This is a genomic window from Rhodobacteraceae bacterium M382 (genome assembly GCA_025141015.1).
In the GTDB taxonomy this organism is placed as follows: Bacteria; Pseudomonadota; Alphaproteobacteria; order Rhodobacterales; family Rhodobacteraceae; genus Aliisedimentitalea; species Aliisedimentitalea scapharcae.
The window spans coordinates 3,688,056-3,745,726 of record CP081098.1; the positions used below are offsets into that span (position 1 = coordinate 3,688,056).

Consider the following 57,671-nt stretch of genomic DNA (forward strand, 5'->3'; position numbering starts at 1 on the left):
AAATTGTCCGTATAAGAGAACCGGACCGACATCACAGCCCCGACGTCGTTCTGTGTCAGCGTGTAGGCGGTGTCCATGGCACCCGTGACCGGGGCCCCGTCGCGCAGCCATTGATAGACGATGGTCTCGGAATCGATCCCGTCCAGGTCTGCCACACCGGACGCGTTTGCGGTCAAAGTCTCGCCCTGCCGCGCCGTGCCCGAAACCGTAACGACCCCCGTCGGAGCATCATTGACGTTTTCGACCGCATCGGTGGCCGTGCTGGTGACGGCCTCGTTGGTCTCGAAATTGTCCGCAAAAGAGAACCGGACCGACATCACAGCCCCGACGTCGTTCTGTGTCAGCGAATAGGTCGTGTCTGTTGCACCCGTGATCGGGGCTCCGTCGCGCAGCCATTGATATGCGATGGTCTCGGAAACGATCCCGTCCAGGTCTGCCACACCGGACGCGTTTGCGGTCAAGGTCTCGCCCTGCCGTGCCGTACCCGAAACCGTCACTGCCCCCGTCGGAGCATCATTGATGTTTTCGACCGCCTCGGTGGCGGTGCTTGTGACCGTCTCGTTGGTCTCGAAATTGTCCGCAAAAGAGAACCGGACCGACATCTCAGCCCCGACGTCGTTCTGTGTCAGCGAATAGGTCGTGTCTGTTGCACCCGTGATCGGGGCTCCGTCGCGCAGCCATTGATAGACGATGGTCTCGGAATTGATCCCGTCCAGGTCTGCCACACCGGACGCGTCTGCGGTCAAGGTCTCGCCCTGCCGTGCCGTACCCGAAACCGTCACTGCCCCCGTCGGAGCATCATTGACGTTTTCGACCGCCTCGGTGGCCGTGCTGGTGACGGACTCGAGTTTGCCCTGACCGTCACGGTAGCTAACCCTCGCCGCAATTTGTGCACCCGAGTCAAGTGCAGATAGCGTATACTGATGGGCACTCGCTCCGGCGATCACATTTCCATCACGCAACCATTCGTAGGAAAAGGTTCCTATACCGTCTTCGTCCCTTAGCGAGGAAGGATCGGCGATAAGAATTTGGCCTTCTCTTGCAACTCCACTTAATTCAACGCTTTCGGTTGGGGCCGAATTTGGACCATCATCATCGACGAGAAAAAAATCTGCAGAAACTAGCGGAGATACGCCAAAAGCAGGGTCAGTAACATTCTCGTACACTGATACTTTGAAGCGTTCCAAACTTTCAGGGAAACTGTCAGCATTGACTACAAAAGCTTCGGTGTCTGAGAGATCGGCGTTAGGGTTGTAAAAGATGCTCGACGGGTCAGCATCACGCCAACTTAAAAAACCGCCAAGATCAAAGTCTGTAGCTGGCTCACCGCCTGGTACATCGTAAAAAAAGGGATCTTCCCAGAAGTCAGAAACTGAGCCAGTTATCGGATCAATTTTAATATATGCGCTAAATCTTTCAAGACTCAACTGCTCAACGGTAAATGCAATGGAACGGCCGCTCCCCTGGGTACCAGAGCTTGCTGTTCCTTCGTCTACATATAACCCTCTGTTCGAGTAAATTACCCAATTGTCGTTTCTGGAGAGTTCGGTCAAATTACTTCTCACTTGTTTGTTTTTCGCAGGAGGCTGGCTCGCGCAACACTTCGGTAGGGTTAAATGGAAGGCTTCGTATTCTTCACTCTTAAAGCAACCTGAAGGATCGCGGTCAATATAGTTTCAGCTATGGGATGTAATTTTACATCATAGCTCGGATGTAATCATGCAGCCTAAGGAGACTGCACAGCTTGATTTAATGTTGCCGCACTTAAGTATTTTAGAAAAATGCCTGGGTAGGTTCTAGTGGTCACGCGAATTATTAGTCGAAATGACTGGCCTATTTCTTGCTTAATGCGTCTTTTTGTAACACCTGCATCTAATCGAAACGACGGACGTTCTCAGTAGAACGACAGTCTACTACTATTCTTGGGTTGACTTGTTCCTAGCTCCGATATCAGTTCAGCACTACGCGGCCAAGGCGTGACCTATGAAAAACTAGAAACGACGGGCATCAGATGACACTCCAATCCCCCGCCTTTGCTCCTTTGTCCGAACGGAGCACCGCTAGTACTGACACAGAATACGACAAAGATCAGACTTCGGTTGCGGCATTGGCGGACGGTGGGTTCGTCATTGTATGGGTAAGCGACGGGCAGGACACGAGTGGCAAAGGAGTCTATGGCCAACGGTTCAGCGCCAATGGCGACCGGGTTGGCGAAGAGTTCCGGATCAACACCTACACAAACAACGACCAATGGCAGCCCGCTGTTTCCGGATTTGAAACCGGCGGGTTTGTGGTCACCTGGACGTCCGAAGGTCAGGACGGCAGTGAAGGCGGCGTTTACGCGCAACGGTTCGATGTAGATGGAGAAAAGTTAGGCGTAGAAACGAGGGTGAGCAGCCCGGCAGTTCTGGATCAGAGTGCGCCCGATGTCGTTACCCTGCCAGATGGATCCTACATGATCGCCTGGCAGGCTGAAGATGGTGATGGCGATCGGGTGATCTATGCCCAAGCCTTTGACCCGGAGGGAGCTAAAATTGGTCTGCGGCGTATTGTCAGCGCCAACGATATGGACGGAAACCCCGACGACACGGCCCAGAAGGTCGTTCTGGAGGCGCTGGAAAGCGGCGAGATTGTCGCGGGTTGGGTATCCGAAAATGTTCCCGCCTTCCGCGTCTTCGAAGATCTGTCCGGCGAAATGGGTAATGTCTTTTACGGAGAGCGAGAAAGGAGTGGCAGTTCCGGCTATGGTACGACTGAGGCCGTTGCCATTGTGCCCGTGACGGATCAAACTTTCGTTTCCTATTGGGAACAGTACTACTACGTTTACAGCAGCCCTGCCTCGGGGTCGTCAGCTCCCGGCGGGTCCATTCTGAGCGCAGTTTTTGACTTGGATGGTAGTATTGTTGGCGATACGGACAGTCGTGGCTACAGGGCTTTGCTACCTGACTTCGTGTATGATCCGCAATACGACCAAATTGCTCGCTTTGGCTCAACTTACACTCAGGTCGCTTATGAGGCTTGGGATGTTAGTGTTCGAGGAGAAATCGTTGGCGAGTCTGGAACCATAGGAATTAGTCTGGATGATGCCTTCGATCCTTCGGTTTCTCTGACAACGGCCAATTCCGTTCTGGTTGGCTGGCACAGTCGGACAGAGCCAACTATTGAGTTCCAACTTTTTGCTACCAATGGTGCCACAACGGGCTCGGTTCGTATTGAAGGCGAAATCCGAATTGGGGCCACTCTAACGGCGATTGTAGAAGATCTGTCAGATCCGGATGGTGTCGCCTCCCAATCCTACCAATGGACAAGAGAAGGCGAGGACATAGCTGGTGAAACCGGAACCTCATTTACCCTCACGGAACGAGACATTGATGCTTCTGTTGGTGTTCGCCTGACTGTTATTGATGGGAAGGGAGTGCAGGCGCTTGGTTCGGCCTATGCGCCCGTCATTTTGGGTGACCACTTTTTCGGAACAGAACTCGACGACACCCTTTCAGGTACACGTGGTGGCGATCTGATTGAGGGTCTTGCTGGCAATGACACGATTGATTCTGGGGTCGGTGGACCAGATACGATCCTCGGAGGTGCCGGAAATGACTCGATTTTCGGTGAGGGTTTCAACCATGTGATCGCCGGAGACGGAGATGACACGATCAGCGGCCCTGGCGACTATGCAACGGTATTGGGCGGCAATGGCAATGACCACATTACCCTTTACGCCAACCGAGGTGTGATCTCAGGAGGCCCCGGACAGGACACGCTTCGCGGTGGTTGGGATGCATCGCTTTCCGGCGGCGAAGGCGATGATTTGATCTATGGTGGTGTAAATTCCACCGTGACCGGCGGATTAGGGCGCGATGAGATCATCCTTCAAGGTGGGAGTAACCTGGTCAACCCCGGCGAAGGGGAGGACACGATTTACCTGTCTGACGCCGAGGCACCGGGCGATGTGGTCATGGGTTCGAGCGTTGATCTTGACGGCGATGTCCTGACAGGGTTTGCCGCGCAGGACGCTGTTGTTATTGAAAACGAAGTTCTGCTTGGCGCGGCTGTTGTCGAGCTTGTCGACGGCAACACGCGCTTTGGGATCAGTCTGCAGTCTGAACCGACCGGCGAACTGTCGTTGTTATTCGAAGGAGACGTACGCGAAAACGGTATCGAGGTCTTTCAGAAAGGCGACGATATCGGCATCGGTGTGCGTAGCATTCCGGATGCTCCCCGAGGGACCGTCAGAGGCAATGTTTTTGCAAACACTATCGTCGAAACGACGGCTAACCAGGTTTTTGGCGGTGCCGGTGATGATTTGATCACGACATCTGATTTTGGCAGTTCGCAGCTGTTTGGCGAGGATGGCAATGACACCGTGATTTCCGGCCCTGCCACGGAACTGCTTGAAGGTGGAGCAGGCAATGACAGCCTTGTCGGCAATGATGGCGATGACACACTGCAAGGAAATGATGGCAATGACACGTCCAACGGTGGATACGGGAATGATCTGATCGCTGGCGGGACCGGTGATGACCTGTCCTTTGGCGGACACGGCGTAGATCGGCTCTTTGGTGGTGAAGGAAACGACACGCTGTTTGGCGAGCCAGACAATGACAGCCTGACAGGAGGCGCGGGCAACGACAGCTTGATCGGCGGCGGGCATAGCGACGAACTGTTCGGCGAAGACGGCGAAGATACCTTGGATGGCGGTTCCGGCAATGACCGTTTGCTGGGCGACGCGGGTGACGACAGTTTGGACGGTGGTTCGGGGTCTGATACGCTCAACGGTGGTGCGGGCGACGACACCATTCTGGGCGGACCCCATGACGACGATCTGCGTGATGTAATCTATGCCGGGGAAGGCAACGACTCTGTAGATGCGGGGGCTGGCAACGACCTGGTGTTTGGCCAGGACGGCAACGATACCATCGCGGGCGGCGCTGGGGTTGATGAGCTCCAAGGCCAGGACGGCGACGATGTGATTACCGGTTCGGCCTTCAGTGATCTAGTGTTCGGTGGCGCGGGAAATGACTTTGTCAACGGAGGCTTTGGCCACGACCGGATCAACGGAGGGTCCGGGGCGGATAAGTTCTTCCATGTTGGTGTGGAGGGGCACGGGTCCGACTGGGTTCAGGACTATGCGTCAGCCGAGAGCGATGTTCTGCTTTGGGGCGGTAGTGCTGCATCGGCCAGCGACTTCCAGGTGAACCTAGCGCATACCGAGAACGACGCTGGCGAACGCTCAGGCGACGATGCTGTGCAGGAAGGGTTCGTTATCTACAAACCTACAGGCCAGATCATCTGGGCATTGGTCGATGGTCAGGGACAGGATCAGATCAATTTGCAGATTGGGAGCGCGGTCTATGATCTGCTCGCCTAGAGCGCGGGTGATCAAATAACGCCAGTTTCGGGAAACAAGAGTGAGCCCAGGCTAATTGGTCTGGGTTTTCTTTTGAGTAAATGCTGGGTTGCGTGAAAGCTTGAGCCCGCTGAACCTATCATCCAAGACCCAACAATTCTTGACGTTTCAAGACCAACCCATTGTCGGTTTGAACTTGGATTGAGGCCCACCATTGAAGTTACCCGATGTCGTTTCAGGCTCTCGTCCTGTCCGGGTGATCTTCCGGGAAGTTATAGGCGAGCCCGCTTCGACCTCCTCCCCCATCTCATAAAAACACAGTTAAGGAAAAGCCTATGGCTCTAGCATCTGCTCAGACCATTGGGGCAGCTTGCTCTTTGCAGCATGGGTCTGCCTCGGTGGTACAATTATCATTAAGACCCTTCTATAGAGATTGTACCAGCTACGGTTCCAGCGATTTGCTCGAAGCTGTGACGTCTAGCCTGTTTGCCGAATTGGATCGGCGTGGACAGGGTCAGCCGCCACAGGACGCAAAGATAGCGTTCAGCCAACTTGTAGCTGCTATGGTCGCTATGGCTGAAGGGGTAGCGCCCCCCGTTTTCTCCCTCTCCAGCCTTGATCCCGGGGTTGGGAAGACCACAACGTTGATCCACTTCGTCCAGCATCTCCTGAGGTCTGAACGTCATGACAGCGTGGCGGTCCTGCTTTGCGTCTCCCGGCTGGAGGAGATTGAACGTCTGGTCGAGGAGATGAACCTCAATAGGGCTGACTTCGCGGTCCTGACTTCTGACGAAGAGGTCAACCTTCTGAGTTCTGTACCGCCAAGCGAGGCCCGTGTTCTGTTCACCACCCACGCCATGGTCATGAGCCGTTGCCGCAGTAGCTTCAGGGATGCTGTTATCTTCCAGTATCAGGGCCAGGTCCGCGCTGTCCGGGTATGGGATGAGGCGATGCTTCGCAACGAGGTGGTCTCCCTCAACACGGATCAGCTTGCGTCCTTGCGTGACCCGCTGAGGTTCTTACATCCGGCGCTGGTTGAGCTGATCGAGAGGCTTGAGGGTGAACTTGAAACATCAGGTGGTCAAGGGATCTGCACTTGGCCTGACGTCGAAGAAACCACAGGGGTCAGCTTGTTGTCTGCCCGTCGGGGCCTGGAGCAACGACATGCCTCCTATCTCGACGCCCTCTACACTCTTTCAGGGCGATGCGTTCTCCTACGAAAGCCCAACAACGCTTCCACGGTCATCACTGCGCTCGACAGCCGAGACGCGATACCAGACGATCTGGCCCCTATGGTGATCCTCGACGCCTCTGGGCGTGTTCGTGCGACCTATGAGCTTTGGGAGGAGCATCTGGGGAACCTCGTGCGACTGCCCTCAGCAGCCAAGAGCTACGGGAACCTCACTGTCCACGTCATGGACAAGGGATCTGGGAAGAACGCTTGGTTGAAGAACGGTGAAGCTCTGGCTAGGGAGGTTGCCCAACTGATCGACAGCAAGCCCGAGGAGCAGTGGTTGGTTGTGTATCATAAGGGGGTCAAGAATGGGGCCATTCCAGATCAGATCAGGGGACTGCTCAGTTCAAACCCCGACCGTGCTAGATTCCTCAACTGGGGCAAGCATCAGGGAACGAACGAGTATCGCCATATCCAGAACGTCATATTGGCAGGTATGAACAACCACCCGGAGACAGACTATGAGGTGAAAGCGCGATACTATTGCGGCATCGCGAATGATAGCGAGTTCTCCAAGACCCTCGTGGAAGAGATGGCCGCAGGAGAACACATGCACCACATCTTGCAGGCTTTGTGTCGATCCGCAGTCAGGCTGGGCAGCGGCTCCGAGTGTGGTCCCTGCAACGCCTACATCATCGCCCCGAAGCGGTCAGGAATTCGTAAACTACTACCCAAGGTCTTCCCCGGCTGCGAGATCAGGGCATGGAAGCCCAGCAAGAGCAAACCCAAAGGCAAGGTTCAAGAGGCGTTGACCTACATCGAGAGGTTCTTCGATGGTTATCCTGAAGGGACGTTGCCGTTCACCAAACTGCGGTCCACTCTTGGCTATGACGCTTCCAACTTTCGACGCCGCATCCGCAACCACGAAACCTTCAAGGCCGGGTTGGCAGACATGGGGGTTGCGGAAGTCACCACAGGTAAAACTGAATGTCGCAACGCTTTCACAATGACTTGGGGTGGTATCGGCTTTGTGGACGACTCCTGCTTCATCGCGGATGTTTGAGCCAGAAAAATGTGAGCGCCTCAACATATATCGGGGCGTTCGCACTTCCCCCCATGGCTTCAATGCCACCCAGCACTCCAGCAAACAACTATAAGCGCCGCTCCAGCATACGCAATGTGAGTACGCCCCCGGGAATCGCACTGAGCCAAGCCAGCAATGGGGTCTTCGCGCCGCCGTAGTACAAACCGTAGTACACAACGCGCCTGTTGACCTTGGCTTGGCTGTCGCGATACCCCTTGTTTTGCTGACGGGAGGCCTGAAGAAGGTGCCTGTAACGGGAATAGAACACCGCCCCCGGGCACCATTTCCAACAGGTAAGCTACTGTTTCCCTTCAGCTTTAACTGGAGCTGATCAAGGGCGTAGTACATGCTGGAGCTATGCCGTTGCTTCCAGCCATTTGCTCAGCACTTCAAGCGGATAGCCCTTGCCATATCCATGCCCTACGCCTTCGGTTTGCCAGCCACCTATCTGGTCGACGATGTCGGACGGACACTCGACAGCGCGAAGCCTGTCACGCATCGAATGACGAAAGCTGTGCATGGTGCAACGGCTTGGTACATATGGCTTCATCCATTTGTTCAGCGCGGCACTGGCAGAATTAGCGTTCGTGGTTTTCGATTTGTTGTACCGGGGAAAAGCGAACTGGCTGTCAGTGTTCTTAGAGAGCAAGCGCTTGGCGGCCCATAGTGACGCCCCGACCAGAGGCACCTTTCGGTTGCTGCCTGATGTCTTCAGCCGACGCCAAGGATGCTCTTGGACAACTACGTGAGGCAATGGGTCATTCAGCTCGAAATCCTCTTTGAGCAAACCCGCAGCTTCTGCAAGCCGCATCCCTGTGTCCGAGACCAAAGCAACCAGCCATCGCAAGTCGTCATCAAGGGACCGGCATTTGGATTGCAGAGAGCGGATCGCTTCGATTGGCATAGGTTCACGATCTTCGACACCGGCACTTCTGTCGTAGTACACACCAGCGAATGGGTTGGTCAGTGTGATACCGGCTTCAGAAGCAGCGAAGTTGATGACTGATCTGACGGTCCCAAAGATGCGGGTGATACTGCTACCCGCTAATTCTCGCTCCACCAGCTCGTCGCGAAACGCATTGGCATCCGCCTTGGTATAGCTTCTGATGTCTTTGTCCCCGCAGACATCCAAGACATAGCCACACGACCGCTCAGCAGCCCTGTGGAAGGTGATTGGACGTCCTTGCCCCTTCAGCTGCAGATAGACTGACACAGCTTCTGAGAGCTTTACGGCGTCAACGCTGGCTTGATCGGTGCATGACATCGAAGACCCAAACTCGGCGGCAGCTCCCATCCTCAGAAGATGCTTGCCCGGTAGGTCTACGTCTTGGATGCGTAGATGGTACCAGTGTTCATCCAGTTGCTGAGCAGCTCTTTGCGCTCGGGACTTTGCAACCACTGCTGATCTTGTCCGCAGCGAGAACGATATTTTTCCGGTGGTATAGTGGTGATCGAGGTCCTTCGGGACCCGTCGTGTGAAGTAGAAGACCCCTGCTTTTACAAATGAGAAGGGAACGGTTTTGTTCTCCAGCATGTACTACGCCCTTGATCAGCTCCAGTTAAAGCTGAAGGGAAACAGTAGCTTACCTGTTGGAAATGGTGCCCGGGGGCGGAATCGAACCACCGACACGAGGATTTTCAATCACATTACCAATAATGAAAACAAGTGGTTATTAGTGAGTGTCGAATTTTTTGTATAACTTTCGCTGGTCACCCAAAAATAAACATTCAAGCAATTGAAATAACTCGGATTTTCAAGTCAGGACCTCTTTCCACGGAACGTAATTTGGAAAAATTGTACTTCAGTAGCAGGCTAACAACCTCAGTGACTTGGTGTGCCCAGCTTTGGTCGCTTCGATAGTTCCGAGGGAGTAACTCGATTTCCCTGCAGCTTAAACAACGTAACTGTGTAACTGGTTTCACCACCAACTGGCCTCCATCTCGAAATTTGAATACAGTCACGCAAATCACTCACTTCGCCCTGCACATCACCCAAGCTCAAAACGCCTAGAAAACAGAAATTTGTTTGAGCTGCTTGGTAGGTCGTTGCTTGAGGTGCAAACTTACTTGCCGTTTCAGCAGACGTGTTTGCTTGTTTGGTCCTCTTAAGCTCCAGCACGGTTTGAATATTCTCGGAGTTCACGACGATATCGGCCCTTCCACCACCAAGCATTCGGGGCTCGTATGACAAGTTGACGCCGTTTCGACCTAGCAAATAGCTATGGAGGTCTTCCTGAAAGTGCTCCTCTTTAGCATTTTCAACCTCTTCCTTCATTAGGTAAGCGAGATCACTAAGCGTTCTTCTTGGAGAGTTTAGTCTCTCAGAGATGAATCCTATTAGAACGTCGAGCAAGTAGAAAAATGTTGACGTCGCGTGTGGGAATTTGACTATGTCATCTTTCTCGTCACATGTTCTGAGATAACCTGCCACATGCTCCAAGATCGCCACGCGAGCCGGGGTGGGTACTTTAGCTCTAAAGTGGTCACCAGCCAGCACCATTGCCTCTTGAATGGATTCCTCAGTCCAACTACTCCCTGCGCCAAATATGAGGCCTACGGTATCAGTTTTTAGCGCCTGCTCTGATACCTGCATGGGGTTTCTGAGCACCCCGTTCTTAAGTCGAGAGCTAATATCAGAGTAGATAGCTTGCCAGTTATCGTCCCCTTCCTTTTCCCCCGCAGACTTCAGCCATCGAGCGGTGGCCGCTAACTGATAGTTTGAACGTTGGATACGCCCCACAATTGGCGGTGAAACAATGTCTTCAATGCTACCAGAACTGTCACGCCCAAAAATCGTTGAAGAAGCTGAAAGAAGAAAAAACAACTCTTCCTCAATCACACGGGCAGCTTCCAACCAGATTTCGTCTTCCAGAGACCGAGATAGATCGCAGAGCTTGGATGCAAATGTTATCCATTGGGTTGCGGCCAATTTTTCCGAACCAACAAACTTGTTATGGGAATTACTCTGATCGTGATAGGCAAAAAACTGGAATGATAACCTCCTCAAGCTCTCCAAGTCGCCAGCACTCGGAAAAGACTTTTCTCTATGACATTGAAGAAGAAAACTCAGGCACAGGGAAAAAAGCTCAGCCTCGGTTCGTCCAGATTCCACTGAATCGTCAGACAAAAAAAGAGACCTAGCAGCTTCAAAATTATCAACGGCATCGCTAGCACTAGAGGAATCCAAACCTTCTCGAAGTTTGATTAGGCCAAGCTGGAAACGCGCTTCTGCAGCTGCTTCACGCCACTCAAGAAACCTCTCCAAATGTGCTTCTGCCTCACTCAAGTCAGCATGATGCGACAAAGCACCTACTATAGCGGACACATATTTGATGAAGCGTTCGTCCTCGTCGTCAGCAATCGAAAAAAAGGTTGAACGCAAGCGACGAAAGTGAGCCGGGCTATGCAATGCAAGAATGGCAACAGCTTGCAAGGCTTGGCCCCGCAAAGCCGCAAAAAGGCTCCGGTCACTGAAAATCTCCATCAGCTTGTCAACTGCCTCAGGAAAGTTTGAGAGGAACGCAAGACGAAAACTTGGCGAGACTATGAATGCATTTGAAAGAGACGCAAAACCTCCAGGGTCTGTTGCATCTCCTAATAACTCACATAACAATGAGCTCTGACCTTCGAACACTGGTGCTTCAGATAGCCAGTGTAGAAAAGCTCCAGACAACGGGGGGCGGCGGAACCTTGAAGACCATAGCTCCCGAATAGTCGTGATGTCGACTTCGGCAGCCGTGAGCGCGCTATCGTTAAGCAAAGCGTCTATTATTAGCGGCTCCCAAGTTTCACTCGCAGAACCTCTCAAAACAAGTACTCATCACCTTTGGCCAGCTTATAGTCAGCAAATCTCTTAGATTCAAAACTGTCTTTCCGCGTCACAGAAGAAATGAAGATTTGAAGATCATCATCTTCGTCCGCCAACTCGGATATTGACCGCATTATCTCATCGAAATCGTTGTCCGAAATTTCTTCGGACTTAGCCGAGTCAAAGAACAATATTCCAGGATGTCGACCTCGGCCTGTTTGCGCTGAAATCTTCGCAATCGTGATTGACGCCGCTATACGGAACCTTAGCTTTTCACCGGGACTGAGTTTTGTGTATGTAGTGTCGGTATCAGCAATGTGGATTGCTGTTTTACTTGATGTCCACTCCACCTGCTTCAGGTGCTTTACTCCCAGCTTAGTAGCTACGCCCCTAATAACTTCAGATGCGTCCTTGAAGAGCTGCTCTTCTTGCTCCGAAAACATTTGTTTCGTTGCTTTCTGAGTTTCATCCAAGATTTTCACCGACAGAAGGTCTGAGTCTTGAACTACTTTCGGAACGCTTGAAATGGCAGCACCAAGCTCCTTGATTGCCAGTTCAAGTGCGGATCGCTTCGCGACTTGAACAGAAAGATGATCAGAGTCTGAAAGTTTCTTCTCCAACTCACCTTGGTCTTTAACTGTTTTCGACAGTCGACTTTCAAGCCGTTCACGATCCTTTCTTAGATATACTATTTCCTCTTTAATTACGTTTATTTGACCCTCTGCTTCGTCAATTTCTGTAGACAGTTGCACAAAATCGGAGTCTTCTAAATCGGCTTTGTTGGGGCTGCTATCTTTGCAGAGAGGGCAGCTATCTCCAGGCTGCGCCATCTCGGCGACTTCGCGAAAACTCGTTGATTCGCACGACGGGCAGCATACCGGCTCAAGTTTTCGAAAAATCAGACCCGCATTTTGCTCTTCTATCTTCGCCTGAAGCAACCTTTTCAGCTTCACCCATTCTGAACGCAACATCTCCAGCTCAGCTTTTTTTCGACTGATGGATAGGCCCGTAGAATTAAGATCGCTTTGAAGGTGTACGGCGTCTTTAGTGAGGTTTTTCATTTCATCTTCATCTAGGCGTGCCTGACGCTCCAATTCCGTTCTCTCAGGCAGCTCACCCAACTGGCGATTAAGTTCTTCCAAAGCTTTGGAAGAACTGTTTTCCGAACTATTGGCTTTTTTATCGCTGGACTTCTTAAGCAAAATTTTGTGCATCGCAGATGCTCGGCTTTGGGTGGAAACCCAAGGCAAACCGATGAATGTTTGCAATAGTCTCTGAGAGTATCCGGCAATGTGGTCACCTACGATTGCTCCTTCGCTACTGGAAACAAAGAGAGCCGAAGCCATGGCAGGCCAACCGTGAGGAACTAGTTTCTCCTTCTTCAGCGTCGTGTACATCTTGTCAAAGCTAAGTTCCCTCATGAACAACTGGTCCATAAATTCACTAAGGTCAGATAAGGGACCTTGAAAAACAACATTGGTATTGTCGCCGCCATCACGAGATAGAATAGCTTGGCCAGACACAGGGTCGCTAAGAGACTCCACGTGGAGTTTATAATCTGATGCACCTATCGAGAATGCAGCCTCAACCTGATCGATCCAGTGCATCGTGACTGGAGAAACCTTCTCAAAATTCCCTCTTAGAACGCTGTAAAGGAGATTGAGTATTGTGGACTTTCCGACCAAGTTGACCTCTTCGGAAAAAACCCCAAAAAGTCCAGCCCGAAGCCCCTCCCATTCAAAGGCGAACGGTCCATCATCCTCAGTTCCTGTTTTGGTGCCAGAGAATTTGATTCTATGAAACCGAATTGCTTTCCTTTCTGGGATCGCAGATTGAGGCTCAACACCGTATTCAGAATGAACCTGCTTCACAACATTAACCGCTACGCCCGACTTGCGAGCAATTTCCGCATACCACTCTTCCAATGAAAGAGCATTCTTCGCTTCAAGCATCTAGCTGCTCCAATAGATTAATGACCTTATTCCGAATACTCGGTATCGGCTTTCCAATAGCCGCATTCTCATACTCAGGAACGGAATATTGGGCATCCTTCAACGCGCTCCCAGTTGTCTTGGGAAGACACTTGATGGCGTCGATCTGGCGCATGTACCACGCCAAACTGGGTTGTTGATTTATTGCGCCTGCTACGACGCTAAAAGCGCTCGGAAAAATCAGGTATGTCCAAGGTTTCCCGGGAGCCTGAGTGTCCCGAACCGCCCTAATGAGACCTGGTGCCTCCAGAATAGATAGAGCAGTTTCAATTCTTTCATATGCGCCATACCTCCAACGAACCATCAGAATGGTGCGAATGTCAGGCTCTTCTCCCACCATTATTTCTCGAGCAAGATGCAGGAACTTGACGCCTCCGCTCGCTCGGTATTGCTCTAGGAGCTGGTTGGCCAGATAGTCCGGGTACCGAACATAGAAGTCTAGCTTCATGAGTTTTAGCTCACCACTGAACTTGTGGGACGGGTGGCCATCCGATACCTCACCCTCCAGGGCGTCCGACATACTGGTCAGTATGAAAAGTAGCCGCATCGCATCACGGTAGTGAAAATTTGTCTCTGAAGTATTCAATGCTATTCAGTCCAAAGGCACACATTTTGTTATTCCCGATCACACTAGCAAACCACACGCCAAACGATAGTGATAATTGGCCTTGTGCGGTGAGCAATCTCGAATGAGGTTCAACCCTACAGGAGCCAAGCGCCTTACACTTGTCTTTACCGTCACAAAGCGAATGCCCGAATGCCGGGTAAAACCAACCCGAAAATCAGTCTTCCTTAAATGAAATCAGCCATTTAAATCCGAGCGTCGAGGGGCGTACAATCGGCAACCTTCACCAGTACTTCTACTGGATCCGCGTTTAAAGCGCGGCATAGTATCACAAGTTCAGGAACGTCGATTCGTCGCTGACCACTCTCAATGCGTGCAACGAACGACTGATGGCAGCGCAGCCGTTCTGCAAGTGTCGCCTGTGAAAGCCCAGCATCTTTCCGAGCCTGAATAAGCGCTTCTACGAGAGCAACCTGCCCCTCTGAACGCAGTGTCTTTGTCATTTGGTCCCTCGCATCTAGCGAGGGTTCCAATAATCTTGAAATCAGATTATCTAAAAATCAGATAATTTCCGTCGGCCTCCCATTTGGTTGGCGGTATCAGGACATTGCGAGCAAGTCTCGCGCACGGACAACATCAAACACAGGCAAATGATAATGACAAAATCGACAGTCTCCAGTGACAGCAGCTAAGGCGTCTCAAGGGACGACGGGAGCACCTTTTCAGTAGGGAGCACCCCTAGGCCAAGCCTCACATCTCACCGCCCGAGATTTGAGGCTGGCAGACCGATACCAGCGATCAGACATCAATATACAGGTGCATAACAAACCATGAAAAAACTGACAATTTCTACACTCCTTGCCCTTTCCACTCTTGCGTTCACAGCGGCAGCGCCGAGCTTTGCCCAAACCACCGGACAGGCGCAAATCTCCGAACAAACGACGCAGATGTTGGAAGGAGCGTTCAAAGGTCTCAGCGAACGCGACCGCATTCAAGTTCAATCGCAACTGTCTGAGTACGGCCTGTATGCCAGCACGCTGGATGGATTGTGGGGACGAAACACAGCAAACGCCCTTCACCAAGCCGCGACCATGATGGAACAGAACATGGGCGGTGAATTGAACTTGGCATCAGCGGGACGTGCCAAGGCATTCCTAAATCAATTCATCGACGGATCAGCAAGCGCCTTCATGTGGGGCGAAGGTGGCGAATGCGACGGGTGCGGTGAAGAAGGCCAACAGGAACCTCAACCGATCTTGGCGTCGGCTTCAGGCACAGACAACGTCCAGCGTTTAGAGCAGGCTATTTTCAACTCCTGCCTAAAGAACGCCCGCCTCACGAATGAGTACATGACCAGCGAGACAATAGGAATCAACACTCAGTTGGGCACGTCTCAAAGATGGGCAAAAATCGGTCTGTCCGTGGAAAGGCTAGGAGTACGACATGTCAGCAATCGTTGGCAGGCCGTTGATGACGCAACCTTAGTAGAGGCATGCAAAGAGCAATCGGGCTGGGCGGATGTGTTCGGTTCGGAAATCCAGTATCTGGGAAAGCGCATCAACATGCGTGACCTTGCATACCGCGACAGGGCAACAAACCAATTGTCCAACGATCTGGCCTTGCTCAAAAAACACTCGGTTGCCGTGTACCCCCTGACACCGAAAGAAGACGAACGGCTAAACAGCAATCCCAACGACTACGAAATCTTGGGGGCCTCCTTTCATCTCATTGAGCGGACCGCCTGCCGAGGAAGTCAAAGCGCGTCGCGGGTCAGCGAAAGATCTAGCGCCACCGGACGGACCGAGCGCGTTGTCGGTGCCAACAAATCGACAACACCGATCAGCTCCTGCGAAGAAGTCAAGAACGTGTTTCTGGGCGGGCAGCCTTACGACTTGTCCGACCAAAGCCGGTGTTTCGTGAATTTCCACCTCGCACCGAATACCCGAAACGTATCAGAAGCGGCGATAGACAACTCTTCCACAAGGACGTTCAACAACATGGGCGGCTATGCGGTTTACACACGCCCGTTCGGCCTGAACTTTCTGTACCTGCTATCACACAGGAATTACCAAGACTGGCAGGATCGGGGCGCATGGTTCCTTGCTGGCGATAGAGCGGTCGACGGTGCTTCCAAAACTCTTGGATCAGCGACAGACGCCTTCGAGGGCAAGATCGACTGGGGCAAAGTGCAGGAGCAAATGAACGTGACTGCCTATCAATATATCTCCCAACCTGCAGTGGGACGGACAGCAAGCCAAATTGCCCAACACCCGAGCTGCCAGGCTGCACTCACAGAAAGGCGGGACTCGGCTGCCAGCCACCGCGCAAGACAATAGGTCAAGAGGCACGACACGGCACCGAAACGAATAAGGGCTGCAATTGGTAGCCCTTATTTTCAAGACACCAAACAATCAAAACACAGCCTCAAGAAACAAACTTAATAAATCCTTGGCACGTCTGCCGCTAACTTCGAGGCATGGAAGAATTTTCGAACGGGTGCCGTCGTGTGAATTCTTCGCCAGTATCGGCATTGACGATTACGCGGATTTTGTCACGTAACCCTTCAAACATGTTTTGTTGACGTAGCGGTGGCGTTACAGTGGGGTCGCTTAAAATATACCTGCGAAATACCCCTAAAAGGAAATCGGGAACGCCCACGCCAAACCAGTTCTTGTCTACCACATTGACACTCACATACTTAGGACGGCGGTTGTTCGTTTGCCGAAGTTCCCCCCAGGCATCTCGTACTACGGCTTCTATTGCGTTCTTTGAAACCTTACTCGATTGCTCGAAACACAGCTCCGCTCCCTTACTTTCCGCAGCCATCAGTCGACGCTTGATTATGTGGTCAAGCAGCCTTGTGTAGTCAGCCTCGAAATCACCGTGTTGCTCCCCAAAAACGATGTAACCTTGGAAAGGGAGTGTCTTGAGAGCTTGGACATACAGGGATCTTAAATCTTCCGTCGCATGGGAAAAGTGCATTCCGTTCTGTTGAATCGCCTCTAGATCCCCGTCAGAAAACGGATCGGCAAGATAGTTTTTCAAGATGCGCTCAGTCGTAGCGTTAATAACATCCTGCTGTTGAGACGCACTCAAACCTAATGCCAGATATTTCTTTCCCTTCCATTCGAACTCAGTCTCATCGACAAAGAAATAAAACATCGAAGTATGTTGGTTTTTAGGCTCAAAGCTAACTTCATCACCCTCTTCATTGAGGATTTCCTGCCACAAAGAAACAAGTTCCGACGCCTTGCGTGGCTCATGGAAGGCTACATATCTTACACGTCCATCGAGATGATTGATGTAACGCTGCACCTCATCGCCCTCAGAGATTCCCAAACTCCCGATGTGATCTCTCAGACCAAATTTGTGGGCATAGAATAGTTCTTGGCGCAACCCACGCTTCATGGACCGCGGTGCATGTGGTGACAGCGGATCAGACACGCTTAAACCGGTGACATAGTGGTTTTGTCCGCGCTTGGTGGATCGCGTTTTGTCTACTGCCAATGCAAACCCATGCCTTTCGACAATCTCCGAAACACCCGAGACTTCCGGCAAGGTGCCGTCAGAGGAAAACGAAAGGTCGTCGGCATAGCGGCTGTAGGTTGAGCCTGTACTCGCAGCCAGTTCATGCAACTCGAAATCCAGTTCGTGGCAGATCGCATTCGCAATGATTGGGCTTGTAGGAAGCCCCAGAGCCAACCGATCATCGATTGTCAAAAAGCGTGCCATTAGTTCGGATATGTCGGCCTCCACGCCTGAACCCATAAAGAGTTGTTCGACACGCTGTCGAGTGATCGTAGGAAAAAAGTCCTGAATATCCGCTTTCAGGAGCAACGCTGCCCCCGAATGAAGCTGAGCGTTATTCCGGATGTTCCGACCCCGAACATACCCAAAGCACTGAGAATGTGGGAAACCACTTATGGCGATCTCGAGAAACCGTGTAAGGCGTCGAGCAAGACCTTTGTAAATGTTACCAAGCGGGGCGTTCGCTTCCCAAACAACGCGCCGCCCCCTCGATGGGTTTCGCTTGGGAATCTCATGGCGTTCGAAACTATGGCGAATGAAGGTACCAACTTCTCCAAGGTCACTTTGGCGAAGAGACCGGTCGTACTCATCAACATCGAAGCTGCAGGCTTGGTCAAACCAGACCTCTTCGATACCAATGTACGTCAAAAGCTGTGACTTAGTGGAAACTCGTCTAAGATCGTAGTTGTACGCCATATCTCTCGCTCAAGGTGGAGCAGCCAAACACACGAAGCAAGTGGTCACCTAATAGGCAGATGCGACTCGCACCTTTAACCTTGTTGTCAAGCTGCTCCGCTCACAATCTAATTGCTTGAATGGGCAATTAAAAGGTCTTGTCGGGAGAATGCCGATTGCATCCGAGCAGCCTACAGTATCTTCGGGCAAGGCGTCTGCGAACTTTAGATGGCATTCGGAAGCAACGCTGTAATTCGCGGGCACTCAACAAATTGCAGATCTGAGGCTGGAATTTCTTGTGAATCAGTGCATTGTTTCACGAGCAAAGGAGGGTGGTCTGATGTCAAAACGTGACCTCGCCGAGAAACTAGAAAAAATCATAAAAGACATTGGGGACGATGTTTTAAACGATCAAAGAGTTGCTACAGAGATCGCCTTGGTCAGAAAGACTTACGATGCCCTGAACGCACTGGTTGAGCTGCACAACGATCTCGATCCAGTTGAAAAGCTGACCTTGGAATGATCACCCGCCACAGCAAAAAAAATGCAGGGAAAAAACTCGTCACAACCAACGCCACCTTCTAAACCGTTGCCTCCCTGATTGGATATTCGGACGCCTTCTACGACAAACCAAGGTTTGCTTTGTACGGAGGGTCCGAATTGACAGAATACGTTGCCTATTATCGGGTTTCGACGGAACGGCAGGGGCGGTCTGGCCTTGGGCTGGAAGCACAACGCGCGATGGTCGAGCAGTTCCTTCAGCCTCATGATAAGGTGGTTGCCGAGTTCACCGAAATCCAATCCGGCAAACGCGATGACCGTGTTGAGTTGTGGAACGCGATCAACCTCGTCAAGAAGACCCGGTCGAAACTGCTAATCCCCAAACTTGACCGCTTTTCTCGGAAGGTGTCGTTCATCTCCGGGATCATCGACCAGGGTATTGAGTTGGTCGTCTGCGAACATCCCAACGTCTCGACATTCTTCCTGCACCTGCTGGCCTGCTTTGCCGAAGAAGAACGCCGACAGATCTCAGAACGCACTAAAGCGGCGCTCAGAGCGGCCAAGAACCGAGGAACCGTGCTTGGACGGAATGCACATGCCTTGGCCGCACAACGGCGGCTGGAGAAGGAGGAATTCTTCGAAACGATACAGGTCGATTTTGAACAGGCGATTGCGGAGGCTGGAACGTTTTCAGGAGCAGCACGGCTGCTGAACGAGCGAGGCGTCAGAACTGCCAAGGGTGGAAAGTGGTACCCGCAGACTGTCAGGAACTATTTGGTGTCAATCAATGATTAGGGCTCCAGCCATGCACTCAGAACACTTGCCAGAGCTGGTGAGAACGGGCGCAACTTTCCGTTTTCAACAGTTGCAATACTGTCCAAAACCAGCTTGATCAGATCATCATCATCTAGACCCTCGGAGGGGTCGACACCGTTTTCCCACAACAAAGCTTCAACGAGATTTTTTCGTTTTTCCACCAGAGCCCTATTGTTCTTCTCATGGTCCCCTAGATTCAGGACCCTTATTGCCTCTTGGGCCCGTTCTGTTTTCCCTTCAACTCTGCCGCTTAGCTTAAATTGCAATTCCTCTACACATTCAGGCATCAGAGGGGTAAGCGGAAGGGGCTGCGATTTGTGTGCGTCATCACACTGCTTAGGAGTTTTACAGCTAGCAACAATGTTGCCAAAATCGAGCGTGCGGTTGGGAGCGAGGTGCTGAGCTTCTACATGCTCATTCATTGTATCGCGGTTTTCACCCGAAATCTCACAACAACAATAGGCGCAAAGATAGTATTGCGCCTTCGTGTTCGCGAGCCTTATCGCAGGCCGGACACTAGGGTCATCAATGTCCCCGTATTTCTTTCCCGGATTTCTCTTCTTCCAATCAGCGAATTCGCTGGGTTCAGGGGACGTTTCGATTTGCCGCAAATTTTAACTCACGCTTCTTCAATAGTAATTTTGCCTTAGCAAGCTCCATAGAAGATGAATCGTTAGGTAAGTGGCTCTCTAACTCCTTTATGAGAGCACTCGCCGTAGAGAACTCATTTTCTTGAACCGCATCCAGAATGTCTTTGATTTTGCCATCGACATACTCGTTTCGTATTGGCGTCTCCATCACCTCAAGCAAGACACTGTTCACATCTTGGCCGTATTGCGAACTCAAGGTTTCAAGCTCCCCGTTTTCAAGCGCATAGACCAATATATCCGTGCTATCACTGATCACCAACGGGGAATGAGAGGTCAAAACAAATTGACAATTTGGAAAAGTTTTCGTTAGGCGACGAACAATGCTTCGCTGCCATGTCGGGTGCAGATGCAAATCGACTTCGTCAATGAGAATTATCCCATCGCCATTCAGTGGATTGTCCATTCCAGGATTCATCATTGCTAGGCGTCGAGCAATATCACCAACCAACGCCATCAACGACTTCTCGCCCTGCGAAAGTTGCAACACGTTGAAAGTTTCACCATCTTTATCGATAGACATGTGAAGTCTGGGCTTACGGCGAACCTTCAAGTTCTCGAAGCCCGGCATGAACTCCGAAACAGCCTGCCTAACAGCAGACAGTTGGCGGTCTCGAGAAGATGCGTTCAACTCCCTGAGCTTTGCCCAAAGCTCAGCATTGTCGCCGAGTACGTTCCTTAGGGCCTCCAAGGCATCTGCCGAAAGGGAGGTCTCATTCTCCGTATCTTCACGGTTGCGAAACCACTCAAAAAACCTGCGAAAATCTACGCCTTGACTAAGTGAGTTGTCATATCCGTCGAGTTGGTCAAAGGAGTGTTTATTTCGGATTTTGAGGGGAACATCCAATACTACCCGTTCGACAGGATAGAAAGCTACCAGCGGCAAACTTGCTTTTTCATCGCCTGAAAGCGCCGAGCGGAAGTGGTTCGCTAGTGCTGAAGCCCCAGACAAGTGACTTCGTTCTTCGGCGTTGCGTCCCTTACGCGTGTTCGTGATCGTCCACGAGAATCCAGCCTTGGCGTTTTCACTCTCACCGCCAAAGTTGGGCTCCCCCGGGATGGTGATCTCAATCGCACCAGTTGCCTTCCCATTGGAAATGACCAACTCAGGCAGTGGAGTACCTTTTCCCGTTTCGCTTCGAAGGCGGGATACAAACCAACTCAACCCCGTCGCAATTGCTTTCAAGATCGACGTTTTTCCTGACCCATTGTTGCCAACAAATACGGTTACATTTCCACTCAAATTCTCCGAAGGGGCCAACTGGATGCACTGACTTTCAAAGCAACCAATATTGCGGAGGCAAACTTCTTTTATGTCCATCTGTCCTCCTACCTCTCCACGCCAACTTCAGGGTGATTTCTGTCGCGTTATGTTTGTACGTCCTAAAGCGTCGACACCACTCAAAAATGAATGGCGTGAGCAAGAAAGTGACGACCTCCACTAACGCCATGATTTACCTTGCTTGTAAGCTCGTTCGTCACGCTGTTCAACGATAGCTTTCGTCAAGAAAGTCAAGCTGCATCGTCATCTGGATACTATGGAGGACACATAGTACAGCAAACTTGACCTAAAACGGAATGTCGGGGTGTCCATCCTCTTCATGACGCATGTCAGCCGCACGTTTTGTCCAAAATCCTTTGCGCAGCTCTGAAAGCTCCGGCAGCTCTACCTCGTCGATCACGCCGGGACGGGCATCAACCATTTCCGCAGCATATTGCTTCTTGAGATACCGCCTGACAGTCATAGCAACATCGAGAACAAGCGCCCCATACTGATCAACGTACCGGCAAGACAAAGGAGCACCCCCAGCGACTTCAGCTTTCAGTTCAACTGTGGAAGGTGCGAGTGATGAAATTGCATCGGAGCAATCGCTCACAAGGGCAGTGATTTCTTGAAGCCAGCTTTCAATTTTCGGGTTGTCAATTTCCTCCAACTTGGCAGTCAAATACGGGTGATTGAACAGGAAAAGCCTTTCTTCGCCCCGTAGATGCGCAACGCCATGATCATCAGCGAGACTTCCCAGCTTTGCACCAAACGCTTCGCACAGGGGGCTCCAGAAAAACCCACCAATCCACTCGCCATGTGATGAACGCAAAGGATTTGTAGTAGGGCCATCTAAACCCCCAAACCGATTGTCCAGATTAGCCAAACACTGTCTGGTGTTTGTTTGCTTGTTGTGAAGTTCAGACAAGAGCCGGTCTCCTGTGTTTTTGCCTGGATCTAACTACGCTGAATCGATGGGATTTTCCAAGATTTCAGCCTTTTCAACATCAAGGTTGAAAGCAGCCTTTGGGGTCAGGAACTGATCAATGTCCAGCTTGGGAAACAGATACCTCTTCACCTTCCTGAGCAGGACTTCAGCCTGGAAGCAGTTTGGCACTTGGTGGGGAATGAAGGCGGTCTTTTTCCGAGCGTTGTATACGTCAAATTTTGAGCATGGAATGCCGAGTCCGTCGTTCAATATGTCAGCCAGTTCGTTTGATCTGATTTTGTATGTCGGGAAGATCTTTTTGTTTCCAAAGGCGTGAGGCTTGAGCTCGTGAGTACCAGCCTTTCGCAGTTTGTGTGCAATGACCAAGTCACGCCGCACCCGCTTCAGAATGCCGTCGTCCGTGGCCAGATACGCTCCCGCTTCACCTTGAGCAGCCAGCTTGCTTTCAAAGTACTCAGCCCATGCCTGATAGTCCGCCAGCGTCTTTAGACAATGGGGAGACTGCTTATTGTAGTCCGCCCAAATCGCACGAACGGTGTTGAACTGGTCGACGCTGTCCCATGGCTGAGTTGAGAACGCTAAGTGGTCATGGGTTTGCTTGCCTAGTGCAGGAACAGATACCTCTCCAGCCGTATGTGGTCGCCGCTTCCAGTCAAATTCCATCGACAGCCGTTTCGTCATCGTCTTGTCGACGAAGTCCATTCCCTGCTCGTACATCTCACGAATGCCAGCGCCGAGAGTGACATCCATTTTGTCGGTTGGCCTGCGTTCCAAAAACAATTGCAGGATTTTGTCGTTCTGTTCCTTCTTGGTCAGCGCAGCATCCAGTTTGATGCCTCCCTTGGCCAAAACAACCTTTTCGTCTTCCTTGGGGGTCATGCCTGTTCCCTCCCAATCCTTGGGAAGGGAAGGCTGCAACGTGGCTTGGCCACGGGTTCGCCATCCAACGGGCTGACGGATGATATGCTTGATCTCGTAGATGCCCCATTCACCTGCAAGCCTGCGCCGCGAGTCCAAGTATCTGCGCCCCAGAGGGCCAAAGGCGACCGCCTGCATCTGTTCGTCTGTTGCTGTCGTCAGAAAGCCGTCTGTCGTGACGCTGAAGATTTGAACGCTTTCAGGAAGCGCATTCATGATCTCCCCCAGCACCCCACGACAGAAGGCGGTGATGAAAGCAGCATAGACCGGGTTGGTGATCTTACTGGGTTCCAAAGGCTTTGTCTCTGCATCCCGCAGATCATAAATCCGACGCTCCCGCAGACCTTGGGCGGTCTTGCCATAAGTGGAATTCACCAGCTCTTTCCAGAACAGGTTATCCAGAGATTTCTTCTTGTGCTTGGACCGCTCGACAATGCAGTTGCGGGCAAAACCAGAGAACGGGCGTTTCGCCGGGGCATATTCCTCTGTTCTGCTGATGATCCTGTCAGAGTCGATCTGTCTGCCTTCAATCAAATTGATCTTGCAGCCAAGTTGCTTGGCGAGGAGGATTTCGCTGATGTGGGTCGTACTGTTGCCCTTGCGGGGGAACAGTAAGCCATTCTCTGTTCTCACAGGCAGAACGGGATACCGAACTTCATCCGGGAACTCAAAATCCACATTTGCATATGCCAGATCATCCGGGGCAAAGCGGGTGAGCAATTCGTCAGTGCTGCTAATCGCTCTAATCGTATCCCAATGGGGATTGCCGATGATCGCCATTCCAGATGGATACGCACTGGTCAGATCATAGTCGTACCAAACCCCTTCGGGAGCTGGTCCGAACCAAAACTGTTCGTTGCGGCCACCATGGTAGCACTCGGTGAAGAAATCCTCGTTCCAGTGCAGTTTTGGGATCGAAACAAGCTTCTTGCGCGACTGGAAACGTTCTTTCTTCTTGCTCCAGTATTTCTCTACCGCCTCCTCCTTGGCCACGATCTCCAGCGGATGAACGCCTTGGGACACCCAGAACTCTTGGATCAAATCGACGCCGATGGAAGTCAGCGTGACAGGCAGTTTGAACCTCCCAGTTTTCTCAAAATACATGCGGATGATTCTGGTGACGTACTGATCACAGATTTCTGCATCACGGATGGCATATTCACGAAACAGCCTCCAATCCGTTTCCATCAGTTCCGCCATGTTCTGTTTGAGGCGCAGCTCTTTATCAGGATCGTCGGACAGATCTATTTTCTTGAAGTTGAGAATATCACCCAATCGAGCAAGGCTCTTTGCCCCTGCTGGTGCCAGAGCAATCGTGTCTCTGATCTTCACCCCCAAGCGAATAGGCCTCAGCCCCTTGCCTCGGCTCAGCTTTACAGGAATGTCTTTTCTGACGTTCATGAAGAGGCCGCGAATGTTTTCGAGCTGCATCGCCTTTCGGGACGCTTCGTCTTTGAAGTCACTGAACCCCGGAACATCTGCACGAGTGAAATGGGCCACCAGATAGATATCGACAGGCATATTCAGATTGGGATTGGCCCGGAACCCGGCAGCAAGCGCATGTTCAACAAATTCGGTTAAGGTCAGGCGGTCGCTGTCCTGACGCCCCTTCGGCAGAACGATACCGGACCAATGCGGCTCGAACTCAGCGTTCTCCGGAGAGATGATGCGACAGCTATACTGATAAGAAAGAACTTGGTTCCTCAGCTCGACTTTGCCTTCAGCATTTGTGACTTTTTCCCTCTGATACTCGGTATCGAACCCGATGATCAGATATCGAGGGTACTTGGTTTTAGGACCATTTTTGCGACCGAACTGATCTGGACGATATTGAGGATTGAAGTTCATTTGGATTCCAGATCTTTTGAATGGGCTGATGGCTGGCAGGGTTCACCTAATCGGCCAAGCCTGTACCAGATCTCAAAAATAGTAAATGTCATTCGCTTACACCCATATGGCACTTTTACTATTTTTTGACTTCCTGCTCCTAGTCAGCCATCGGGGAACATTATGCCCGCAATCCACGGCTTCGGGGGCAAACTTACCTTTTTGCCTTTGACCTCCTGAAAAACCTCAAGAGGGAGGTCTGCGACCTATAAATACCCCCACACAACAACACACATCGACACACTTCGAAATCCACCGCCACACACAGCCATATTACACACAGCTCGAAGCTCTCTTCGTATCAGGAACGCGATACAGAAAACCACATAGACAGCCCGAAACGTCATGCAATCGGACCCAATAGGGTCACGGCAATCTCCGCCAGTGGTGCAGAACCGAATTAAGTAGGTCGGCAGACATGACGTCATCGAAAAAGTAGGGTTAGGAGACAGCGAAAGCCGGGGGAAGGATGAAAGCCCCCATGAGAGAGACAGAGCAAATTAATTGTCATCACGAGACGGGGTAGTGCCGTCGCCGAGCTAGCCAAATTGCCATCTACAGGGCGCTAGTACATCGGTCCGCTGTGTAAGCAGCACGTAGGCTGAGACAGGATAACCGCCAGCCGAGCTTTTGAAGCAATCGTGTGTAGATGGTTTGTCAGACCTCAGGGTCTCACATGCTCCTCCTCAGCGGATAGGAGAAGTATGTCCAAAATCCAAAAATACCAAACAGATACCAACGCAGTTCTTGATCATGAAATGATCAAGCAATGGGTCAAAGATTGGCATATGGCTTCACTTCGTGAAGTGCTTCGCAAATGCTCGATTAGATTATCTGGTTGGTTGGTCTGGGCGGGCTGAGTATTGAGTTCGGCCTGTGGCCAAACTGGTTCCCAGCCCATCGAGACCTTTACCCTCGGAGGCTAATTTCCGTGAAAACGCTTTCTCCAGCGCCACCTAGAACATCATCGAGCTCATTTGTGTTCAGGCCGTCGATCCCATCCACAATTTGACTGCTCAGCTTTTTGGGATCATCCGAAGCCAAGAAGGACCAGTAAAAGGCTGTTCCTTCGGAAAGCTCAGCCTTCTTTCTCTCATGCAAGTCCCGTACTTCTTGGCCTGTCAGGCCGATCAGGAGGGCAAAATGAACACTGCGGCCTTCCACCCGACCATCGCCCTCGAAAATCACTTTCTTGGTCGTTTGGGGACCACCATTTTCATCCAACCACCTACGGGCAAGACGGTTATCGGGAGACGAGCGTTTGACCGCCGACGGAGTAAACTTGATGATTTCAACATCAGCCATTGAGAATAATTCCTTGGGATAGGTGCTGCTCACGAAGCAGCTCTGGATTGCATGAACTCGTCACAAATACGGATTTCGTGTATCCGAAGAATTCACCTATCCCAATGAATAAGTTCATTTTCCAAAGCGGCTGCGGATCGTTGTGGCAGCTTCCATCAAGACATCGTCCAGCTTGCCCTCATCCGCCAGCGTCTTCAGCTTTTGGAGGTTCTTGGCGACGTCGGCGACATCGACACATTTGATCGCATTCAAGCCGGGGGCCAGCTCAAGCGGTGTCCGTCCATAACGCGGCGAGATGAACCACCCCCCCTCATCGGACTTCCAAGCCCATGTGCTTGTGATCGTGCTGGACCCATCATCGGGCACACCGGCCAACTGCTTATCGACGGCGGCAATAAACTTCTGACGACGTTGGGCGAATGGCTGGATCGCTTTCGGCTTCTCAGCCGCTTCAAGTTTGAACTGTTTCTCAAGTGCCATTGGCTTCTCCTTTGTTACGCCAATGGCGTCCTTTGGGTTGTGCGGGACGGACAACGCTGGACCCAGCAAACTGCAACAAAAAAGAAGAGCAAACAGAGATTGAATTAGAAGCCCCTGCGACAACCTCGCATACAAAAACCTCTATCTAGCTGTAAACTCCGACGGTAAGCTCAGAAAATACATACTACCCACTCAACGACACTTGTTTTCATATTGGAAAAATAATGCCTTACGTCAGCTCGTCAGCAATTTCTCGGATCGAATGGAGCAATGGAACCCTTTCAATCTGGTTTCGAACGAGCGGGAGGTACGATTACTACGGCGTTTCGGAAGAAGTTTATAACCGCTTTCTAAGCGCACCATCCAAAGGTGGGTTCTATAACGATTACATCAAAGACGTTTACTGAAGGTCGAGCAGGCACTGTGGCTGCCATACCGATTGCATATCGAAGTAATCGGACCGAATCCTAATCATCCCCATGGGTTTGAAGGTTCTCAATCAGTTCTTTCGTGGGGGCCATGTTCTTGAGATAGAAGCGCTCCAACTGATCCACGGACGTCCCAGCGTTCTTAGCCAGAGAATAGGGATTTACCTTCCCCTTGGAGCCTCTGAGCCGTGCTTGGATGGCATAGTGCCGGAGGGAATAGGGAGACAGCTTTCGATCCTCATCCACCAAATCAGCTTCTACCAAAATGTGATTGAACAAGCGCCGGGCGGTGTTGATGGCCGTCGTGCGATTTGGGTATTCCGGCATCCACACGAAATCATCCCGGTCTGGTTCCTTGGGTTCGAACGGATTCCGGTCGCCCTTATAGATCACCACAGCAAGCTTCATAGTGACACTGGTGCGCTTGCCAGTCTTGCCGCTGCGCATGTTGAGCTCCAAATGAACCGGATCGGTCATCACCTGAACATCCTTGTGCTTCAGACCAAATAGCTCGCCTTCGGTTGGGCGAAGAAAGCTATGAACGACAAAGCGGAACATCCTGACATGATGGCCCGTGATCTGAACGCCACGGACCTTGTCCCCTCGCTGGGCACATTCACCAGCGGCCTTCATAAACCGCTTGTACTCGCTGTCAGTGAAGGTGTGCCTCGGCGTATCCACGGTTTTGATCTTGGGCATGACTGGCAGGACGTTCAGCAGACCGTCCTCAACGGCAATAGTCAGGACTTTCCGAATGATGATGACGTGCTTGGATTTGGTCGAATGCGCCAGAGGCTTCTTACGATTCCCATCAAGGTGCGTCAGATAATCCCGAACCATACCCGTTGTGATCTTGGTGACATCATGCTTCCCGAAATAGCAGATCAAACCGTCTTTGGACCGATTCAGCAGCTTGTTGTCACCCTCAGACCATTTCGATTGGCCTTTCTGCATAGCCATCAGCTTCTTGGCATAATGTTCAAAGCTGGTTGCCTTTACCTTGGCGTGGTGGCTGTTGGCCTTGCTTCGGAAACTGTCGGCAAACTCGTAAGCCACTTCCATCGCTTCGAGTCGCGAAGTCTCCTTGGACGAGCGATGGACATATTTCCCGGCAATCGGATCACGGAGGCGGATAAGCCAGTATGGGCTACGGGCCGTCAGGATGATGGCCAGCCCCTTACGGAGTTGTTTTGATTTGAGTATTCGGTTTTTGGAAACTTTCGCCAAAACAAGCCCGTAAGAAGAGTGTATAACTGTGTGTAACTTTTACGGGGGAATTTCCAAGGCCTCAACGAACCAAATAAATCAACTTTTTCAGTGATTTAGTGGTGCCCGGGGGCGGAATCGAACCACCGACACGAGGATTTTCAATCCACTGCTCTACCCCTGAGCTACCCGGGCATGGGTTAGGCTGTTCGCCTTGGGTGGGGGCGTTCTATGCTTTGGGCGCAGCGGTGTCCAGAGGGATTCTGCAAGAAAATCATCAATGTTTGACAGGAGGTGTATTCTCGAGCTCTTCCAGTGCGATTTCAAGGTCTTCGGGGGCTTCGCTGGGGATGGCATAGCCCTCGGACAACCACTTTCCCAAATCGATATCCGCGCAGCGTCTGGAACAGAACGGACGGTACTTTTGGACAGTTTCCTCGCTACAGACCGGGCAACTCATTCTAGGATCTCCTTCAGCGGAATACGGCCTCTTTTGCGTTGCAGTTCAAAATGTCCCAGGGGCGTCCACCCCGCGAGTATTGTTTCTTCGGTATCCGCCCGAAACGCTGCGCGCAGAGAGGTTTCAAAGGTTCGGCGGTCTTTCTTGGGCATAGGAGCCAAATCCAGCGTGATCTGCCCGCCCAGTCCCCGCACACGCAGCGCCCGTGGCAAAGCTTTGGCGCAGGCCATATTGGCCTTGGTGCCGGCCGCCAGAGAGGTGTCGGAACCCGTGTTCACATCGACGGCGACCAGCGCCCGGGTGGGTTCGATGTACAAGAACGCCCCACCGCTCAAAGGCTCTCTGGTAGATGTCACCGATTCCAAGGCGTCCAGCACACCATGCGCTTCAAATCCTCCGGATTCGCGGATCACGTCGCAGGATCCGGGCCAGTCGCGCCACGCCAGCAGATGCGGTCCGTCCCCATCCGTCAACTTCTCGGTTTCGGTTCCTGTATCCTGCAGAACCTGCTCGGCCATATTGCGCATTGCGGCAATATCTTCGGCAATCTCCTCTGGATCGCCGTCCGCACAGGCGGATCGCAGAATCAGCCCGAAACCACAGCCGTCCATTTCCTCGTTTGCGATTTCCAACAGCCTGTCACGCATGTCTTCGTCGCGAATGGAGCGTGACACATTCAAACCAGGCGAGTCGGGGGTGACAATTGCATAACGGCTCTTGAACAGGACCTTTTGTGTTACAGGAATGGCTTTACCGGGTTCAGCATACCCCGTGACTTGTACCAGCAACAAGGTTCCGGGTGCCAACCCTTTGACCTGGCGTAGAAATGCCGGCCCATCCGGGGTCGACAGAAACATCCCGCCCTGCCCCTTGACCGGGCGGTCGGCCCTGGCCCGATAGATTGATCCCGGTGTCGGCAGGTCGTTTTCGACCAGAAAATCTTCCAGCTTTCCATCAATCATCAGCGCCGCGGCTTCGCGGTCGTTCAGATGGTCCAAAATGATGCTGCTACCCTTCATGTCGTCTCCTTTGCCGGCGCGCTCCAGGGGCAATGCCCAGCGGCCTGTAACAGATTGGCAGTTTCAGCCAGCGGTAACCCGACGATGCCGGTAAAGGACCCGCTGATCCATGGAATAAACGCGCCCGCAGCGCCCTGGATTGCATATCCGCCCGCCTTGCCCCGCCAATCACCCGCAGCCAGATAGCTCCGCATATCGGCGTCAGACAGGCGTTTCATGCGGACATTGGATACCACGTCCTGTTCCCAGACGCGTTCACCTTTTTTCAACGCAACCGCCGTGATCACCCGATGACGTCGCCCGGACAGCGCCTGCAAAAATGCAGCCGCCTCCTGTTCGTCAGCAGGTTTGCCCAGGATCCGGCGCCCCAATGCAACTGTTGTGTCAGCGCACAGGACCAAATCATCGGGCTCGGCGTGAACGGCCTGCGCCTTTTCCCGCGCAATACGACAGCAATAGGATCGGGGCACTTCGCCTTTATGCGGGGATTCGTCGATTTCAGGTGGCCGAACGGCATCCGGTACAATGCCCAGCTGTGCCAGCAGGTCCAACCGTCGCGGGCTGCCTGACCCCAGAATGAATGCCATGGAGTGGTCCCCTCTATCTCACTGCGCGCGTTCTTAGTCGGTTTTTGGCCCAGCGAAAACCCGCTTCCTTCTCCGTCTTTTCCAACCAGCGAACATCTGAGCCCGCCCCAGCGCGCGGGTTTCCCCGCGCGCTGCCCGGCCCAACGGGATTGGCGTTTCGCAGAAACGGCAAAGACGGGCGGGAGCGCACCGCCAAAAAACAAAAGCCCGGCACGAACGGCCGGGCTTTGCGTTTGGAAATCAATCGCTTATTTAAAACGATAGTTGATCCGACCCTTGGTAAGATCATAAGGGGTCATTTCCACTTGGACCCGGTCGCCAGCCAGAACACGGATGCGGTTTTTGCGCATCTTGCCTGCCGTATGTGCGATGATTTCATGGCCGTTTTCCAGCTCGACCCGAAACGTCGCATTCGGCAGGAGTTCCTTCACGACACCGGGAAATTCGAGCATTTCTTCCTTGGCCATGTCGTCTCCATAGTTGATTTCCCCGCCAGACTGCGGGATGTGCGCCTAGATGAGCCCATTTCACCCGTTTTTCAAGGGCACAAACGGAAATCCACCGGATTAGTCGCTGATTTGGGCATTGGTTTGTGTGGTTTTGGTCGTGAACGGTGCGGAATCTCGCTTTGTCTGACGGTTCGCAGCTGACCAGTCGCCGGAAATGGGGCACCCAAGCGGTCCGGTGGCAGGCGAAATCCTGAAACGCCCCTGGACCCGCTCCAATTTGATTCCCTCCCCAGAAACCTCAAACAGGGATTACGGCCCAGGGACAACGCCCAACGCGACCGGGTCCTTTTGCCGTCGCACACGCACCGGGCCAACCGATCCGGTTCACGCCACCAAATTGCACGCCTGGAGGCCCGCAGTTCGCGGCAATTGTTCCTGCCAATGGGTTCGGTTCAACACAATCCCATCAGCCCGAACATCGGCGATTTTGGACAAATCAACATCCGCATAGGTCCACCCGGGTTTGTTCAACACGCCTTCGGCCAGGACCCCGGTTTCGGGAAACCCCCGATCCGGAGGGCCGAATACGCCGCCCATACCGGTGTTCATGTCCACCGCTTCCGACCAGCTGTTTGCCCCCACCAAAGATGCCATCGCCGTAACACATTGGTTCTCCAACGCGCGCGCCATGGCACCAATCCGAACCCGCCAATATCCCGACAGCGCTTCGGTGCAGGACGGCACCAGCAGAATATCCGCCTCACTCAATGCACGGCCCAGTAACGGAAATTCGCTGTCATAACAAATCAGTATTCCGATTTTACCCAAATCCGTCTCGAACAGGGTCAGGGCACCACCCGGAGCGATATCCCAATGTTCCCTTTCGAACCGGGTCATGATCTGCTTGTCCTGATGGGCTCGTTTTCCGTTAGCCGCAAACAAAAATGCCCGGTTGACCGGACGCCCCTGGCCTTCAATAACCGGAGCCGACGCTCCAAGGATATGGACCCCATGGTCCATCGCCAATTTCTGATGCAGAACCGCAGCTTCATCCATCCGCTCCGATACGGCATGGATCGAATGTTCCAGATCTCCGGCAACTTTTGCACCGGCCAGGGTCGACAACTCCATGGCCCCATATTCCGGAAACACCAACAGATCCGCCCCCTGCCCGGCCGCATCAGCCACCCAGGTCGCGATCTTGTCTTCGTAATGTGCCCAGCTGTCCAGCCAATCAAGCGGATAGGCGGCGGTGGCAATCTTCATCAATGCAACTCCCCGACAGGTTCCCGCAGATGTAACGACAGCCGCGCGGCAAAGGCAATCCTGGTGGCCCTGACGTTACAGATCCCTAATCCAGAATTGCAACGGCTTGGCTGTGGCCTGTGTCTGATCCACATCCTTCCAGCTGAACTGAGCCACAGCCCCTGTCAACGGCTCATACCCCCGTTTGCGCCAGAACGGATCAAGCGGCGCATAATCTGGCGGTCGCATCACATGATCCTCGGGCCGTTGCACCCCACAGAACGCCGACTTTGAAAACCCATGCGCCCGGGCGTGTGCCTCGCGGGCATCAAAGAATCCATGCCCGACCCCATGGCCACGATAGTCAGGCAGCAATACGGATTCGGCACAGTAAAACACGGTAGTCAGATCAACTCCCGTGCCCACAAAGGCAGCGGCAAAATCATCGGCATGATCAGCCAAAGGCGCGCCGGTTGATGCCCCCACCAACCGGGTGCCATCAAAGGCACCAACAACAACAGCCCGGTCGCTGTCCCGATAGCTTTGCAGGTACGCCCGCTCGTATCCCAAATCCCCGTCATACAGATACGGCCAGGCCCGGAACACAGCGATCCGCAGTCGCGCAACATCGTCCAAGGCTGCCTCAAGAGCCGCACCCGTCATCGGACGCACATCAATCTGCGTCATGCAGAAACCTGTCGCGTCCAATCTGCCAGATTGTAAAACGTGGTAACTCGGATAATTTTGCCATTCCGCAGGGAAAAGAACGATCCAGCGGGCAACCGATAAGTCTGCCCATTGGCCTCGGGCAGCCCGTCGTCTGTTACCAAATAGGTGCCGTTGACGATAAATTCGGCGGCCGCGCGGGTCCCATCCTGCGCCTCGAAGACAACCATATCGGTCAACTCTTCCTTATAGCAGCGCTCCATGTGGGCGCAAAAATCGGCAAACTTTTCCTTGCCCACGCGAATTTTGCCTTCGTTGACGTGATGTGCCACATCATCGGCCAGACAGGCCAACATCCCATCAATATCACCCGCGTTAAAGGCGGCGAAATACTGTTCGATTGTCTTGTTCATCTCAGTTCTCTCGGTTCCCCCCAGCGCCCCTTGAGCTGCTGGATAATCTGATCTCGGGTTTGTCGGTAGCTGTTTAGCTTGGCGTCTCGTGTTTCGCCCAGCCCAGTTGGGTCCATTATTGGCCAATATTCGACATCAAGATGAAAAAACCGGGTTAACTCCAGCGCCCGCCGCTGGGATGCGGGGGACAGTGCAACGATCAGATCAAAGGATGACAGGTCATCCCCCCATTGCTCCATCTCATCAAAAGAACGGGACCGATGACGGCTCAGCTCGACCCCGATTTCCTGACAAACGGCGATACAGAACCCGTCGATTTCCATATCGTTCTTGACCCCGGCCGACTGCACATAGGTGCCCGTGCCAAAGAACTTCTTCATCAGCCCTTCGGCCATGGGGGATCGAACTGCATTGTGGTCGCAACAAAACAGGATCGACTGCGGAAGCGTCTCCACCCGTTAGCTCCCGAAATGCAGGACGCAGATCAACGTGAACAGACGACGGGCCGTGTCCGTATCAATTTCGGCCTTGCCCTCCAACCGCTCCTGCAGAACACGACTGCCTTCATTGTGGATCCCACGTCGCGCCATGTCGATGGTTTCAATTTGGCTGGGGGGCATGGTCTTGACTGCGTTAAAATAGCTTTCGCAGATTTGATAGTAGTCTTTTACAACCTGCCGAAACGGCGACAGGGACAGATGGAACTCTGCTGCTTTTTCTCCGGCCTCTGTATTGACGTCAAACACCAACCGTTTGTCCCGGATCGCGAGCCCCAGGTGATAAGGACCATCCGGGATTTCCCGTCCGTCCCGTTCAGGCAGATCAAAGTTGTTCTCTTCGATCAGATCGAACATCGCCACTTTGCGCTCCTGCTCGATTTCGGGCGTTGGCGGCGGCAAGTTGCGGTCATCAAGTTCGATATGACTGATACGGCTCATCTTCTCGTGGGTCTCGGCTCTGAAACTGGGTGTCAAAGACCTACAACATGGCGCACAGCGGGGCAATGCGGCGCGCGCGTCAAAAAGCACCATCAAAGCGCAGACCGTTTGGAAAAATCTACGCCTTTTCTCTGAAAAGGCTTGAGGCCTCCGGCGGGGATATTTTTGGCCAGATGAAGTAACGGATCCTTAACCCTGTTGCGCCACCTTGATCAGGCGGAACAGGCAGGGATGCCGATGGCCGCGCCAGGTGAAGCTCTCCGGCCAGACCCCGGAGAGCGGATCCCCTGTTCATCTGGCCAGAAATATCCCGGGGGAGTCACGCCTGCGTGACGGGGGCAGAGCCCCCATTCGTCGCACCACCCGGAATGCGGTTAGTCGTTCAACGCATCCAACCGCACCCGAACCGACAACCCATGGGCTTCCAAGCTCTCAGATATCGCCAAAGCTTCGGCGGAGGGACCAATGGCACGCAACGCCTGAGGGGTCATTTGCGACATCGTGGTGCGTTTGACAAAATCCATCACTGACAAGCCAGACGAAAACCGGGCCGAGCGCGCAGTGGGCAGAACGTGGTTGGGACCACCGACATAATCGCCGATGGCCTCGGGCGTAAACTGCCCAAGAAAAATCGCCCCCGCATGAATTGTCTTTTCCGACAACGCCAGAGGATCAGCCACACAGAGTTCCAGATGTTCAGGCGCGATGCGGTTCGACAGCTTGGCCGCCTCGTCCAGATCCCGAACGGTGATAACTGCGCCAAAGTCGCGCCAGCTGGGACCAGCGATGGCGCGACGCTCGAGGGTTTCCAACCGTGCATCCACGGCTTGGGCGACTGCCCGACCAAAATCTGCATCGTCGGTGATCAGCAGAGACTGGGCACTTTCGTCATGTTCAGCCTGGCTCATCAGGTCCAGCGCGATCCAATCGGGATTGTTGTCCGCATCCGCGATTACCAGAATTTCCGAAGGGCCAGCGATCATGTCGATGCCAACCTTGCCAAACACCCGACGCTTGGCCGCCGCAACAAAGGCGTTGCCAGGGCCGGTGATCTTGTCCACCGGAGCAATGGTTTCGGTGCCATAGGCCAGGGCCGCAATCGCCTGTGCGCCGCCGATACGATAGACTTCATCGACCCCTGCCAGATCAGCGGCCAACAGCACCAGCGGATTGATTTGCCCGTCGGGCGTCGGAACCGTCACCACCAACCGTTCGACCCCGGCTACCTTGGCGGGAATTGCATTCATCAAAACAGAAGACGGATAGGTCGCCAAACCGCCGGGCACATACAGTCCTGCTGCAGACACAGCAGACCAACGCCACCCCAAAGTTGCGCCGGCCTCATCCGTCCAACTGTCATCCTGCGGCATCTGCCGGATGTGATAAGCCCGAATCCGGTCCGCTGCCAATTCCAGCGCGGCACGATCATCGGCGCTGACCTGGGCAATGGCGCTGGAAATCTCGTCAGCGCTGACCCGCATTGTCTCTGCCGTCAATTCGATGCGATCAAATTTGGCCGTCAGTTCGGTCACCGCGGCATCACCCCGGGTGCGCACATCCTGAATGATACCAGCAACGATGGCGTCTACATCTGGGCTGTCTTCGCGTTTGGCAGCCAGCAGAGTGGCAAAGCGGGTTTCGAAATCAGTGTCGGCAGTATCGAGGAATACGGGCATGGCTCTCTCCGAAAGTTGCCTTTCCCTTAGCGCTCCCCGCTGATTGTCTCAAGTGGGCTCAAGCCGTGTCAGGTGCGCGAGATAGTCGCTTGACCATGGATTGGCACTGGCTTCGGCCTTTGCCACAGGGGGTGCTGTCGGTTTTCCATCCCCGTGCCACATAGAAACCCCTTGCAGTTTGTGTGGCTTCGAGCCGGGCGAACTCGGCCCCCAATGTGACAAGCCGCGCTTCGAGATGTGTCAGAAGCGTGTTGCTGAGACCCTGGAACCGGAATTCCGGAGACACGTAATTCAAGGTGATCAACCCTTCGCGCCCCGCCAGCGGCCCGATGCCGCCAACCGCGGCCAGGTGCCCGTCCACTTCGATCACCCAGATCTCTCCGGGGTCGCCCAGCCAGTCGCGAATGTGTTCGGGTGTCTTATTGTGTAGCCAGTCCTGCAAGGCGGTGGGGTCATCCAGATGGTCCGCCCCGCACAAATCCCGAATCGATGAACACAGGACCCGACTGATGTCAAAGACATCAAACACAGTGGCCCGCCGGGTCAAACGGCCAACCTCGGCCGCCCCAAACGCCTGACTGATCCCACGTTTGTTCTGCATGTTACCCGGCCAGATCTCAGGCGTCGTGATTAGGCACATGACCTGACGGAGCCCGATACGGGCGGGTTACGTCGCGGATAGACACATCCAGCGCCTCTACAGACAACCGCAAACCACCGTCTCCCGCCAGGGTCAGCTCGACATGTCCTGCGCCGTCCGCGCCCGGTTCGAATGCAACCGACAGCAACGACAGCACCACGTCCTTGTCCTTGCGATCAATTCCCTGGCTGGCGACGCCCAGAACATTGTCGATGACCAACAGGGATTGCACCCGTTCATAGGCCCGCCCCCGGGCCTCGGCAGCGGAGCGATCTTCCCACCGAAACCTGTTCAGCAAAATGGCGAAACGGCGCTGCGACGACCGCCATGACATTTCCGACGCAGGAAACACTGCGTCCTGCAGCAGGGTCGAAATCACTTTGAGGTCGTCGCTATCCTCGGCCCCCAGGTTCAATGGGGTTTCGCGCCCATCGTCAAAACTCGCGTCACTCATCATTCACCCCGGATCCGTTCAATCTTGGCACCAACGCCAGACAGCTTGCGCACCACATGTTCATACCCACGATCCAAATGATACACCCGGCTGACCTTGGTTTCACCCTCGGCCGCCAAACCAGCCAGAATCAGCGACACCGACGCACGCAGATCGGTGGCCATCACCGGCGCGCCTTTCAGGCGTTCAACACCAGTCACCGTAGCTGTTCCGCCATGGACGTCGATACTGGCCCCCATACGGATCAGTTCAGGAGCGTGCATGAACCTGTTTTCAAAAATTTTCTCTTCCAGAACGCTGGTGCCGGACGCCGTGCACAACAGAGCCATCATCTGCGCCTGCAAATCGGTTGGAAATCCCGGGAAAGGTTCGGTGGTGACATTCACAGCTTTGATCCGTTCCTGCCCGCGTGTCACCTTCAACCCTTTTTCGGTCTCCTGCACATTGACACCGGCGTCGTGCAGCTTGTCCACGAACGCCTGGAGCAAACTGATCCGCCCACCCAGCAATTCGACTTCGCCACCACAGATCGCCGGGGCCAACATATAGGTCCCCAGCTCGATCCGATCAGTGACGACAGGGTGCGTTGCCCCATGCAGCCGGTCAACGCCCTGGATTGTAATGGTCGACGTGCCATCGCCTTCGATCTGGGCGCCCATTTTACGCAGGCAATCGGCCAGATCGACAATTTCTGGTTCGCGTGCAGCATTCTCAATGACCGTCGTCCCCTTGGCCAACGTCGCCGCCATCAACGCGTTTTCCGTTGCCCCAACCGAGACCAACGGAAATGTCACCCGCCCCCCCTTGAGCCCGCCGGGAGCCTTGGCATGTACATATCCGTCTTTCAGCTCCAGTTCGGCCCCCATGGCTTCCAGCGCCTTGAGATGCAGATCAACTGGTCGTGCGCCAATGGCACACCCCCCAGGCAAAGACACGACCGCGTGACCGTGTCGGGCCAGCATCGGCCCCAGGACCAGAATCGACGCCCGCATTTTGCGCACAATGTCATAGTCGGCCTTGTGATTGTTCAAATCGTGGCTCGACATTGCCAGAACCTGCCCGTCCTGCAGGCTCGATACTTCGGCCCCCAATGACTGCAACAACGTTGTCATGGTGCGTATATCGCTGAGACGCGGCGCATTGGTCAATGTCAGCGGCTCGTCGCTGAGAAGCGTGGCCGGCATCAGCGTCAAACACGCATTTTTTGCCCCCGCGATCGGGATCTGCCCATTCAATGGGCCATTGCCGGTTACCAGAATCGAATCCATCTGCTCTTACCTTTCGGATTTACCCGTAGTGTCGTCCGTTTCGCTGGTGCGTGCCTTGGCCTGCGCCTTGCGGCGGCCCAGGTTTGCCTTGAGCGCCGCCTTGAGACGATCCTCGCGCGATGCAGCGGATTTGCCGCCGGATTTGGGTGATTTTTTATCTGCCATGTCCCTTCTGTAACGAAGTGCGAAAAAAGCGTCCAGATTGCTCTTGCACCACGTTTCGTTTGAGTCTAATCACCCCCTCACCGGCGCTGCTGTAGCTCAGAGGTAGAGCACTCCCTTGGTAAGGGAGAGGTCGAGAGTTCAATTCTCTCCAGCAGCACCATTAAATCCCTCTAAAACAACACTATGACCTGCGACACCCGAATCCTGTTGCTGTCCTTTGTGCGGGATTTCACCGGAACACGCAGGGAACGACTATGACGTTCGTGCAATGCCGGTCGGACATTTCACCCCCCGTTCTCAAAGCAATCCCTTGTTGCGCCGACTCGCAGGGTGGAAACAAATCTGCCAATCCGCGTTCTTCGATCCAGTGCCCGTTTCAGGCATTGCCACGTCACAGCCAGCCCTCGATGCGATTCGAAACGCTTGACGATGGCTGCGCCAGAATACGCGCACCGGAAACGGGCTCCCACGTCAGCAACGATGACATGGGACATCAAATAGGCACAAAGGGCTTTGTCATCGTGCGGTGCACGATGAGCGCCTGGCTAAAAATATCGGGACCCAAGGGCGGACGCCTGCAACCACCGCGCAGCAGCCCATCGCAGCAACCAAGTCTGCGCAAACCGAAACGGGTCGGTTTGCGCCTCTCTTTCAGTCCAGATCTTCAGTCCAGGTCAATATTGGCGATCAGCTTCTTGCGACTGGCCCCCAACCGTTCACTCACCTGATCGCGGATGTCGGCATATTGACGCCCGCTCAGGCTGGCCCGTTGGGCCGCCATCCAATATTTGACTTCGTTCTTGCCCCATTTGACGAACAGCACGTTCTTTTGTTCATCCGTCCAGCGGTAGTGGAACGCACCCAGCGCCATGGACACGACTTCGCCACTGGCTTCTGCCGCGCCGACCTGAAAATGCCCGCCTTCCGTTACCGACGTTGATCGGTCAAACAGTTTTATCTGGCCGGAATTGTCAGCCAACTTACCCAATGCGCCCAAGGCTTCCTGCAGGATCGCAAACTGGCTTTGGCTGGCAACCACCGCGAGGATTTTCAGTATTGCCTCGTCAAACGTGGCATTGGCCTTGAGCGTCTGTTGCTGCATCTGTGGTGCGCTTTCGACCGACCAGCCCAACAGACTGAGCGTATCCAGATAAACGGTGAGCCAGGCCTGTATTTCCTTGACCGGATCTTTTTTTGCGCTGGCAGCCCGTTGTGCGAACAACGTGGACAACAGCACGTCATCCTTTTGCTGCGGTGTCAGGTTCTCGACAAACGAAACGACACTGGACGCATTCACCGCAGCATTCAGCTTTTGTTTCTCCAACGCCAGCGCTGTTTCTTCATCCGCAGTCTCAGGGGAGCGAAACGCGGATCGAACCCGTGGCAGACGGCCTGGGATTGGTGCCAGATCTATCGCCTCGATCATCGCCCGGCGATCTTTGGGTGACAGATCCGCATGTCGGGGTGCCAACACGGTACCAGCGGGAGATGCGGCATTTTTGAATTCCGGTGGCCAGGTGGCATTCACCCCCCGCGTATCCACATGAACAAAGCTGTTATACAGCCCGACCCCTCCTTTGAACCGGTTTTCGTCATCACGCATCTGACGCAGGGCCCAGGCGATGTCCCGGGTTGATACACCTGGCACCTTGAAGTCCAAAGCATTGAACTGCTTGTGCTGGCTACCCGTCGCTCCGCCGATACAGGTATTATAGGCAGGCGCGCGATAGGCATTGGTGATCACTGTCGGCTTGCCAATGCGATCCCGCAGTTCATCCAGAACCTGGGCAGTATTGGCGATATTGGGCCACAGCGACCGAGGCGGATAGCTGTTCTTGCCCGCGCAGGGGCCAGTACCATTGTGTGATCCGCCCAGGATCAGGAATTCACCGGGCGAAAAATGGCGCAAACCCAGCGCCTTGATAAAGTCAAAGAAATCCTGCGCATCCGTCCAGGAGGCCACCGACCGTGTGCCCGGATCTGCCGGGCTGCGCCAGCGGCCTTCGGCAATCTCGGTCACAACATCATCCGGTAGATCGTCATGCTCGTCGCCCTCGGTCGCCAACATGCGATCAGCCAATGACATGGGAGGCGCTGAAACGGGAACCACCTTGGGTGGCGCAGGCGGAGCTATCCCCCCCAAAACCGTGCTGCTCGGGTTGGTCCAAAGCGTAAACGGCACCTGCGCCCTGAAACCTGCATCCTCGGCCCCTGTCCAATAAAGGTTGGGTGTCTGGTCAGGCGAACCAATTGCCCGATCAACCGCTGTGCGAAATTGTACATAATTCCCCGAGAAACGTCCCCTATTCCAGACCTTCAACAACGCTTCAGTAAAGGCTCCGTTCTGATGCCCATCCATGGCGACCTGATGATCCTGACAGGCCGTCAGGCTCAGAACCGACGCACGCACCCGCGCACTAAGAGGGTTGTGAAGGATGTCATCGCGTTGGTGGGCGAATTCGTCGATATAGTTGCGATATGCCTGTTCATTTTGCTCAAACGTCCGCGATCCGATGGCTTGCGGCATCATACGCATCTTGGGTTGGTCTACTTCTGGAAACATAGCCCGAATAACCGTCCCGGAGTGACAGCAATCAGGCACCATCAGAATCCGCACCCCAGGTTTAAACCGGCTCCAAAGGCTGAACAGCTCATCATCGATAATCTGAAAATCGTAAAGCACCAGCGTCTCGTCCCAATGCTCTCCCTTTGCGTCCGGGGCTTCGTCCCGGTTGAAATCAGGTAGCTTGTACCCATGCCCGGCAAAGCTCCATAAGAACATATCCCCTTCGGTGAGCGTCTCAGCAGCAGCAGCCAAGCGTGCCACAACGGCTTCGCGCGTGGCATTCCGAGTCAATAGGAGTTCTGGTTCAAAGCCTTGGCCTGCTGCCAAATTCGCCATCGCATGGGCGTCGTTTTCGCAGGCGTTTAGCGCACCGTCCCAACCCGCATAGTGATCGGGGTCGACCGAATTCAACCCAACATGCAGCGACATGGCCTTGTTTGCGCGCCCCACGACAGCGGGCGCTGCAAGATGCGAGGCACCGCCAAATGGGCCACGACTGTGCGGCAGGCTGCGCGGGGCCGCATTGGAAATCCGCCGGATTTCGCGGTCGAACTTGCCTGCCACATCCGCATATCCGGGGTTTTCCGGGTGCAATTCATCATACCACCGGCCATCACCCACGACACTGCGACAATCAATATAGGTTACATGCGGCATTGATTTGGCCAGACGTCGCATGCCCCGATTGAACCGATCCATCATCTCGGCGGCAATCGCCTTTTGCAGGCTGCGGTCACGGATCCCACGGGTTTCCATCGGTTTGCCTAACCATTTGCCCCGGTTGGGGATCGGATAGTCATAGCCGTGGCACAGGATCTGAACATGCGGAAAAGCGCCCTGGACCTGACGGCACATTTGTTCGTAATAGCCAAAGGCGCTGTCCAGAAGCCCCTGGAATTCGGGTTTCAGGTAATCCGCAGGCTTCAAATCGACATCAAATTCTTCGAGATAGTCAGCCAAAGCGCCATTGGCCACCAGATCATTCCCGCCGCCTGACAACAGCAGAATGGATGCGCCAGTGTCGCGCAAGGCCTTGAGATACTCCTGCTTGCGCGCCATGCGCTCCAACAGGTCGCCGGCCGCGCCCAGCGACAGAATCGCATAGCGTTCCATCAGCTTGTCGATGGTGTCATGCAAACGTATCGGATATTGGAACCAGCTGTCGCCTTCGGAGACGATGATCGGCCCATCATAACCGCTGCGGATCTTTTCATAAAACCGACCGGTGCGGCGCCAGCGTTCAAAGCGGTTGGCCATATTCATAATCTGGGCAGAACGTGCCTGACCATCCGGGCCCAACGGAATATCAACAGTATCCGGGTTAAAGGTGAACACAGGCGCGAATGGTCCAGATGCCTCCTGGTCCAGAATGAAATAATCGGACAGATCTGCATCCGCGCGTGCGGGATCGGCGATCAACGCTTCGAGTTGCTCCAATGTGATTTTGGCCATTTTATCCTCCAATACCGGGGCGAAAATGCGGGCCACCCCATTGCCCGAACATCAATGCTCTGAATTTTGGGGCTGAACCGTTGCTGCCAGAATTGCAGCTTCCAGCTGTGGGCTGCGGCTCAGTTCATGTTGCTGAACCGCCCCAACTCCGGGCGAAATCTCCATACGAATGGGTGTGAACATGCCGGTTTGAAAGTCGGGCCAATTGTTCTCTGGGTCACTGGCTATTTCGCCGGGCGCACCGGCCATCCCCAGCATGGCGCGAGGCGGCGCATCCGGATGGGTGGTGCGGCGGTCTTCAAACGCGTTGGCAACCAGATGCAGGATGGACTTCCCATAGACCCCGACACGCAGCGTTTGTTCCAAATCCCGATCCGGGATCAGGATTCGCCCCGGCAAAAGATCATCGGCAACCAAAGCTGCCTGGCCCCCTCCCAAAACAATCTCCTGGGGTGCGTGGTTTGGTCGGCCGGCATTCAGCGCATTCAAAAACGGAAGAATGGTTTCACCGGCTCTGGGCACATCAATGGCGGGCAACGACAGTTGGGCGCTGGTAATCTGGCGCGCCTTGGCCACGATCCGCATTTCGGCGGCGTCCTCTGGAAGGCTGGACTGTACGCGGGATGTTTCCGTCACCAATGGCTGCTCCAACCATTCAGCCAAAACCAGCGCCCCGGCCCCTTCACAGACCAAATGCAATTCGCTCCCCTGCATTTCTGCCTGCTCAACCAGCCGGTTTATCAGATGGTCCACATGACCGGGGTGTTTGGGGGGGACGTGATTGCGCGGATGTTCCGAGATACCCTCGATCGCCCGTTGCGCCGCGTGTTCGATATCCCGCCAAAATGCGCGACCGATCCCACGCGCCTGGTTTTCGATAATCACGTCCAGATGCTCCGAACCTTCGCCGACAAGGCTCTGGCTGTCGGCGAATACACGTTCCAACACCCCCATGGACTGCTCAAAGAAATCGTTGCACCAGAACACCGTGATCAGAAACAATCCGCGTTCCTTCAGCCATTTCTTGCGTCGTACAGAAGCGGCAAAACCCGCCTTCATCGGATCCAGATTGCCGGCAATCCACAGCACGACACCGCGATAACCTTTGGGGGCATCGACCGCCCCGCTCAGCCGGCCATCCAGAAAGTCCAACGTCTTTGCAACCATCTGATCGCTGGACGGGTATGACCCACGTTCAACATGATGACCGTCGTCCAGATGTAAAAAATGTCCCAGCAATTCACGACATGGGACCGACCCGGATTGTGTCGGACCATAAATGCGGCTGGTCCCCTGTTCCCCGACACTCAGGTCAAACGCTTCGGGCGTCGGCACGCCCAACCGCAACACCCAACCATCCATCACGTTTTCCGCCCAATCGGCGTATCGCCATAGCGCAACACCGGGCATTCCGTTGAAACCGCCCCAATTGCCCCAGGAATTCAGAACCAAAAAACCCTGCTGCGTATATCCGACGATGACCACCGCATGGGACCCGTTCAGGGGCTCTACCCCAGCGCCAAAATCAATGACACCGTCGGGGCTGCGCCATCCGGTCGTCAAATTGGCGGACACCAATATCACTCCGGCTTCGTTCAACGCGGCGTGATAATGGTTCAGGACCGGGCGCAGCCGGTAATAGGCTCCCAGCGAAACCTGCTGTGCAGCCTTGGCCTGTTCGACGCTGGGAAAAACATCTTCTTTCAGGTCGGTGCCGAACCGATAGCACAGGCTTTGCCAGCGTCGCGCACGCGCGCCTTGGTCCACCACACATTCACCGGGCAAGTCGAGACAGACACCATGGTGGTAGAACCCCTTGATCGCAGAGCGCAAGGAATAAACGCCCTCGGCTGCCATCCTGCCACCGTTTGTTGACCGGGCTGCGTTCATTTCGTGAAACCGTGCCATATGATACAGCATGTCGGCACTGACCTGATCGGTAGGTCCCAATGGAACATCGCCCTGCAACGCCCGTTGATAGTCGATCAGGTTGGCCATCGCAAAACCGACACATCGCCCGGTTTCTCCTTGATCACGCAACCCGAACACCGGACCGGTGACCGGATCAATGCATTCAGGGTCCGGCAGGCATGTGGATTTAAGGGAGCCAAGATTGGGCGAATAATAGAAATCGCGCAAATCAACCCAATCGCGGCTGACGCCCATTCCGAATAAGAGTCCGGTATCTAGATGACTTGTTGGTGACATGAAAACCACCCAAACATATGTGGGTTGTGCAACCCTGGAAAACCTACACAACCTAACATAATATGGGTCGCGTCCATACCCCTGGCCCGGCTGCCGCCCAAACCGGCCCCGTTTTTTTACGCTAATTTAAGATTTCCAACCAGTTGCGCCGCTGTGGTTATGTCTCGCTCAGATTATCCAGACCAGCCATCAATGCAGCTGCCATACCCTGATCTACCATATGATCGCGTAGCCTCGCATTATAGCCACCTGGCGTATCCAACGCCTCCAGCAATGGCCCGGTTTCACTGGCCAACAGGCTGCTACCCACCAGCACCCTCAGAAAGTCCTCGGCCTGTTGTGGATCAGCGACCCGTTCACCCAACCACCCCGCAGCACCGTTCACCATCTTGGCCGCCGGTGACAAAACCGCCTGCGCACATAGATACGCCGCCAATTCGGCATCGGTTTTCAGGTCGAACACAGAGTTGGCGGGCGCAAACAGATCCCGGATCAAAGCCGCGTTGCCACGTACCATGATCGGGGACCCGCCCAGGGCAATTCCAGGGAACGGAATCATGACGGCTTCGGCTTTGGCTGGGCCGACCATGTGCTGGACCTGATCCAGCGACGCCCCCGCCATAAGCGACACAATTCTGTGGTCCGCATCAAAGCTCAATGGCTGCAAGACTTCGGTTGCATGCTCGGCCATGAGCCCCAGAAAAACCACATCGCTGGCATTCAGGATCGACTGATTGTCTGCAATGTTCACTTCTTCGATCCGTGCGGCCAGTTCCGCAGCCTTGTCGGCGCTGCGTTCGGAAACAAGGATCCCATGCCCTTGCCCGGCCAACCCGTGGACGACTGCGCTGGCAATGGTGCCAGTTCCGATGACTCCGATTTTCATTTACAGGTCCTTCATAGTTCTGAGCGCATCATAGATTGCGGCGTGTGTGTTTCTGGCGCTGACGGCGTCGCCGATGCGGAAGAGTTGGAATGTGGCGTTCGGGTTTGTGTTGATGGTCTGGGGCTGGCCGGTGATCAGGGCGGTGTGGTCCACTTCGCCCCGGTTTGAGGACAGCGGTTTCAGGTCGAAGTAGAGATCGTCAAGCGGCAAGGTGCCGTAGTTGACCACCACCTGATCATAGGAGGATTGGGATGTGAAATCACTGTAATCCGTGCCGATTGTGGCGCACAGGCGATTGCCGTCGCGCATCACGTCCAACAGGCGGCGGGTGACGGTGAATGTCACGTCGCGGGCCTGCAATTCGCGCATGTAGGGCACCAGGTTCATCGCCATGATATCGGGGGCAAACACCCGATCCGGGGTCATGACTTCGACCTTCGCGCCCGCTGCTGCGGCGATTTCCGCCGCCATCAGACCGGGATGATCGCCGCTTTCGTCATAGATCAGCACCTGTTGGCCCGGTTTGACATCGCCCGAGATGAGATCCCAGGCGCTGACCACCAGATCGTTTTCCTGGCCCGATTCGAACAATTCGGTATTGGGCAGACCCCCGGTGGCGATGATCACCACATCCGGGTTCAGCGCGGTGACGTCATCGGCTTCGGCCCAGGTGTTGAAACGAAAGTCCACATCCCGCGCGGCGCATTGCGCCATGCGCCAGTCGATGATGCCGATCATCTCGCGCCGGCGTGCGTGTTGCGCGGTCAGCCGCACCTGACCGCCGGGATCGGGCTGGGCCTCGAATACGGTCACGGCGTGGCCGCGTTCGGCCGCCACCCGCGCCGCTTCGAGCCCGGCCGGACCGGCACCGACGATGACCACCCGTTTGCGGGTCTCGGCAGGGGCGATGTCATGGGGCATCGACAGCTCGCGCCCGGTGGCGGCATTGTGCAGGCACAGCGCTTCGCCCGCCTGATAAATTCTGTCCAGGCAATAGGTTGCGCCAACACAGGGGCGAATGTCATCCTCGCGCCCTTCGACGATCTTGCGCACGATATGCGGATCGGCCATATGCGCCCGCGTCATCCCCACCATATCCAGAAGCCCCGCCTGCACCGCATGGCGTGCGGTGGCCACATCCGGGATACGCGAGGCGTGGAACGTAGGCATGCCGGTGGCCCGTTTGACCGCGCCGGCAAAATCCAGATGCGGTGCCGATGGCATCCCCTGCACCGGGATCACATCGGTCATCGCCGGATCGGTGTGGATGCGCCCGCGGATCACATTCAGAAAATCGACCATGCCGCTGCGCGCAAGCCGCTTGGAAATCTCGATGCCTTCGACCGGCGTGATGCCCCCGGCGGCGGCCTCATCGGCCGTATAGCGCAGCCCGACGATGAAATCGTCGCCCACCCGGTCGCGAATGGCGCGCAGCACGTCCAGCGGGAATTTCAACCGGGAATCAGGTGTTTGCCCCCCGTATTCCCCATCCAGATCATTGGTCAGAGGCGACCAGAACTGGTCCAGAAGATGGCCGTAGACCTGCAATTCAACCCCATCCATGCCCCCTTCCTTCATCCGTTCGGTGGCATCGGCGAAATCGTTGATGATGCGGGCAATGTCCCAATCCTCGGCCAGCTTGGGAAACGCGCGATGCGCTGGTTCACGGTGTTTGGAGGAACTGACCGAGGGCAGCCAGTCGCCCTTGTTCCACCCCGTGCGCCGCCCCAGATGGGTCAGCTGGATCATCACCGCACAGCCATGCGCGTGGCAGGCATCGCTAAGGCGGCGGATGTGGGGCACAACCTCGTCCTTGTAGGCCAGGATGTTGTTGAACACCGGCGGGCTGTCCCGGCTCACGGCAGCCGACCCCGCCGTCATCGCCAACGCAACCCCCGCCCGCGCCCGTTCCGCGTGATAGGCAACATAGCGCTCCTTGGGCATCCCGCCCTCGGGATACGCAGGCTCATGGCTCGTCGTCATGATCCGGTTCTTCAACGTCAAATGCTTCAACTGATAAGGCTGCAACAAAGGGTCAGTCGACATGGGGGACCTTCTCGATGAACGCATTAGGATCTGGACACATGTGTCAATTCCCTAAATGATTCTGTCAACAGATTGCACCGCCCGCCCACCACTGTTACCACAGCGCCATGAAAAATCAGGATGTCACCAAGCTGCGCGGTTCCGAAGTTCTTTGGCTCAATGCGGCCTGTGAACTGTTGACCGAAGCAGGTGTGGAAGCGGTCAAGGTCATGCCCTTGGCCAAGCGGCTCGGTGTATCTCGCACCTCATTCTATTGGCATTTTCGCGACCGGGATGCGTTGCTGGAGGCACTGTTCCAAAGATGGGAACAGAAAAACACCGGCAACCTGGTGGCGCGCACCCAGGCCCCGGCTGACAACATTTGCGAGGCGGTATTCAATCTGTTCGATTGTTGGCTGGATGATACGCTGTTTGACGCGCGGTTGGATCTCGCGATCCGGAATTGGGCGCGCAATGACAAGGACATGCAACATCGGCTGGATCGGTCCGACGATCAACGTAAACAGGCGCTAGTAGACATGTTTGTGCGCCATGGATTTGACCCGCGGGATGCCGAAGTCCGCACGATGACAGCGATCTATGTGCAGATCGGATATATTTCGATGCAAGTCCGGGAAAGCTTCGAATATCGGATCGGGTTGATGCCGGATTATGTGACGGTATTTACCGGACAGTCTCCCGCCAAACAGGACGTTGCCAAGTTCATGGCCCGCCACGAACGCTGAGCAGATCTGGCAACAGCGCACGAACGCTCCGGCCCGGACATCGTGACATCCACACTGTGCTGTCTCGGATTGGACCAAACGCCACGGCGCAGGCGCCCGGGCCCCGCGCCACCAGGCATGAGGCAAAATCACAAGTCCGATCTTTTGCCATTTTTGCGTCTGAAGCCATACCGTCACAGCTGTACAGCACGCCGCCAGGCCACAGGCTGTGCAACTATCGACGCGCACCGACACCATGAAACGAAAAACAGGAGCCCGAAGGCTCCCGTTCTGATGTCTTGCGACTTTGGCAAAGGTTACTCAGCCGCGATCTGCTCTTCGACCTTTTCGACCCGCACCGCCGAGAATTTGAACTCGGGGATCTTGCCGTAAGGGTCCAACGCCGGGTTGGTCAGGATATTGGCAGCGGCCTCAACATAGGCAAACGGCACAAACACCATATCCTCGGCAATCGCCCGATCCGCACGCGCCATGATCTCGATGGACCCGCGCCGTGTGGACAGACGGATCATGTCGCCGGGTTCAACCCCCATCAGCTTGAGCGTGCGCGGGTTGAGAGAACAGTTTGCTTCTGGTTCCACCGCATCCAGCACCATGGAACGGCGGGTCATCGACCCGGTGTGCCAATGTTCCAGCTGACGCCCGGTGGTCATGATCATCGGGTATTCGTCATCCGGTGCCTCATCCGGCGGGATCACGGATGCAGGCGTGAACCGGGCGCGCCCATCGGGACGTGGGAAGCCATCGCCAAACACAATCGCCTGACCCGGATCTGTTTCGTGCAGTGACGGATAGGTGATGGTTTCGGTTTTCAGGCGCTCCCAGGTGATGTTGTTGAGCGACTTCATGTTCAACTTCATCTCGTTGAACACCTGGCTCACATCCGTGTAGGGCCATGCCAAACCGATACGCTGTGCCAGTTCAACGGTAATCGCCCAATCTTCGCGGGCCTCACCGGGAGGTGTCACAGCAGGACGCACGCGCTGCACCTGACGGTTGGTGTTGGACACTGTGCCGTTCTTTTCATACAGCGCCGAGGCTGGCAGAATGACGTCGGCGTAGTTGGCCGTTTCGGTCAGGAAGATATCCTGAACAATCATCAACTCCAGCTTGGCGAATGCATCACGGGCATGGTCCGCATCCGGGTCGGACATCGCCGGGTTTTCACCCTGGATGTACATCCCCTTAATATTGCCGGCATAGGCCTGATCGACGATCTCGGTAACGGTCAGCCCCTTCTCGTTCGAGAAGTCATCGCTCTCCCAGACGTCAGTGAACGATTTGCGAATACCGTCGTCCATGACCGATTGGTAATCCGGCAGGAACATCGGAATCAGACCCGCATCGGACGCACCTTGAACGTTGTTCTGACCACGCAGCGGGTGCAGACCCGCGCCTGGTTTACCCACGTTCCCGGTCATCAACGCCAGCGAGATCAGGCAACGCGAATTGTCGGTGCCATGGATGTGCTGAGACACGCCCATACCCCAGAAGATCAGACCTGCTTTGGCCCCGGCAAACAGACGGGCCACCCGGCGCAGCTGTTCAGGTTCGATGCCACAGATTTCCGACATCTTTTCCGGGGTAAAGTCGCGCAGGTGCTCCTTTTCCGCATCCCAGTTTTCGGTCCAACGGTGGATGTACTGGCTGTCATACAGTTCTTCTTCGACGATCACATTCATGATCGCGTTCAGCATCGACACGTCAGCACCGGGGCGGAATTGCAGCATCTCGGTCGCATAGCGACGCATGCCAACACCGCGCGGATCCATCACGATCAGCTTGCCACCGCGTTTGGTGAACTGTTTGAAATAGGTCGCTGCGACAGGGTGGTTTTCGATCGGGTTGGACCCGATGATGATCGCCACATCCGCATTCACGATCTCGTTAAAGGTCGCGGTTACCGCACCCGATCCCACGTTTTCGATCAGCGCCGACACCGACGAGGCGTGACACAGACGGGTACAATGGTCGACGTTGTTGTGTTTGAACCCCTGGCGAATGAACTTTTGGAAGAGATAGGCCTCTTCGTTGGTGCATTTCGCCGAGCCAAAGCCCGCAACCGATTTCGGATCTTCTTCGCGCAGCTTGATCAGGCCCTTGGCCGCGAAATCCATCGCCTCTTCCCAGGATGCTTCGCGGAAATGGGTCGACAGCTCGCCGGGATCGACGTTCAACCCCTTGGCGGGCGCATCTTCGCGACGGATCAACGGTTTGGTCAGGCGGTGGGGGTGGTGGATATAGTCATACCCGAACCGGCCCTTGACGCACAGGCGGCCTTCGTTGGCGGGGCCGTTGATGCCCTCGACGTATTTGACCTTGCCGTCTTTGACTTTCAGCGAAACCTTGCAACCCACGCCGCAGAACGGGCAGACGCTTTCGGTTTCGGAGTCGTAATCCTTGCTGTCGCCAACCTGCGCATCATCCATGACCGATGCAGGCATCAGCGCACCCGTCGGACAGGCCTGAACACATTCACCACAGGCCACACAGGTGGACGCGCCCATCGGGTCGGAAATGTCAAAGGTCGGATAGGCATCATGCCCGCGACCGGCCATGCCAATCACGTCATTGACCTGAACCTCGCGGCAGGCACGCACGCACAGACCACAGGAAATACAGGCGTCCAGATTGACCTTCATCGCCACATGGCTGTCATCGAGCAGCGGAATGCGGCCCTCTTCCAGCTTGGGGAACCGGCTCTCGGAAACGTGGTTCAGCTCGGCCATGTCCCACAGGTGGCTCGACTTGTCGTGCGCCTCTTCCTGTTTGGGTTGGTCGGCCACCAGCAGTTCCATCACCATCTTGCGGGCGCTGGTTGCGCGGGCGTTGTTGGTGGTGACAACCATGCCGTCGGCGGGTTCGCGGATACAGGACGCCGCCAGCGTGCGTTCGCCTTCGATCTCGACCATACAGGCGCGACAGTTGCCATCAGGGCGATAGCCCGGTGCCGGTTTGTGGCACAGATGCGGAATAACCAGACCGCGACCGTTGGCCACTTCCCAGATGGTCAGACCGGCGTCTGCGGTGACCTCTTCGCCATCCAGCGTAAATGTAACTTGGTTGCTCATGGCTTATACCTCCTCAGGGAAGTGTTTCATGGTCAGGCGGATCGGGTTCGGCGCAGCCTGCCCCAGACCACAGATCGACGTGTCGATCATGGCGGCGCTCAGCTCTTCCAGCAGGTTCTGATCCCACTTTTCCGACTGCATCAGCTTGACGGCTTTTTCACAGCCCACCCGACAGGGGGTACACTGGCCACAGCTTTCATCCTCGAAGAACCGCAGCATGTTCAGCGCGGCGTCACGGGCGCTGTCCTGATCGGACAGAACCACCACGGCGGCTGACCCAATGAAGGTGCCATGCGGCTGCAACGTATCGAAATCCAACGGAATGTCATGCATCGACGCAGGCAACAGACCCGACGACGGGCCACCGGGCTGATAGGCCTTGAAGGCATGGCCTTCGATCATACCACCACAGGCGTCAATGATATCGGTGATTGTCGATCCGGCGGGCAGCAGGTGCACGCCCGGATTGTTGACCCGGCCCGACACCGAATAGCTGCGCAGCCCCTTGCGGCCGTTTTTCTCGACCGAGTTCAGGCATTCGGGGCCTTCGCGGTTGATCTTGGCAACCCACAACAGGGTTTCGACATTGTGCACCAACGTCGGACGGCCAAAGATACCAACCTGCGCCACAAACGGTGGACGGTGGCGCGGTTCGCCGCGTTTGCCCTCGATGGATTCGATCATCGCGGATTCTTCACCGCAGATATAGGCACCCGCACCACGGCGCAGGTCGATATATCCGGGCTCGACAATGCCCGCGTCTTCCAGCGCCTTGATTTCGGCCGCGAGGATGTGCAGCACCGCCGGGTATTCGTCGCGCATGTAGATAAAGGCTTTTTCCGCCTCAACCGCCCAGGCGGCGATCAGCATGCCTTCGAGAAACAGATGCGGGGTGCGTTCCAGATAATAACGGTCCTTGAACGTGCCGGGTTCGCCTTCGTCACCGTTGACGGCCAGATACCGCGTGCCTTCGTTGGCGCGCACAAAGCCCCATTTGGTACCCGACGGGAAACCAGCGCCACCCAGACCGCGCAGACCGGCCTCTTTCACTTTGGCCTGAACCGCTTCCCAATCGCCATTGGCGCGTAGATCTTTCAGCGTTTCATAGCCACCTTCGGCGACATAGGCGTCATAGGCCTCGTAGTCTGGGATATGGGCGTGGGTGTCGTCGGCTGCGATTGCGGCCTGCACCTTTTCCGGTGTGGCGTGGTCGATGTGATTGTGACCGATCTCCAGCACCGGCGCAGTGTCGCAGCGGCCCATGCAGGGCGCGCGCACAACGCGCACCTGGGATTCGTCCAGACCGTCTTCCAACGCTTTTTGCAGCTGCTCGGCTCCGGCCAACTCGCACGACAGGGAATCACAGACACGGATTGTCAGCGCAGGTGGCGGTGTTTCGCCTTCGCGTACCACGTCAAAATGGGCGTAAAAGGAGGCCACTTCGTAAATCTCGGCCTGCCCGGTGCGCATTTCCTCGGCCAGCGCCCGGATATGCGTGGCGCTGAGATGGCCATAGGCATCCTGAATCAGATGCAGAAATTCGATCAGAAGATCCCGGCTGCGCGGGCGATCGCCCAGCAGCGCACGGATTTCTTCCAGAGCAGTATCATCGACTTGGCGGCCTTTTGGAGTACGGCGGCCCTTGCCTTTGCCCGACTTCCAAACGCCTTTGCTATTGTCCAGAGGTGCCATGGTGTCCTTCCCTTGCGCACGCGAAATTCAGCCAGCAATGCCATCAGGAAAGAATATCGTCAAATCTGTATTTTGGATCGCACGATAAGCAATGATTATCGTGCGAACTTCAAAACCACCTCTTTGAGTGCGCTAACAGTGGTCAATTCCGGTTGCCGATCCAAAATCGCCAGGCAGATGGGTTTGGTCTGCTCCGGATCGGTCAGAGGCAAGGCCCGCGTGCCATCCAGATCCCCCAATGCATCAATCAGGGCGCGGGGCAGAATCGTGGCTGCGGCCCCGCTGCGTGCCAAAACGATAGACGCCATGAACCCATTGGATTCAGAGACAATTTCCGGCTTCAATCCCAGCTCGTCGAAAATTCGATCCAGAATGCGCCGGTTCTGCATTTCAGGAATCAACAGGCTCAGCGGCAACTCTGCGGCCTCGACCCATGTGATTCCTTCGGAATGCTCTGACACCAGATCTTGGGGGGCGAGCAAGACGTAGCTTTCGTCATACAGTGGATGCACCGTCACCAGATCGCGCCCCAGACTGTCGGCATAGGTGATTCCGACATCAATCGTACCATCATACAGACGTTGCTGAATGATCAGGGACGTCGTGACCTCGATCCGGGCCTGAATCAGCGGATAGGTTTGATTCACCAGATCCACCACCTGTGCAGCATAGGTGGTCGCCGTCGGCACCACCCCCAGAATCAATGCGCCAGCCACCTGGCCCCGCGCGGCCGAAATCTCCTGTTCCAGCGCCTTGGCGTCGTCCAGAATCGGGCGTGCGCGGCGAACGATCATCTCGCCTTCTTCGGTGAGCCCCTGAAACCGATTGGCCCGCCGCACGATCGACACCCCCAGCTTTTCCTCCAGGTTGCGGATGCGCATCGAAAATGCGGGTTGCGACATCCCGCAATCCTGGGCGGCCTTGGCAAAATGCTGATGCCGGGACAACGCCAACAACACCTGAAGATCCTTGAGCTCGATCACATCCTGCCCCCGTCTTGCGCTGTCTGATCCATCGGGTTTCCGAAAGGCATCAGACGATAGTCACTCCGCCCAAGACATCCTCCTGTTCCCGGTGCAAAGCAACGAGAAAGAAGGGCTGTGCCTCAGGTGCCGTGGAACAGAGTATGGGCCCAAAGGTCAACTGTCCACGCAAGCCACTGAAAAACCTGCATACCCCGCACTCGATCCAGAGACCGCTCACCCGCTAATCACTTGCCGTCCCAGACCACGTCAGACCGGCAATTCCATTTCCCCGTGCGTGCCCTCTGCAGGTCAAAGCCACCGCAGAGCGGTGTCATCGACGGGCAAGCAAACATGCAGATGCCAGTCCGGCAACGACACGCGAACCCACCCCGATATCATCCGGAAAAAGCACTATATTCTTGTCACTTGCGATTCCTCTCCGTCGACGAGCTCACAATAAAATAGTTTTTGCCTAAGCAATGCTGACCGGCTTTTTTCTTTTCAACGTCGCCCGTGTCGGTGAATGATCTGCGCAACATGCCAAAGCGCCCCGCCCCATTTCTAACCATTGGAAACAGCCATGATACGCACAGGATCTGAGTATCTCGCTTCGTTGAGCGCAGGCCGTGAGGTTTATGTGAATGGCGAACGGGTGCGTGATGTTTCGGGGCATCCTCAGTTCAAGCCGTTGGTGGATATTCGGGCGCGGATTTATGACATGCAGCATCAGGCGCCGCATGCGGATCTGATGACCTATACCGAAGCTGGCGAGGTTTCGGCCATGGGCTACAAGCTGCCCTACAGCCAGGCCGATTGGTGGGCCAAACGCCGCGCCACCGATCACATGATGAATGAAATCGGCGGGGTCGTGACCCGGGTGGGCGATGAAACCGTGGGCGAGATGTGGTCGCTGCTGGATGGGGCTGATGTGCTGGCCGAACTCGACCCGCAGTTTGCGGGCAACATCCGGACCCATATCGACGCGGTGCTGCGTCAGGACCTGTTCCAGGTCTCGGCCAATACCGACCCCAAGGGCGACCGGTCGCGCCCTCCGCAGGATCAGGACCCGGACATGCTGTTGCATGTGGTGCGCGAAACCGATGCCGGGATCATCGTGCGCGGGGCCAAATTCGAAACCGCAGCCGCCTATGCCAACCAGGCCTTTACCAAGCCGACGATCGCCAATTGGGGCGAGGAAGAGATGTCGCCCTATGCGGTCGGGTTCATCTGCGACCTGAACGCGCCGGGGTTGAAATTCATCTGTCGCACCGGGTTTGCCGGTCGCGCGCCTGCCGCAGATTACCCGCTGGCCAACCGGTTTGACGAGATCGACACGCTGGTCGTGTTTGACGATGTGCTGATCCCCTGGGAGAACGTGCTGTTTTACCGCCACACCCGCGCGGCGATGTTCATGCGCGCCACGTTGCACCGGTATTCGGCGTTTCCGTTCCTGCAGCGGATCCTGAAACAGACCGACATGATGATCGGTGCGGCGCTGTACAATGTCCGCCAGACCGGGCTGGACCGCGAACAGGGCGTGCAGGAGAAGCTGTCGACCCTGGCGTGCTACCGCGAAGGGATCAACGCACATCTGACGGCGTCGGTGGCGTTGGCGGAAAAATCGCCCGCCGGGCTGATGATGCCGAACCAATCGCTGCTGTATGCGGGCCGGGTGCAGGCCTGTTCGCAACTGCCCGCCATGGTGCAGCTGACCCGCGACCTGTGCGGTGGCCAGGTCTGCGTGACCCCGGATGCGGCGAGTTTCGCCAGCGATGACACGGGTCCGTGGCTCGAGAAATACTATACCCTCAACGACGAATGGGCGGCCGAGGACCGGCGCAGGCTGCTGGCCTTTGCCCGCGACCTGCTGAATTCGGATTACGCCGGTCACCGCCTGTCGTTCCAGCTGTTCGCCCAATCCCCGCCCCACACCCACCTCGCGGCTGTCTACCAGAACTTTGACTGGGACGGGCCGATGGCATTCGTCAAACACGCCGCAGACCTGTCCGACACCGTCATGGGACCAAGGACAACGTCAAAGGCAGATAGCGCTGTGACCGATTGGCATATCTCGGACCCCAAGATCATAGCCAGAAGGATGGCTGCCGAATGACCTTATCCCTTCACTTGCAGGCGGACTGACCCACCTGTTCCCTGAATTCAAATTTAACGCCCTCCCAACTAGGAGACCCTGACATGGCAAAAGACATTCTTGATCCGGTCGAAGCACTTCGCCAGAACACCTCCATTCCGTTCGAGCAGGCCCGCGCGATGCCGCCCGAGGTCTACACGACCGAGACCTTCCTGCAGGAAGAGCTGAAGCATATCTTTGCGCGTGAATGGTTCTGTGTCGGTCGTGCTGACGCGTTGGCCGAACCCGGATCCTACACCACCTGCGATCTGGCCGGTCAGCCGGTGATCGTGATCCGTGACCGCGACGGCGAACTGCGCGCCCTGTCCAATGTCTGCTTGCACCGTATGTCAACGCTGTTGCAGGGTCGCGGCCAGGTGCGCTCCATCGTCTGCCCGTATCACGCCTGGACCTATAACCTGGACGGCTCCCTGCGTGGTGCCCCGGCGATGACCCTGAACGACGGCTTCTGCAAGGACAGCTATACCCTGCCCCGCGTGCGGTGCGAGGAATGGCTAGGCTGGGTGTTCATCACCCTGAACCCCGACAGCCCCCCAGTGTCCGAACAGCTGGCCGACGTCGAAAAGATGATCGCCGGTTATGACATGACCAACTACACCGAAGCGTTCTTTGAGGAGCACGTCTGGGACACCAATTGGAAGGTGCTGGCCGAGAACTTCATGGAGAGCTATCACCTGCCGGTCTGCCACGCGGGCACCATCGGTGGTCTCAGCAAGCTCGAAGACATGATCTGCCCACCGGGAGAACCTGCATTCAACTATCACACCATCCTCAAGGACGAGAGCCTGCGCATCGCTATGGCGCATGACAAGAACGACCGGCTGAAAGGCGAGGAACGCCGCACCACGTTCCTCCTGTCGCTCTATCCGTCGCTGTTGATCACCCTGACGCCCGGGTACTTCTGGTATCTGAGCCTACACCCCGTCAGCCCTGGCAAGGTTCACATCCGCTTTGGTGGCGGCATGTCGGATGATTACAAGGACGACCCGGACGCAAAGCAGAACTTTGCCGATCTAAAAACCCTGCTGGATGACGTGAACGTCGAAGACCGTGGCTGCACCGAAAAAGTGTATAAAGGGTTGTCATCGAACGCCGCATCCCCCGGTCACCTGAGCCATCTGGAGCGCCCGAACTATGATTTCGCGCAATACCTGATGGCCAGGATCGACGCCGGGCGCGCCGCCTGATCGACGACACCACTGACCTTTGGGTCGGGCAATTTGGGGGGCTATCCGCCCCCCTGTCCCCCCCGAAGGTATTTGGGACCAGAAAGAAGCCCATTCAGGGGCTATAGGGAGATGAGTGAGAGATGACCTTTTCGCTGGTGGCGCGCTGCGCTGAAACGGGCATGTTCG

Annotated in this window: 44 protein-coding genes and 2 tRNA genes (2 of these 46 cut by a window edge); 11 read left to right on the forward strand and 35 right to left on the reverse strand. The window is 55.0% G+C overall.

Features of this window, described 5'->3' with window-relative positions; translation table 11 throughout:
• Positions 1 to 317 carry the start of a hypothetical protein gene (locus tag K3727_17185; GenBank protein ID UWQ93437.1) on the reverse strand. Its footprint begins 1,081 nt before the window's first position, so the window shows 317 of its 1,398 coding nt (coding positions 1-317); the start codon lies at positions 315 to 317; its stop codon lies beyond the left edge, outside the window.
• Between the two features lie 1,694 nt (positions 318 to 2,011).
• Between K3727_17185 and K3727_17190 the strand changes: the two genes are divergently transcribed.
• Both K3727_17190 and K3727_17195 read left to right on the forward strand, forming a co-directional pair.
• Positions 2,012 to 5,368 (forward strand): hypothetical protein, encoded by a 3,357-nt coding sequence (locus K3727_17190; protein ID UWQ90485.1) that lies wholly within the window; start codon positions 2,012 to 2,014, stop codon positions 5,366 to 5,368.
• Between the two features lie 623 nt (positions 5,369 to 5,991).
• On the forward strand, positions 5,992 to 7,584 hold the full coding sequence (locus K3727_17195; GenBank protein UWQ90486.1) for a hypothetical protein: 1,593 nt from the start codon (positions 5,992 to 5,994) through the stop codon (positions 7,582 to 7,584).
• A 376-nt stretch (positions 7,585 to 7,960) separates the two neighbouring features.
• Here the strand turns inward: K3727_17195 and K3727_17200 are convergent, their stop codons facing one another.
• The 4 genes from K3727_17200 to K3727_17215 all read right to left on the reverse strand — a co-directional run bounded on the left by K3727_17200 (position 7,961) and on the right by K3727_17215 (position 14,472).
• Positions 7,961 to 9,139, reverse strand: coding sequence for a tyrosine-type recombinase/integrase (locus K3727_17200; GenBank protein UWQ90487.1), 1,179 nt, complete (start codon positions 9,137 to 9,139; stop codon positions 7,961 to 7,963).
• A gap of 288 nt (positions 9,140 to 9,427) precedes the next feature.
• The gene (locus K3727_17205; GenBank protein ID UWQ90488.1) at positions 9,428 to 11,365 is read right to left on the reverse strand and encodes a hypothetical protein; all 1,938 of its coding nucleotides are present in this window, start codon (positions 11,363 to 11,365) and stop codon (positions 9,428 to 9,430) included.
• Positions 11,366 to 11,409: 44 nt separating this feature from the next.
• Positions 11,410 to 13,365 (reverse strand): hypothetical protein, encoded by a 1,956-nt coding sequence (locus K3727_17210; protein UWQ90489.1) that lies wholly within the window; start codon positions 13,363 to 13,365, stop codon positions 11,410 to 11,412.
• An 849-nt stretch (positions 13,366 to 14,214) separates the two neighbouring features.
• Positions 14,215 to 14,472, reverse strand: coding sequence for a helix-turn-helix domain-containing protein (locus K3727_17215; GenBank protein ID UWQ90490.1), 258 nt, complete (start codon positions 14,470 to 14,472; stop codon positions 14,215 to 14,217).
• 327 nt (positions 14,473 to 14,799) lie between these two features.
• Between K3727_17215 and K3727_17220 the strand changes: the two genes are divergently transcribed.
• The gene (locus K3727_17220) at positions 14,800 to 16,305 is read left to right on the forward strand and encodes a hypothetical protein (GenBank protein UWQ90491.1); all 1,506 of its coding nucleotides are present in this window, start codon (positions 14,800 to 14,802) and stop codon (positions 16,303 to 16,305) included.
• 127 nt (positions 16,306 to 16,432) lie between these two features.
• On the opposite strand, the gene K3727_17225 is transcribed toward K3727_17220, so the two are convergent.
• Complete coding sequence (locus K3727_17225) at positions 16,433 to 18,193, reverse strand: reverse transcriptase family protein (GenBank protein ID UWQ90492.1); 1,761 nt, start codon at positions 18,191 to 18,193, stop codon at positions 16,433 to 16,435.
• Between the two features lie 319 nt (positions 18,194 to 18,512).
• On the opposite strand from K3727_17225, the gene K3727_17230 reads away from it, so the two are divergent.
• Together K3727_17230 and K3727_17235 are read left to right on the forward strand one after the other, a co-directional pair.
• Positions 18,513 to 18,695 (forward strand): hypothetical protein, encoded by a 183-nt coding sequence (locus tag K3727_17230; protein UWQ90493.1) that lies wholly within the window; start codon positions 18,513 to 18,515, stop codon positions 18,693 to 18,695.
• 137 nt (positions 18,696 to 18,832) lie between these two features.
• Positions 18,833 to 19,468 carry a recombinase family protein gene (locus K3727_17235; GenBank protein UWQ90494.1) on the forward strand — a complete coding sequence of 212 codons (636 nt, stop codon included), beginning with the start codon at positions 18,833 to 18,835 and terminating at the stop codon, positions 19,466 to 19,468.
• Here the strand turns inward: K3727_17235 and K3727_17240 are convergent.
• From K3727_17240 to K3727_17265, 6 genes are all read right to left on the reverse strand, one after another.
• Complete coding sequence (locus K3727_17240) at positions 19,465 to 20,100, reverse strand: hypothetical protein (GenBank protein ID UWQ90495.1); 636 nt, start codon at positions 20,098 to 20,100, stop codon at positions 19,465 to 19,467. The genes K3727_17235 and K3727_17240 overlap by 4 nt on opposite strands.
• A complete protein-coding gene (locus K3727_17245; protein UWQ90496.1) occupies positions 20,075 to 21,457 on the reverse strand; it encodes an AAA family ATPase in 1,383 nt (460 codons plus the stop codon). Before K3727_17245 ends, K3727_17240 begins: the two co-directional genes overlap by 26 nt.
• 247 nt (positions 21,458 to 21,704) lie before the next feature.
• Entirely contained in the window at positions 21,705 to 22,328 is a 624-nt protein-coding gene (locus K3727_17250) for a hypothetical protein (protein ID UWQ90497.1), read from the reverse strand.
• Between the two features lie 33 nt (positions 22,329 to 22,361).
• Positions 22,362 to 25,115, reverse strand: coding sequence for a hypothetical protein (locus K3727_17255; protein UWQ90498.1), 2,754 nt, complete (start codon positions 25,113 to 25,115; stop codon positions 22,362 to 22,364).
• 948 nt (positions 25,116 to 26,063) lie between these two features.
• Positions 26,064 to 26,459: a hypothetical protein gene (locus K3727_17260; protein UWQ90499.1), complete on the reverse strand. Its 396-nt coding sequence runs from the start codon at positions 26,457 to 26,459 to the stop codon at positions 26,064 to 26,066.
• 114 nt (positions 26,460 to 26,573) lie between these two features.
• A complete protein-coding gene (locus tag K3727_17265; GenBank protein UWQ90500.1) occupies positions 26,574 to 26,939 on the reverse strand; it encodes a hypothetical protein in 366 nt (121 codons plus the stop codon).
• Positions 26,940 to 27,163: 224 nt separating this feature from the next.
• Here K3727_17265 and K3727_17270 point away from each other — a divergent pair, with 224 nt between their 5' ends.
• Positions 27,164 to 27,346 carry a KTSC domain-containing protein gene (locus K3727_17270; protein UWQ90501.1) on the forward strand — a complete coding sequence of 61 codons (183 nt, stop codon included), beginning with the start codon at positions 27,164 to 27,166 and terminating at the stop codon, positions 27,344 to 27,346.
• Positions 27,347 to 27,406: 60 nt separating this feature from the next.
• On the opposite strand, the gene K3727_17275 is transcribed toward K3727_17270, so the two are convergent.
• The 16 genes from K3727_17275 to K3727_17350 form a co-directional block, all read right to left on the reverse strand.
• On the reverse strand, positions 27,407 to 28,423 hold the full coding sequence (locus K3727_17275; GenBank protein ID UWQ93438.1) for a site-specific integrase: 1,017 nt from the start codon (positions 28,421 to 28,423) through the stop codon (positions 27,407 to 27,409).
• Between the two features lie 270 nt (positions 28,424 to 28,693).
• Positions 28,694 to 28,768: transfer RNA gene (locus K3727_17280), tRNA-Phe, on the reverse strand.
• An 82-nt stretch (positions 28,769 to 28,850) separates the two neighbouring features.
• Complete coding sequence (locus tag K3727_17285; protein ID UWQ90502.1) at positions 28,851 to 29,033, reverse strand: DNA gyrase inhibitor YacG; 183 nt, start codon at positions 29,031 to 29,033, stop codon at positions 28,851 to 28,853.
• Positions 29,030 to 30,052, reverse strand: a complete 1,023-nt coding sequence (locus K3727_17290; protein ID UWQ90503.1) for a ribonuclease E/G — start codon at positions 30,050 to 30,052, stop codon at positions 29,030 to 29,032. The genes K3727_17285 and K3727_17290 overlap by 4 nt, the downstream gene beginning before the upstream one ends.
• Positions 30,049 to 30,639 (reverse strand): Maf family protein, encoded by a 591-nt coding sequence (locus tag K3727_17295; GenBank protein UWQ90504.1) that lies wholly within the window; start codon positions 30,637 to 30,639, stop codon positions 30,049 to 30,051. Before K3727_17295 ends, K3727_17290 begins: the two co-directional genes overlap by 4 nt.
• A gap of 248 nt (positions 30,640 to 30,887) precedes the next feature.
• On the reverse strand, positions 30,888 to 31,106 hold the full coding sequence (gene infA, locus K3727_17300) for a translation initiation factor IF-1 (protein ID UWQ90505.1): 219 nt from the start codon (positions 31,104 to 31,106) through the stop codon (positions 30,888 to 30,890).
• 366 nt (positions 31,107 to 31,472) lie between these two features.
• Positions 31,473 to 32,354, reverse strand: coding sequence for a carbon-nitrogen hydrolase family protein (locus K3727_17305; GenBank protein UWQ90506.1), 882 nt, complete (start codon positions 32,352 to 32,354; stop codon positions 31,473 to 31,475).
• A gap of 75 nt (positions 32,355 to 32,429) precedes the next feature.
• Positions 32,430 to 33,020 carry a GNAT family N-acetyltransferase gene (locus K3727_17310; GenBank protein UWQ90507.1) on the reverse strand — a complete coding sequence of 197 codons (591 nt, stop codon included), beginning with the start codon at positions 33,018 to 33,020 and terminating at the stop codon, positions 32,430 to 32,432.
• Positions 33,017 to 33,412 (reverse strand): nuclear transport factor 2 family protein, encoded by a 396-nt coding sequence (locus K3727_17315; protein UWQ90508.1) that lies wholly within the window; start codon positions 33,410 to 33,412, stop codon positions 33,017 to 33,019. Before K3727_17315 ends, K3727_17310 begins: the two co-directional genes overlap by 4 nt.
• Positions 33,409 to 33,867: a low molecular weight phosphatase family protein gene (locus K3727_17320; GenBank protein ID UWQ90509.1), complete on the reverse strand. Its 459-nt coding sequence runs from the start codon at positions 33,865 to 33,867 to the stop codon at positions 33,409 to 33,411. Before K3727_17320 ends, K3727_17315 begins: the two co-directional genes overlap by 4 nt.
• A 3-nt stretch (positions 33,868 to 33,870) precedes the next feature.
• Complete coding sequence (locus K3727_17325; GenBank protein ID UWQ90510.1) at positions 33,871 to 34,350, reverse strand: UPF0262 family protein; 480 nt, start codon at positions 34,348 to 34,350, stop codon at positions 33,871 to 33,873.
• A 374-nt stretch (positions 34,351 to 34,724) separates the two neighbouring features.
• Positions 34,725 to 36,026 carry a histidinol dehydrogenase gene (gene hisD / locus K3727_17330; GenBank protein UWQ90511.1) on the reverse strand — a complete coding sequence of 434 codons (1,302 nt, stop codon included), beginning with the start codon at positions 36,024 to 36,026 and terminating at the stop codon, positions 34,725 to 34,727.
• 58 nt (positions 36,027 to 36,084) lie between these two features.
• The gene (locus tag K3727_17335) at positions 36,085 to 36,627 is read right to left on the reverse strand and encodes a GNAT family N-acetyltransferase (protein ID UWQ90512.1); all 543 of its coding nucleotides are present in this window, start codon (positions 36,625 to 36,627) and stop codon (positions 36,085 to 36,087) included.
• Between the two features lie 16 nt (positions 36,628 to 36,643).
• Complete coding sequence (locus K3727_17340; protein UWQ93439.1) at positions 36,644 to 37,120, reverse strand: DUF2948 family protein; 477 nt, start codon at positions 37,118 to 37,120, stop codon at positions 36,644 to 36,646.
• Positions 37,120 to 38,388 (reverse strand): UDP-N-acetylglucosamine 1-carboxyvinyltransferase, encoded by a 1,269-nt coding sequence (murA, locus tag K3727_17345; protein UWQ90513.1) that lies wholly within the window; start codon positions 38,386 to 38,388, stop codon positions 37,120 to 37,122. The genes K3727_17340 and murA overlap by 1 nt, the downstream gene beginning before the upstream one ends.
• Before the next feature lie 6 nt (positions 38,389 to 38,394).
• Positions 38,395 to 38,553 carry a hypothetical protein gene (locus tag K3727_17350; GenBank protein UWQ90514.1) on the reverse strand — a complete coding sequence of 53 codons (159 nt, stop codon included), beginning with the start codon at positions 38,551 to 38,553 and terminating at the stop codon, positions 38,395 to 38,397.
• 85 nt (positions 38,554 to 38,638) lie between these two features.
• Between K3727_17350 and K3727_17355 the strand changes: the two genes are divergently transcribed.
• Positions 38,639 to 38,713, forward strand: a tRNA-Thr gene (locus tag K3727_17355).
• 504 nt (positions 38,714 to 39,217) lie between these two features.
• Here the strand turns inward: K3727_17355 and K3727_17360 are convergent.
• The 4 genes from K3727_17360 to K3727_17375 form a co-directional block, all read right to left on the reverse strand.
• Positions 39,218 to 42,571 carry a caspase family protein gene (locus tag K3727_17360; protein ID UWQ90515.1) on the reverse strand — a complete coding sequence of 1,118 codons (3,354 nt, stop codon included), beginning with the start codon at positions 42,569 to 42,571 and terminating at the stop codon, positions 39,218 to 39,220.
• A 51-nt stretch (positions 42,572 to 42,622) separates the two neighbouring features.
• Positions 42,623 to 44,737 carry a C1 family peptidase gene (locus K3727_17365; protein UWQ90516.1) on the reverse strand — a complete coding sequence of 705 codons (2,115 nt, stop codon included), beginning with the start codon at positions 44,735 to 44,737 and terminating at the stop codon, positions 42,623 to 42,625.
• A gap of 199 nt (positions 44,738 to 44,936) precedes the next feature.
• Positions 44,937 to 45,665, reverse strand: a complete 729-nt coding sequence (locus K3727_17370) for an NAD(P)-binding domain-containing protein (protein UWQ90517.1) — start codon at positions 45,663 to 45,665, stop codon at positions 44,937 to 44,939.
• Positions 45,666 to 47,711: an NADH:flavin oxidoreductase gene (locus K3727_17375; GenBank protein UWQ90518.1), complete on the reverse strand. Its 2,046-nt coding sequence runs from the start codon at positions 47,709 to 47,711 to the stop codon at positions 45,666 to 45,668.
• Positions 47,712 to 47,818: 107 nt separating this feature from the next.
• Here K3727_17375 and K3727_17380 point away from each other — a divergent pair, with 107 nt between their 5' ends.
• Positions 47,819 to 48,436, forward strand: coding sequence for a TetR/AcrR family transcriptional regulator (locus K3727_17380; GenBank protein ID UWQ90519.1), 618 nt, complete (start codon positions 47,819 to 47,821; stop codon positions 48,434 to 48,436).
• A gap of 296 nt (positions 48,437 to 48,732) precedes the next feature.
• Here the strand turns inward: K3727_17380 and fdhF are convergent, their stop codons facing one another.
• The 3 genes from fdhF to K3727_17395 all read right to left on the reverse strand — a co-directional run bounded on the left by fdhF (position 48,733) and on the right by K3727_17395 (position 54,182).
• Complete coding sequence (fdhF, locus tag K3727_17385; protein ID UWQ90520.1) at positions 48,733 to 51,507, reverse strand: formate dehydrogenase subunit alpha; 2,775 nt, start codon at positions 51,505 to 51,507, stop codon at positions 48,733 to 48,735.
• A 3-nt stretch (positions 51,508 to 51,510) separates the two neighbouring features.
• Entirely contained in the window at positions 51,511 to 53,199 is a 1,689-nt protein-coding gene (locus tag K3727_17390; GenBank protein ID UWQ90521.1) for an NAD(P)H-dependent oxidoreductase subunit E, read from the reverse strand.
• 95 nt (positions 53,200 to 53,294) lie between these two features.
• Positions 53,295 to 54,182 carry a LysR family transcriptional regulator gene (locus K3727_17395; protein UWQ90522.1) on the reverse strand — a complete coding sequence of 296 codons (888 nt, stop codon included), beginning with the start codon at positions 54,180 to 54,182 and terminating at the stop codon, positions 53,295 to 53,297.
• Positions 54,183 to 54,744: 562 nt separating this feature from the next.
• On the opposite strand from K3727_17395, the gene K3727_17400 reads away from it, so the two are divergent.
• The 3 genes from K3727_17400 to K3727_17410 all read left to right on the forward strand — a co-directional run.
• Entirely contained in the window at positions 54,745 to 56,277 is a 1,533-nt protein-coding gene (locus K3727_17400) for a 4-hydroxyphenylacetate 3-hydroxylase family protein (GenBank protein UWQ90523.1), read from the forward strand.
• An 83-nt stretch (positions 56,278 to 56,360) separates the two neighbouring features.
• Positions 56,361 to 57,503 carry a Rieske 2Fe-2S domain-containing protein gene (locus K3727_17405; GenBank protein ID UWQ90524.1) on the forward strand — a complete coding sequence of 381 codons (1,143 nt, stop codon included), beginning with the start codon at positions 56,361 to 56,363 and terminating at the stop codon, positions 57,501 to 57,503.
• Between the two features lie 122 nt (positions 57,504 to 57,625).
• Positions 57,626 to 57,671, forward strand: partial view of a DUF1028 domain-containing protein gene (locus K3727_17410; protein ID UWQ90525.1) — the 5' end (the start) only. The gene runs 632 nt beyond the window's last position; 46 of the gene's 678 nt are visible here — the first part of the coding sequence; it begins with the start codon at positions 57,626 to 57,628; its stop codon lies beyond the right edge, outside the window.

What these genes read in the sequence shown, in the direction of transcription:
- fdhF (UWQ90520.1), bottom strand. Translation starts at nt 51,507, where the DNA reads ATGAGCAACCAAGTTACATTTACGCTGGATGGCGAAGAGGTCACCGCA.
- K3727_17350 (UWQ90514.1), bottom strand. Translation starts at nt 38,553, where the DNA reads ATGGCAGATAAAAAATCACCCAAATCCGGCGGCAAATCCGCTGCATCG.
- K3727_17335 (UWQ90512.1), bottom strand. Translation starts at nt 36,627, where the DNA reads ATGCAGAACAAACGTGGGATCAGTCAGGCGTTTGGGGCGGCCGAGGTT.
- K3727_17245 (UWQ90496.1), bottom strand. Translation starts at nt 21,457, where the DNA reads ATGGACATAAAAGAAGTTTGCCTCCGCAATATTGGTTGCTTTGAAAGT.
- K3727_17325 (UWQ90510.1), bottom strand. Translation starts at nt 34,350, where the DNA reads ATGAGCCGTATCAGTCATATCGAACTTGATGACCGCAACTTGCCGCCG.
- K3727_17370 (UWQ90517.1), bottom strand. Translation starts at nt 45,665, where the DNA reads ATGAAAATCGGAGTCATCGGAACTGGCACCATTGCCAGCGCAGTCGTC.
- K3727_17310 (UWQ90507.1), bottom strand. Translation starts at nt 33,020, where the DNA reads ATGACGCAGATTGATGTGCGTCCGATGACGGGTGCGGCTCTTGAGGCA.
- K3727_17405 (UWQ90524.1), top strand. Translation starts at nt 56,361, where the DNA reads ATGGCAAAAGACATTCTTGATCCGGTCGAAGCACTTCGCCAGAACACC.
- K3727_17225 (UWQ90492.1), bottom strand. Translation starts at nt 18,193, where the DNA reads ATGGCGTACAACTACGATCTTAGACGAGTTTCCACTAAGTCACAGCTT.
- K3727_17305 (UWQ90506.1), bottom strand. Translation starts at nt 32,354, where the DNA reads ATGAAGATTGCCACCGCCGCCTATCCGCTTGATTGGCTGGACAGCTGG.
- K3727_17360 (UWQ90515.1), bottom strand. Translation starts at nt 42,571, where the DNA reads ATGGCCAAAATCACATTGGAGCAACTCGAAGCGTTGATCGCCGATCCC.
- K3727_17230 (UWQ90493.1), top strand. Translation starts at nt 18,513, where the DNA reads ATGTCAAAACGTGACCTCGCCGAGAAACTAGAAAAAATCATAAAAGAC.
- K3727_17315 (UWQ90508.1), bottom strand. Translation starts at nt 33,412, where the DNA reads ATGAACAAGACAATCGAACAGTATTTCGCCGCCTTTAACGCGGGTGAT.
- K3727_17260 (UWQ90499.1), bottom strand. Translation starts at nt 26,459, where the DNA reads ATGGCTGATGTTGAAATCATCAAGTTTACTCCGTCGGCGGTCAAACGC.
- K3727_17340 (UWQ93439.1), bottom strand. Translation starts at nt 37,120, where the DNA reads ATGAGTGACGCGAGTTTTGACGATGGGCGCGAAACCCCATTGAACCTG.
- K3727_17400 (UWQ90523.1), top strand. Translation starts at nt 54,745, where the DNA reads ATGATACGCACAGGATCTGAGTATCTCGCTTCGTTGAGCGCAGGCCGT.
- K3727_17270 (UWQ90501.1), top strand. Translation starts at nt 27,164, where the DNA reads ATGCCTTACGTCAGCTCGTCAGCAATTTCTCGGATCGAATGGAGCAAT.
- K3727_17190 (UWQ90485.1), top strand. Translation starts at nt 2,012, where the DNA reads ATGACACTCCAATCCCCCGCCTTTGCTCCTTTGTCCGAACGGAGCACC.
- K3727_17285 (UWQ90502.1), bottom strand. Translation starts at nt 29,033, where the DNA reads ATGAGTTGCCCGGTCTGTAGCGAGGAAACTGTCCAAAAGTACCGTCCG.
- K3727_17255 (UWQ90498.1), bottom strand. Translation starts at nt 25,115, where the DNA reads ATGAACTTCAATCCTCAATATCGTCCAGATCAGTTCGGTCGCAAAAAT.
- K3727_17390 (UWQ90521.1), bottom strand. Translation starts at nt 53,199, where the DNA reads ATGGCACCTCTGGACAATAGCAAAGGCGTTTGGAAGTCGGGCAAAGGC.
- hisD (UWQ90511.1), bottom strand. Translation starts at nt 36,026, where the DNA reads ATGCCCGTATTCCTCGATACTGCCGACACTGATTTCGAAACCCGCTTT.
- K3727_17365 (UWQ90516.1), bottom strand. Translation starts at nt 44,737, where the DNA reads ATGGGCGTCAGCCGCGATTGGGTTGATTTGCGCGATTTCTATTATTCG.
- murA (UWQ90513.1), bottom strand. Translation starts at nt 38,388, where the DNA reads ATGGATTCGATTCTGGTAACCGGCAATGGCCCATTGAATGGGCAGATC.
- K3727_17265 (UWQ90500.1), bottom strand. Translation starts at nt 26,939, where the DNA reads ATGGCACTTGAGAAACAGTTCAAACTTGAAGCGGCTGAGAAGCCGAAA.
- infA (UWQ90505.1), bottom strand. Translation starts at nt 31,106, where the DNA reads ATGGCCAAGGAAGAAATGCTCGAATTTCCCGGTGTCGTGAAGGAACTC.
- K3727_17380 (UWQ90519.1), top strand. Translation starts at nt 47,819, where the DNA reads ATGAAAAATCAGGATGTCACCAAGCTGCGCGGTTCCGAAGTTCTTTGG.
- K3727_17375 (UWQ90518.1), bottom strand. Translation starts at nt 47,711, where the DNA reads ATGTCGACTGACCCTTTGTTGCAGCCTTATCAGTTGAAGCATTTGACG.
- K3727_17215 (UWQ90490.1), bottom strand. Translation starts at nt 14,472, where the DNA reads ATGACAAAGACACTGCGTTCAGAGGGGCAGGTTGCTCTCGTAGAAGCG.
- K3727_17220 (UWQ90491.1), top strand. Translation starts at nt 14,800, where the DNA reads ATGAAAAAACTGACAATTTCTACACTCCTTGCCCTTTCCACTCTTGCG.
- K3727_17210 (UWQ90489.1), bottom strand. Translation starts at nt 13,365, where the DNA reads ATGCTTGAAGCGAAGAATGCTCTTTCATTGGAAGAGTGGTATGCGGAA.
- K3727_17295 (UWQ90504.1), bottom strand. Translation starts at nt 30,639, where the DNA reads ATGGCATTCATTCTGGGGTCAGGCAGCCCGCGACGGTTGGACCTGCTG.
- K3727_17290 (UWQ90503.1), bottom strand. Translation starts at nt 30,052, where the DNA reads ATGAAGGGTAGCAGCATCATTTTGGACCATCTGAACGACCGCGAAGCC.
- K3727_17200 (UWQ90487.1), bottom strand. Translation starts at nt 9,139, where the DNA reads ATGCTGGAGAACAAAACCGTTCCCTTCTCATTTGTAAAAGCAGGGGTC.